General features: G+C 45.5%; 46 protein-coding genes (1 of these 46 running past the window's edge). 20 read left to right on the top strand and 26 right to left on the bottom strand.

The window, feature by feature from the left end; translation table 11 throughout:
* The 3 genes from J3492_RS06975 to J3492_RS06965 all read left to right on the top strand — a co-directional run.
* Positions 1–534, top strand: partial view of a vWA domain-containing protein gene (locus J3492_RS06975; RefSeq protein WP_207991088.1) — the final stretch only. It extends 699 nt beyond the left edge of the window; 534 of the gene's 1,233 nt are visible here — the last part of the coding sequence; its start codon lies beyond the left edge, outside the window; the stop codon is at positions 532–534.
* Between the two features lie 372 nt (positions 535–906).
* A complete protein-coding gene (locus J3492_RS06970) occupies positions 907–3,528 on the top strand; it encodes a YadA family autotransporter adhesin (protein ID WP_207991087.1) in 2,622 nt (873 codons plus the stop codon).
* 96 nt (positions 3,529–3,624) lie between these two features.
* A complete protein-coding gene (locus J3492_RS06965; protein ID WP_207991086.1) occupies positions 3,625–4,074 on the top strand; it encodes an outer membrane protein assembly factor BamE in 450 nt (149 codons plus the stop codon).
* Between the two features lie 115 nt (positions 4,075–4,189).
* Here J3492_RS06965 and J3492_RS06960 read toward each other — a convergent pair whose 3' ends face one another.
* From J3492_RS06960 to J3492_RS06945, 4 genes are all read right to left on the bottom strand, one after another.
* Complete coding sequence (locus J3492_RS06960; protein WP_243453151.1) at positions 4,190–5,335, bottom strand: formate dehydrogenase accessory sulfurtransferase FdhD; 1,146 nt, start codon at positions 5,333–5,335, stop codon at positions 4,190–4,192.
* Positions 5,304–7,676 carry an FdhF/YdeP family oxidoreductase gene (locus tag J3492_RS06955; protein WP_207991085.1) on the bottom strand — a complete coding sequence of 791 codons (2,373 nt, stop codon included), beginning with the start codon at positions 7,674–7,676 and terminating at the stop codon, positions 5,304–5,306. Before J3492_RS06955 ends, J3492_RS06960 begins: the two co-directional genes overlap by 32 nt.
* Positions 7,677–7,831: 155 nt before the next feature.
* Positions 7,832–8,764: a c-type cytochrome gene (locus J3492_RS06950; RefSeq protein ID WP_207991084.1), complete on the bottom strand. Its 933-nt coding sequence runs from the start codon at positions 8,762–8,764 to the stop codon at positions 7,832–7,834.
* On the bottom strand, positions 8,757–10,139 hold the full coding sequence (locus J3492_RS06945; RefSeq protein WP_243453150.1) for a c-type cytochrome: 1,383 nt from the start codon (positions 10,137–10,139) through the stop codon (positions 8,757–8,759). The genes J3492_RS06950 and J3492_RS06945 overlap by 8 nt, the downstream gene beginning before the upstream one ends.
* A 263-nt stretch (positions 10,140–10,402) precedes the next feature.
* Here J3492_RS06945 and J3492_RS06940 point away from each other — a divergent pair, with 263 nt between their 5' ends.
* Positions 10,403–12,508 carry a sensor histidine kinase gene (locus J3492_RS06940; RefSeq protein WP_207991082.1) on the top strand — a complete coding sequence of 702 codons (2,106 nt, stop codon included), beginning with the start codon at positions 10,403–10,405 and terminating at the stop codon, positions 12,506–12,508.
* Positions 12,505–13,164 carry a response regulator transcription factor gene (locus tag J3492_RS06935; RefSeq protein WP_207991081.1) on the top strand — a complete coding sequence of 220 codons (660 nt, stop codon included), beginning with the start codon at positions 12,505–12,507 and terminating at the stop codon, positions 13,162–13,164. The genes J3492_RS06940 and J3492_RS06935 overlap by 4 nt, the downstream gene beginning before the upstream one ends.
* A 93-nt stretch (positions 13,165–13,257) precedes the next feature.
* Here J3492_RS06935 and J3492_RS06930 read toward each other — a convergent pair whose 3' ends face one another.
* The 6 genes from J3492_RS06930 to J3492_RS06905 form a co-directional block, all read right to left on the bottom strand.
* Positions 13,258–14,052, bottom strand: coding sequence for an ABC transporter ATP-binding protein (locus J3492_RS06930; RefSeq protein WP_207991080.1), 795 nt, complete (start codon positions 14,050–14,052; stop codon positions 13,258–13,260).
* Positions 14,053–14,083: 31 nt separating this feature from the next.
* A complete protein-coding gene (locus J3492_RS06925) occupies positions 14,084–14,983 on the bottom strand; it encodes an ABC transporter permease (RefSeq protein ID WP_207991079.1) in 900 nt (299 codons plus the stop codon).
* 273 nt (positions 14,984–15,256) lie between these two features.
* Positions 15,257–16,273 (bottom strand): ABC transporter substrate-binding protein, encoded by a 1,017-nt coding sequence (locus J3492_RS06920; protein ID WP_207991078.1) that lies wholly within the window; start codon positions 16,271–16,273, stop codon positions 15,257–15,259.
* Positions 16,274–16,345: 72 nt separating this feature from the next.
* A complete protein-coding gene (locus tag J3492_RS06915) occupies positions 16,346–17,398 on the bottom strand; it encodes an ABC transporter substrate-binding protein (protein ID WP_207991077.1) in 1,053 nt (350 codons plus the stop codon).
* A 459-nt stretch (positions 17,399–17,857) separates the two neighbouring features.
* Complete coding sequence (gene metG, locus J3492_RS06910; RefSeq protein ID WP_207991076.1) at positions 17,858–19,939, bottom strand: methionine--tRNA ligase; 2,082 nt, start codon at positions 19,937–19,939, stop codon at positions 17,858–17,860.
* A 236-nt stretch (positions 19,940–20,175) separates the two neighbouring features.
* Complete coding sequence (locus J3492_RS06905; protein WP_207991075.1) at positions 20,176–21,591, bottom strand: GntP family permease; 1,416 nt, start codon at positions 21,589–21,591, stop codon at positions 20,176–20,178.
* Between the two features lie 427 nt (positions 21,592–22,018).
* On the opposite strand from J3492_RS06905, the gene J3492_RS06900 reads away from it, so the two are divergent.
* The 7 genes from J3492_RS06900 (at position 22,019) to dcd (ending at position 27,919) form a co-directional block, all read left to right on the top strand.
* Positions 22,019–22,732 (top strand): CoA transferase subunit A, encoded by a 714-nt coding sequence (locus tag J3492_RS06900; protein ID WP_207991074.1) that lies wholly within the window; start codon positions 22,019–22,021, stop codon positions 22,730–22,732.
* A gap of 84 nt (positions 22,733–22,816) precedes the next feature.
* Positions 22,817–23,446, top strand: a complete 630-nt coding sequence (locus tag J3492_RS06895) for a CoA transferase subunit B (RefSeq protein WP_207991073.1) — start codon at positions 22,817–22,819, stop codon at positions 23,444–23,446.
* Positions 23,447–23,507: 61 nt separating this feature from the next.
* Positions 23,508–24,308 (top strand): 3-hydroxybutyrate dehydrogenase, encoded by an 801-nt coding sequence (locus J3492_RS06890; protein WP_207991072.1) that lies wholly within the window; start codon positions 23,508–23,510, stop codon positions 24,306–24,308.
* A gap of 133 nt (positions 24,309–24,441) precedes the next feature.
* On the top strand, positions 24,442–25,779 hold the full coding sequence (mgtE, locus tag J3492_RS06885) for a magnesium transporter (protein ID WP_207991071.1): 1,338 nt from the start codon (positions 24,442–24,444) through the stop codon (positions 25,777–25,779).
* A gap of 125 nt (positions 25,780–25,904) precedes the next feature.
* The gene (gene apbC, locus J3492_RS06880; RefSeq protein WP_207991070.1) at positions 25,905–27,110 is read left to right on the top strand and encodes an iron-sulfur cluster carrier protein ApbC; all 1,206 of its coding nucleotides are present in this window, start codon (positions 25,905–25,907) and stop codon (positions 27,108–27,110) included.
* Between the two features lie 11 nt (positions 27,111–27,121).
* Positions 27,122–27,247 (top strand): hypothetical protein, encoded by a 126-nt coding sequence (locus J3492_RS13380; RefSeq protein ID WP_279381158.1) that lies wholly within the window; start codon positions 27,122–27,124, stop codon positions 27,245–27,247.
* 96 nt (positions 27,248–27,343) lie between these two features.
* Positions 27,344–27,919 (top strand): dCTP deaminase, encoded by a 576-nt coding sequence (gene dcd, locus J3492_RS06875; protein ID WP_207991069.1) that lies wholly within the window; start codon positions 27,344–27,346, stop codon positions 27,917–27,919.
* Positions 27,920–28,095: 176 nt separating this feature from the next.
* Here the strand turns inward: dcd and J3492_RS06870 are convergent, their stop codons facing one another.
* From J3492_RS06870 to J3492_RS06845, 6 genes are all read right to left on the bottom strand, one after another.
* Positions 28,096–28,521, bottom strand: coding sequence for a ClpXP protease specificity-enhancing factor (locus J3492_RS06870; RefSeq protein WP_207991068.1), 426 nt, complete (start codon positions 28,519–28,521; stop codon positions 28,096–28,098).
* Between the two features lie 62 nt (positions 28,522–28,583).
* Positions 28,584–29,198, bottom strand: a complete 615-nt coding sequence (locus tag J3492_RS06865) for a glutathione S-transferase N-terminal domain-containing protein (RefSeq protein ID WP_207991067.1) — start codon at positions 29,196–29,198, stop codon at positions 28,584–28,586.
* A gap of 182 nt (positions 29,199–29,380) precedes the next feature.
* Positions 29,381–30,097 carry a cytochrome c1 gene (locus J3492_RS06860; RefSeq protein WP_207991066.1) on the bottom strand — a complete coding sequence of 239 codons (717 nt, stop codon included), beginning with the start codon at positions 30,095–30,097 and terminating at the stop codon, positions 29,381–29,383.
* Positions 30,097–31,302: a cytochrome b gene (locus tag J3492_RS06855; protein WP_207991120.1), complete on the bottom strand. Its 1,206-nt coding sequence runs from the start codon at positions 31,300–31,302 to the stop codon at positions 30,097–30,099. Before J3492_RS06855 ends, J3492_RS06860 begins: the two co-directional genes overlap by 1 nt.
* 22 nt (positions 31,303–31,324) lie before the next feature.
* Positions 31,325–31,909 (bottom strand): ubiquinol-cytochrome c reductase iron-sulfur subunit, encoded by a 585-nt coding sequence (gene petA / locus J3492_RS06850; protein WP_207991065.1) that lies wholly within the window; start codon positions 31,907–31,909, stop codon positions 31,325–31,327.
* A gap of 388 nt (positions 31,910–32,297) precedes the next feature.
* Complete coding sequence (locus J3492_RS06845) at positions 32,298–34,232, bottom strand: ATP-binding cassette domain-containing protein (protein ID WP_207991064.1); 1,935 nt, start codon at positions 34,230–34,232, stop codon at positions 32,298–32,300.
* 358 nt (positions 34,233–34,590) lie between these two features.
* Between J3492_RS06845 and J3492_RS06840 the strand changes: the two genes are divergently transcribed.
* From J3492_RS06840 to J3492_RS06830, 3 genes are all read left to right on the top strand, one after another.
* Positions 34,591–34,869, top strand: a complete 279-nt coding sequence (locus tag J3492_RS06840; RefSeq protein WP_207991063.1) for a SlyX family protein — start codon at positions 34,591–34,593, stop codon at positions 34,867–34,869.
* 201 nt (positions 34,870–35,070) lie between these two features.
* The gene (locus tag J3492_RS06835; protein WP_207991062.1) at positions 35,071–36,453 is read left to right on the top strand and encodes a hypothetical protein; all 1,383 of its coding nucleotides are present in this window, start codon (positions 35,071–35,073) and stop codon (positions 36,451–36,453) included.
* 323 nt (positions 36,454–36,776) lie between these two features.
* Positions 36,777–38,279 carry an OmpP1/FadL family transporter gene (locus J3492_RS06830; protein WP_207991061.1) on the top strand — a complete coding sequence of 501 codons (1,503 nt, stop codon included), beginning with the start codon at positions 36,777–36,779 and terminating at the stop codon, positions 38,277–38,279.
* 157 nt (positions 38,280–38,436) lie between these two features.
* On the opposite strand, the gene putP is transcribed toward J3492_RS06830, so the two are convergent.
* Positions 38,437–39,936, bottom strand: a complete 1,500-nt coding sequence (putP, locus tag J3492_RS06825) for a sodium/proline symporter PutP (protein ID WP_207991060.1) — start codon at positions 39,934–39,936, stop codon at positions 38,437–38,439.
* Between the two features lie 661 nt (positions 39,937–40,597).
* Positions 40,598–41,470 carry a LysR family transcriptional regulator gene (locus J3492_RS06820; protein ID WP_207991059.1) on the bottom strand — a complete coding sequence of 291 codons (873 nt, stop codon included), beginning with the start codon at positions 41,468–41,470 and terminating at the stop codon, positions 40,598–40,600.
* 299 nt (positions 41,471–41,769) lie between these two features.
* Here J3492_RS06820 and leuC point away from each other — a divergent pair, with 299 nt between their 5' ends.
* The 5 genes from leuC (at position 41,770) to J3492_RS06795 (ending at position 47,291) form a co-directional block, all read left to right on the top strand.
* Entirely contained in the window at positions 41,770–43,188 is a 1,419-nt protein-coding gene (leuC, locus tag J3492_RS06815; RefSeq protein ID WP_207991058.1) for a 3-isopropylmalate dehydratase large subunit, read from the top strand.
* A 103-nt stretch (positions 43,189–43,291) separates the two neighbouring features.
* Complete coding sequence (gene leuD / locus J3492_RS06810) at positions 43,292–43,942, top strand: 3-isopropylmalate dehydratase small subunit (protein WP_207991057.1); 651 nt, start codon at positions 43,292–43,294, stop codon at positions 43,940–43,942.
* Positions 43,943–44,063: 121 nt separating this feature from the next.
* On the top strand, positions 44,064–44,735 hold the full coding sequence (locus J3492_RS06805; protein ID WP_207991056.1) for a hypothetical protein: 672 nt from the start codon (positions 44,064–44,066) through the stop codon (positions 44,733–44,735).
* Positions 44,736–44,798: 63 nt separating this feature from the next.
* Positions 44,799–45,923, top strand: a complete 1,125-nt coding sequence (gene leuB / locus J3492_RS06800; RefSeq protein ID WP_207991055.1) for a 3-isopropylmalate dehydrogenase — start codon at positions 44,799–44,801, stop codon at positions 45,921–45,923.
* A 243-nt stretch (positions 45,924–46,166) separates the two neighbouring features.
* Entirely contained in the window at positions 46,167–47,291 is a 1,125-nt protein-coding gene (locus tag J3492_RS06795) for a L,D-transpeptidase family protein (RefSeq protein ID WP_207991054.1), read from the top strand.
* A gap of 212 nt (positions 47,292–47,503) precedes the next feature.
* On the opposite strand, the gene infA is transcribed toward J3492_RS06795, so the two are convergent.
* The 8 genes from infA to J3492_RS06755 all read right to left on the bottom strand — a co-directional run bounded on the left by infA (position 47,504) and on the right by J3492_RS06755 (position 57,447).
* Positions 47,504–47,725 carry a translation initiation factor IF-1 gene (gene infA, locus J3492_RS06790; protein ID WP_068036477.1) on the bottom strand — a complete coding sequence of 74 codons (222 nt, stop codon included), beginning with the start codon at positions 47,723–47,725 and terminating at the stop codon, positions 47,504–47,506.
* Between the two features lie 185 nt (positions 47,726–47,910).
* Positions 47,911–48,789 carry a tRNA pseudouridine(38-40) synthase TruA gene (truA, locus tag J3492_RS06785; protein ID WP_207991053.1) on the bottom strand — a complete coding sequence of 293 codons (879 nt, stop codon included), beginning with the start codon at positions 48,787–48,789 and terminating at the stop codon, positions 47,911–47,913.
* A gap of 102 nt (positions 48,790–48,891) precedes the next feature.
* Entirely contained in the window at positions 48,892–49,998 is a 1,107-nt protein-coding gene (locus tag J3492_RS06780; RefSeq protein WP_207991052.1) for an asparaginase, read from the bottom strand.
* Between the two features lie 157 nt (positions 49,999–50,155).
* Complete coding sequence (locus J3492_RS06775) at positions 50,156–51,844, bottom strand: FimV/HubP family polar landmark protein (protein ID WP_207991051.1); 1,689 nt, start codon at positions 51,842–51,844, stop codon at positions 50,156–50,158.
* 57 nt (positions 51,845–51,901) lie between these two features.
* Positions 51,902–53,746: a type IV pilus assembly protein FimV gene (locus tag J3492_RS06770; RefSeq protein WP_207991050.1), complete on the bottom strand. Its 1,845-nt coding sequence runs from the start codon at positions 53,744–53,746 to the stop codon at positions 51,902–51,904.
* 132 nt (positions 53,747–53,878) lie between these two features.
* Positions 53,879–55,063, bottom strand: coding sequence for a tRNA preQ1(34) S-adenosylmethionine ribosyltransferase-isomerase QueA (gene queA, locus J3492_RS06765; protein WP_207991049.1), 1,185 nt, complete (start codon positions 55,061–55,063; stop codon positions 53,879–53,881).
* 227 nt (positions 55,064–55,290) lie between these two features.
* A complete protein-coding gene (gene dinB, locus J3492_RS06760) occupies positions 55,291–56,379 on the bottom strand; it encodes a DNA polymerase IV (RefSeq protein ID WP_207991048.1) in 1,089 nt (362 codons plus the stop codon).
* 75 nt (positions 56,380–56,454) lie between these two features.
* On the bottom strand, positions 56,455–57,447 hold the full coding sequence (locus J3492_RS06755; RefSeq protein ID WP_207991047.1) for a D-cysteine desulfhydrase family protein: 993 nt from the start codon (positions 57,445–57,447) through the stop codon (positions 56,455–56,457).
* Between the last annotated feature and the right edge of the window lie 224 nt (positions 57,448–57,671).

The raw sequence follows: 57,671 nt of genomic DNA, 5'->3' as shown, positions 1-57,671 counted from the left end.
AAAAAAGGCGTGCTCGACATTCACATGCAAGCGGAGCGTCGTAACCGTGTCAAAGTCTTGATGCTGTTTGATGTAGGCGGCAGTATGGATATTCATGTTGATGCGCTTGAAAAGCTATTTTCTGCGGCCAAAAATGAATTTAAAACATTAGAGTTTTTTTATTTTCATAACTGTCTTTATGATTATGTGTGGAAGGACAATAATCGTCGCCACAGTGCACCGATGCCGACCTTTGAACTATTGAATACATATGGTCGTGAGTATCGAGTAATCTTCGTCGGTGATGCATCGATGTCGCCTTACGAGCTGTTTTCAGTTGGCGGCAGTGTGGAGTATATGAATAAAGAAGCGGGTGTGGTATGGCTAAAACGTGTGCTGGCGCACTTTGATAAAGTGGCTTGGCTCAATCCTGAAAACCAAGCCTATTGGCCCTACACACAAACGATTGGTGAAATCAAAAAATTGGTCGATGGCCATATGTATCCCATGACATTGCATGGCATAGAAGATATGACCGCTTATTTGGCACGTTAACGCCAGTTGAGCCTGATACCTTCATAAACTCTTTTTAGAACATCAAGTTTATTTCTCAGAAAAGCAGTCGCTATGCAGATAGTGACTGCTTTTTTTATCAACAATAGTCTGTGAAATTATGATGGGTGGTTGTTAATAGCGGCCCAATGGTATTGTTCGTTATTATATATCCTGTAATATGAATATATATAGGGAGTTGTATGAATATGATGTGATATGATATCTCCGATACCTTTGGAACTATTATCAAAAATTATATTGAAGCTAAAAGTGGTTACTTTATAACATATAGAGCATTTCATTTTTAATATTGCTCCCTTCTATTAATAAATTTTGTTCGATAAGTCGATGATTTGTACGGGAGTATATATTATGAATCGTAGTTATAAAGTCATATGGAACGAGGCGCTTAATTGTTTTACCGCTGTTGCTGAATATGCGAGGGCTCGTGGTAAGACAGTTAACTCTAGCACAAGCTCTGTCTCTAAAAGTACTTCTGATAACAATATGATAGAAAACAAAGATAACTTACGCTATAACGTACTGTATTCGAGTTTAGTTACGGTAAGCTTAATTGGTCTCACACTTGGCATGTCTGCTCAAACTAATGCTGCTGTTGGAGTTGATAATGGCATAGGCCTCGGTACAGCGGCTTCTACCTCCAATTGTGCTGATGCCACTCAAGCAGACTCAGGTAGCAATGCTGAAAACATTGCCATTGGTTGCTCATCATCTACAGCTCATGGTGGATTGAAGATTGCTGATCGTGGTAACCCGTATTACACAGATAACACTACTAATGCAGCGCTCGTCGATGAAGCAGATAGAAAGGCTTATGCTCCACGTGGGAAAGATGCTGGGTCTGTCGCTATTGGTACAGGCTCAAAAACAGAGCGTGCACTGGGTGTTGCATTGGGTGAATATGCAACGACTACTGAGATCGCTGGGGTGGCTATAGGCGTGGGTGCTCTTTCTCAGGGCAATACAGCAATATCTATAGGTCGACAGTCTGTTGCAACTGGCGATTACTCCCAAGCAATAGGTAACGTCGCTGCCGCAACCGGTAAAGGCTCTTTAGCCATAGGTCATTCTACACAAGCGACAGGCTATCGAGCTATTGCTATCGGTGCATCAGATATTGACAAAGCCGCTGATAGTTATGGTCAACCAGGCGCAAAATACCAAACTTTGGAGCAAACCAAAGCATCTGCCAAAGATTCTATTGCATTTGGCAGTGGCGCACGGGCCACTCTTGAGGGCGCAGTCGCTCTTGGTCAGGGGTCTACGACGGCATCAGGCGCTACTTCTGAAACAACTATGACGATTGGTAGCGAAACTTATAATATTGCGGGTAACGTCTTGGATAGCAGTAATAATCTAAGAGCGGGCGCACAAGTATCAGTTGGCTCAGTAGGTTCTGAACGCCAGATTAAGAATGTTGCAGGAGGAAGAGTGGATGCGAATAGTACTGATGCAATCAATGGCAGTCAGTTATTTGCAATTAACACCACGATAGATAAAGGCTTGAGTTTTACAGGTGATGATACCACTGTCAGCGTTAAGCGTCAGCTTGGTGACACGCTGTCTATCAAAGGCGGTGCCACTGAACTGACTGATAATAATATCGGCGTGGTCGCTGATGAAGATGGCAATCTCAACGTTAAGTTGGCCGAAAATATAGATCTTGGTGCAGAGGGTCGCTTTACCATAGGCAACACTTTAATGAATCAAGACGGCTTTACATTCATCAGTCAGGGCGGTGCAGATAATACGGTCATACTCAGTAGTAGTGGCCTAAATAACGGTGGTAATAAAATCATCAATGTCGCAGCTGGCGAAGATGATATGGATGCTGTAAATGTTAAGCAACTCAACGAAGTCAAAAACAGTGCAGACACCGCCAACAAGGGCTGGGATATCAGCGCTCAAGGCGGCAATGTTAGTACCGTGAAACCCACTGATACAGTTGACTTCAGTAGTAAGGATGCCAATATCGCCGTCTCTAAGGAGGCAAATAGTCATGATATCTCTTTTGAGCTGAATAAAAATCTCGTCATAGACAGTGTGAAAACAGGTGACAGCCTTCTTGATAATAATGGTCTCACCATTGCTGGAGGCCCAACGTTTACTAAAACCAAAGTTGATGTAGCAGGTAATAAAATTACCAATGTTGCAGATGGTACTGTCGCAGCAGATAGTAAGGATGCGGTAAATGGTGGACAGTTACATGACGTCGTTACTTCTATTGAAGAAGGTAGTATTGTGATCAATCAAAAGATTGAAACCAATACTACCAACATCCAAAACAATACTGACAAGCTTGATGCTGGTCTCAATTTTGGTGCAGATAGTGGTGATGTTATCAATAAGCCTATAGGTGATGATAGCGTACTTGGTTTTGTAGGCGGTAATAACATCACAACTACGGCAGCAGGTAGCAGTATTAGGTTTGACCTAAATGGCAACATCAATATCGATAGCGTGACAACTAATAGCGTTGTCGCTGGTAATACGACGATTAACAATAATGGTGTCACTATCGCAGGTGGCCCTAGTATGACAACTGATGGTATCAATGCAGGTGGCAAAGTAATTACTGGGGTCGCTGACGGGGTCAATGATAATGATGCTGTGAATAGAGGCCAGCTCAACAACCAGTTCGATACGATTGATAGGTTGATTAATAGCGAGATCGCTAATATGGACTCAAAACTTAATGATAGAGTCAACTCGCTAGGATATCGAATTGACGATGTGGAAGACGATGCGAATGCGGGTATTTCAGCAGCAATGGCAATGTCTTCACTGCCACAAGCGAATATTGCAGGCAAGTCTATGATAGGTGGCGGTATTGCCTCATACAATGGTGAGAGTGCCGTTGCTATCGGTGTTTCGAGAGTCTCAGACAATGGCCGCTGGGTGATGAAGATAAATGGAACAGCAGATACTCAAGGTAATGCTGGTGGCGCTATCGGCGCAGGTTTCCACTTTTAATTCAATTAAGCATTTTACTGCAGCATCTGTGCTCAAACAGCAGGTGCTGTCGGATCACTCAAAACATACTACTGATGACATACTAAGGAATAAAAAATGAACGTATCTATATATCAACATAGTTTATATCGACATGGATTGCTGGCTACCGCGCTGTTATTCGCTGCAACGGGTTGTACTTGGCACTTAAGTCCTGGTGCTCAACAGGGCTCTGTCAATCCCGAGGATGTGGTGTTTCCTGAGCAGCATTCAGCATGGCAAAAAGAGGGAAAAATCGTTGAGCAGAATGATATTGCCAAGATTAAAGCTGGGTTCACCAAGGAAGAGATTTATCAAGTCATTGGCGCGCCGCATTTTCAAGAAGGGTTTAATGCTCGTGAATGGGACTATATCCTCAAGTTCTATGATAGCAATGACAATATAGAAACCTGTCTTTATAAAATCATCTTCGATAACGGTTATGAAGGGAAGCTCCGTGGTGATAGCTTCCAAGCTACCGAGTTTTATTGGCAGCCAGTATCATGTGGTCAGTATGCCAACAATTGAGCACGGGTTTGGCAATAATTTTTAGCTAAGCGTCATGGTTTGAATCTATAAAAAAAGATCGAGACATTGGTTGTTTCGATGACTGTCTCGATCTTTTTATTATGACATCTATGGTCTAATGACCTGTGTAGTAAGTCACTCTGTCATCACGTAAAAACCCAGCCAAGCCCAAGCTATATCTTTCAGCCACACGCACCGCGGTACTGGTAGGCGCGGACATTCCAACTAACCAAGGGATGCGCCCACGAATGGATTTTTGTACCAGCTCGATGGATAGGCGTGAAGTCATAACCACACAGCTTATCTTTATGTTATGGCGCAGCTGCCAGCCGATCAGCTTATCTAATGCATTGTGACGTCCTACGTCTTCAAATAGATACAGCTGTTGCTTATGCAAAGTGGCTGCAGCATGTACCGCACCAGTTAGTTGGTGTGTGTGCTGCATGACGTCCACTTGTTGCCGTATGTTTAATAGATAATCAAGACTAGGACGGCTCGTGTCTACTTGCTGTATGTCGTGACGATGATAAGCACTTAGATCAGGCAATGCTTGTGTCAGTCCAGTGATGCCACACATACCGCATCCAGTACGCCCTGCAAGCTGACGTCTTTGCGCTTGAATACGCTGATGGCAGCGTTGGCTGATGGTAAGGTTGACCAGATAGATATCATAGTCTTGCAGTTGCGTTAAGTCCTGTGCCAGCGCTGATGATTCGATATTTTTATCTGGCGAGTTGTCATCTATTAAGCTTTGGGTAGAGGGGTCATGAAAAAGCTGCTGATAATCTGTAATGTCATTGAGCGGAATGACGTCCCAGTCAAGCAGCTCGTAACTGTGCTGGATTAAGCCTTCACTAAACAGAAAACCAACCGCCAAATACTCTAACTGATGAGGACTGGCCATTAATACGGCGTAGTGAATACCATTGATAACGATAGCGACTGCTGCCTCTACGGCTAGGCTGGGGTGCTGATATTCGATATTAACCCTGCGAGTATCGGCTGACACCATGTCATGACTACTCTCACTGTCTAATGGATAATAGTGCTGATGCGCCAAGTGGTAACGTGCAAGCGGGGCCACAGCAGACTCTATCGTCTGTGGTGACGTCTGAGCTGATGCGTTATTTGCTACGCTATCTACCAACAATCGATCACTATATGCTGGGTCATATTCCACATTATTTTCAGCTATCATCATTGCCCTTTTATTGATTAATTGACGGTTACTAGGCAGGGTCAGCCATGCCTGTATTTGCATCAACACGCTCTAAGACGACGGTTGTCGATTTATATGCGGGTATATGGGAATCTGGTGCATGAGTATCTAGGTCAAATAAATCATTGCATTCAGGGTAGTATGCAGCAACGGCATTAGAGGCGATATCCATCTCAGTCAGAATCAATGGGCCTAAGGTACGTGGTTGCTCTGTGCTGTCTGTATCGTTTGCGCTATTAGTGCTGGCTTGACGCGATACCATAACGCTATCGCCTTTTTGCCACCCTAAGCGGCTCATCTCATCTGGATGCATAAACAGCACATCACGGCGGTCTGTTTGACGATAGCGATCTTGATAGCCAAAGATCATGGTATTAAATTGATCATGACTACGGACGCTGGTTAATTGCCAAACTTTTTGATGCGGGTTTGGATCGCTTTTAATTTGGTCGTTTTGTTTTGTGCCATCTCTAGTGTTCAAAGTCATATTTGCCATTTGTGCGGCGACATAGGTGATTGGGTATTGCGGCACTTCAAACTGGGCTTTACCACTGTCAGTATTCCACACTCGATGGCGCGCTGGATGATATAAATGAAAGCCACGCTCAGTAGCACGTATACGCTCGTTGAAGTCTTCAAACCCATCGATCGCTTGGGCGATGTAATCACGAATAACATCAAAATCCTCGCTCATGGCTTGCCACGGGATTGATGATTCAGCGGCAAGTACATGAGTGGCAATGTCTGCCACAATCTGCGCTTCGGACTTTAACCTATCGCTAACAGGCTTAAGACTGCCCTGAGTAGGCACTATCTGACACATAGAATCTTCGATAGTCGCAAACTGCTCGCCTTTGGCCGTCACGGTGCGTTCAGTGCGGCCTAGGCAAGGCAAGATCAGATTGTTTGCACCTGGATACAGCATGGTTTCATTGAGCTTAGTGCCTACAAAGATATTAAGCTGGGTGGTGGTTAAGGCTTGTTGAATGGCGCTAGTATCAGGGGCAGCAACGGCATAATTACCACCCATAGCCATAAAGACTTTGAGCTTGCCTGCGATCAAGGCTTTGGCGCCAGAGACGACATCAAACCCATCCTCTTGTGGCATGGGACGCTCAAAAACACGCTCTAAATTATCAAGTAAGCTTTGAGCAGGGCGTTCATGAATGCCCATGGTGCGATCGCCTTGTACGTTGGAGTGACCACGGACTGGAGAGGCACCTGCACCGTCGATACCAATCATCCCCATTAGTAGCAGCAAGTTGGTAATCATCGCCACATTATCATCGCCTTGTACGTGCTGAGTGATGCCCATACCCCAGGTGCAAATCGTCGCTGGGCTCTCAGCCACCAGCTTTGCAATCTCGACGATATCAGCCTGAGCAATACCAGAACCTTGCTCGATATCTGTCCATGATTGTTCTATCAGCCACTGCTTTAAAGGCTCAAAACCTGAGGTATGAGTGGCAATAAAGTCGTTATCAATTTTATCATTTTCAATGAGCCATTTGGCAAGCCCTGTCAACAAAGCGGTATCACCACCGATTTGGATTTGAATGACTTCATTGACCACATTGTCGCTTTGTCCTGCTGCCATATGGGTAGGCTTTTGCGGGTTTCTAAAAGCAGTGAGACCCTGTTCACGCATAGGATTAATCGAAATGATTCGGCAGCCTTGGCTTTGAGCATGAGCCAGCATCTCTAGCATCCGTGGGTGGTTGGTCGCCGGGTTTTGACCAAACATCAATATCAATTTGGCTTGCTCAAAGTCTTCTAACATGACCGTTGCCTTGCCAACGCCAAGCTGTCTACCAAGTACGACAGAGGTGGGCTCGTGACACATGTTTGAGCAATCAGGTAGGTTGTTGGTACCAAAGCAGCGTACAAACAGCTGATACATAAAAGCTGGTTCGTTGGTGACACGGCCTGAGGTATAAAACAGCGCTTCATCGGGCGTATCAAGCTGCTGTAGTTGCTCTGCAATACGCCGATAGGCAGCCTCCCAAGAGATAGGTACATAACGATCTTGCGTCGCATCATAAGCGAGAGGCTCTGACAAACGGCCGCTGTGTTCAAGCTCGTAGCCCGACCAGCCTTGCAGTTCACTCACCGTATGCCGCGCAAAAAACTGCGCATCAGCTTTGGTGGTCATGGTCTCACTGGCGATGACCTTAATGCCGTTTTCGCAGACATCAATGCTTTTATGTGACTTATGATCTGGCCAAGCGCAGCCGGGACAGTCAAAGCCTCCTTTCGGCTGATTGCTTTTGAGGACGCTGACACTGCCACGCAAAAAAGCCTTGTAATCCATTAGTTTGCGAGTAGAAGATATCAGCGCAGGCCAACCAGCGGCAGGGTGGGAGTAGACAGGAATTTTGCGCATGATGAACCTCACAGTGTAATTCATGATGATAGATAAGCTTAATATAGCAACTATATAGTGGTCGGCGCAAAGTTGGTAGACAATTAACCATAGATAACAAAAACCCTCAAGACGATCAAATGTCTTGAGGGCTGATTGATAAGTGATTTAAAGTATCAGTAGCGAGCATCTTTGGGTTTTTTACCACTTGGCCAGTCATTTACCTTTCCAGCAAAGTCAGGGCGAGGCTTGTGTGCAAAAAACTCAGCGACATCGACAGCATCTTGGTCAGATAAAACGCCGCCATGTCCCCACAGGCCTTTGGTTTGAACACTCATTGGCATGTTGTATTTTACAAAAGCAGCTGCTTTGTAAGTACGTGCCATACCTGCACCGATGTTAAAGGACTCATCACCCCAAAGCGGTGGGAAGACAATATCACCTAGATTGTCTCTTTTGCCTTCACCATTATCACCATGGCAGCTGGCACACTGAGCATAGTATATTTGCTCACCACGTGCGGTATCGGCCACCAGTGTTTTATCGACATCACCCGCATTTTGAATATCGACACGTTGGCTTTCAGGGATTTTTTGGCTGAGCCACTCCATATAAGCCATCATCGCTTTCATCTCTGGCCCTTCACGATCAAGCGGTACACCGTTCATAGAGCGCTGAAAACAACCATTGATACGGGCCTCTAAATCCACTTCTGTACCTGAGCGTGGCATGACACGAGGGTAGGTATTGAAGCTGTTGATGTAGGGGTCGCCAAGCGGGATTTTACCTTGTGAGATGTGACAGCTATTGCAGTTCATCTCGGCCCCAACGTGCTCTGGTAGTAGACGTTTGGTTTCATTCAATAAACGCTTACCATAGAAGATCTCGTCAGCGTTGGGCTCATCTAGTATTTGGGTATCTTGTGGCAGTACATATTTGCCAATGTCTTCGTTGGCATCATCTGCTGTGGTCACCACAAACTCAGGCGCAGCACGCTCAGCGGGTTCAGGGTTGCTACAAGCTGTCAAACCAGAGGTTAAAAGTGCTGCTATGCCTAACGCTAATGCTGGTTTTTTTAAGGTATGAGTGAGATTAGTAAGGTTATTCATTACTCGCTCCTTGTGTCTCTACAGGCACTGTCAGATCCATAGGCAAATCAGTAGCCGCCGTAGGTTTTGCATCTAAGAATGCACGCATTTTGACCACATCAGTGGTGTCTATCATAGGTGCTTGGTTGGTCCAGCTATTACGGACGTAGTTCACGACTTCAGCGATATCAGAGTCACTCAAATGGCTGAACTCAGGCATGGTAAATGCCATACGGTCGTGCGGGGTTTTTGGCATACGGCCACCGCTCAGGGTGATTTGTAGCACTGAGTCTGCGTTTTTTGCATAAACTGCACTGTTGTCTTCTAACGCTGGGAAAATCCGTGGTACGCCTTTACCATCAGGACGGTGACAGACCTGACAGTATTCGGCATACAAGATGGCGCCGCGACTGTCATAATCGCCATCGAGCAGCTTTTGTGTGGTCACGTCTTGTTTTGCCGGCAATGTCACTTCTTTATTGGGGGCAGGACTAAGGGTTTTTAGATATGCTGACATTGCATAGAGATCATCGTCAGTCATATACTGTGTGCTGTGCTCAACCACTTCCGCCATCGCCCCAAAAGCAGCCACCTTGTCGGTACGTCCAGTCTTAAAGAAGTCAACCAATTCATCGACCTGCCAAGTTCCTAAACCACGATGTTCACCGCGTAAGCTCTTGGCACGCCAACCGTCGATGACAGCTCCGCTGAGATACTCTTCAGAGTCTGCATTGGTCAAAGCGATTTCTTGATAACCGACGCCACGTTCGGTGTGACAAGAACCGCAGTGTCCGGGACCTTCAATCAGATATTGACCACGGGCGAGTACTGCATCATCTGTTTCTGGGACGAACTCACGCTCAGGGGCAAATAACGCCTGCCAGTAGGCCAGTGGCCAACGCCAATTGGCAATCGGAGGCAGCTCGCTTTGTATGTTGGCCTGATTGACAGGCTGGACATCAGACATAAAGTAAGCATACATGGCTGCCATGTCTTCATCTGGCATGATTTGGTAGGATGGATATGGCATAGCGGGGTATAGCGCTCTATTGCCAGGGGCGACACCGTGTTTGACGGCATTTTTGAAATCATCGAAGCTATAGTTACCGATACCGGTTTCTTTGTCTGGGGTGATGTTGGTTGAGTAGATCGCACCTAGCGGCGTCAGCATGGGCAGGCCGCCGGCATAAGTCTCACCACCAAGAGTGGTATGACAAGCCACGCAGTCGGAAGTGCGTGCAACATACTCACCTTTTTTGATTAAGGCAGGGTCAGTGATGTTGACCTCAATATCGCTGGTCGTGGTGCGCATATTAGGCAACAGTAACCCAATCACAAAAGCGATTGCCAGTCCGATAGCGGCTGCTATGATGATAATCAGTGGCCACTTTTTCATAAGCTTGCCCTCCATAATAAAATATTTACCAAACCTATTATTAGATAATGCTGGACTGCATCATGCTTATCTGTAGCTCGGTTCATCTAAAGATACATTGTTACTATATAGTATAGGGTAGGGCGTAACATGCTGCTATTGTGGAAAACCACATTACTCATATGGATTTGTGTAAAATAGGTTCTAAAGCCTCTGATGACAGATAATGGATAACGCAAACAATGCTTAAGCGTGGTTTTTTTCAGCTTTTTAATTTTGTATGTATGTTAATGCTCAGTGGGCTTTTAGCAATACAAAGCCATGCACAAACCTACTATGTCGGTGTATTGGCGCCTCAAGGTGAAATGGCAGCTCAGCGGCGTTGGCAGCCTTGGCTGAGTGAGTTAAACGCTAAGTTGTCTGGTGACACTCTAGTTTTGGTGCCATTGGCGCTGGAGAATTGGCAGCAGCAAATTGCAGCACAACAGTTTGCGCTCGTACTCGGACCACAAGTACAGTTCATTAAAATGGATACCATCGGTTGGCGCTGGTTGGCCACATTACAAACTGAAGTGACTTCTACCGCTACGAATGATTCTAAAGACATAGGCTCAAAAGCATTTAGAACCAAAGCTGCTGAAGCCCCGCTTTCTGCCACGGTGGTATTGGCAAACCAGCTCAATAAACTCAACGCAGCTGCGCAAGCAAATGAGCCCAGTGCCATTGAGCAGGTGGCGAGTGCTCTGTGGGTCAGAGCGGACAGTGGCATCTACCGTCTGCAGGACTTAGAACAACGTAAAATCGTGGCTGTGGATAAGGATGCCTTTGGGGGATATTTACTCATCGCTCATTTGCTCAAAAAAAACGGCTTGTCGCCCAATCGCTATGACACTCAGTTTGTTGGCTATCCTATCGAACGCACGTTGAGCACGTTGGCCAGTGGCGCTGTCGATGCCGCGATTACACCGCTTTGTCTGATGGAGGAGATGACGCAGCAGCAAAAAATTGATAAGCGTGAATATCGTCTTATTCACCCGGTAGAAACCAACTCAAGCTGCCAGTCTTCGACTAAAATCTATCCAAACTGGACACTGGCTGCTACAGAGCAAGCGCCTGCTGCCTTGGTTCGTAAGGTTAGTCAGAATCTATTTATTCAGCAACATCAGACCACTGAAGCAGAGCAGTCAGTAGGTAGGCAGAATGATGATCAGACTAGCGAACACTCAGATGGCTTAGCCTCTGGGCTACGTTGGCTACCACCTGAGTCAAGTAGTGATGCTGAGCGTATCTTATACGATATGAACCGCCATCCAGCACAAAAAACCCTCACCACACATATCATCGATTGGGTATACATGCATCGACTGTGGGTAGGTGTGTTGGTGTTTGTCATTATCATATCGACCATCAACTATGGTTGGATGAGTTGGCTGGCATGGCGACGGCGGCAGCAAATCATGACCCAAAACCATCTGATTCGAGACTATGATAAGAGGCTGCGGCAGTCGGAGCGTTTTGCTGTCATAGGTGAGATGAGCGGTTCGATTGCGCATGAAATCAATCAGCCCCTATCGACCATACAAAACTACGCCCAAGGGTTACTGATACGTAGTCAAAAAGCGCCTCATGAAATCACAGATATAGAACGCCAGTCGACGGAAAAGCACACTGTTGAGCGTGCGCTTCAGCAGATTATCAATGAGACGGATCGAGTCGCTGGCGTGATCAGCAATATTCGACGCTGGTCGGGTAGGTCGCAGCCTGATGAAACCTGTGTAGATATTGCGGCAGTTTATCAGCAGTGCATCTTATTGCTCGGTGACAAAGCGGCTACGTTAAGTTTTTGGTATGCCAGTGATTATCAGCAGCTACGGCTGCCAAATTTGGTACTCGATCAGCTATTGGTCAATACCATGCTAAACAGTCAACAGCAAGGCGCTACTCATATCATGCTGCGCTGTCAGACAACAGAAACCAATACAGGTCGTTGGCTGGTGTTGCGTCTGACAGATGATGCAGGCGGGTTTGATGCTGATCGTTTGGCGATGAGCCAGTCACAGAGCCAGTATGATATTCGCTCTACAAAGGCAGACGGCCTTGGTCTTGGACTAATGATTTGCCAGCGGCTTTGTAAATCAATAGGCGGTATCATGCAGCTTAGTAATGTCGATGTACAGACTGAACTTAGTCAAATAAAGGCTGTGGACGGGCATTACCAACAGCGTCATAAGCACAGTATCAATGATAAAATTCAACTGATGCGCACAGAAGCGGCTTACCCGTTGGCAAATAGCATCGGGGCGCAGGTGTCTTTTTATTTGCCGCTGCCCGTATTAGATATCAGCAAAGGTTCAAGTCCTAAAAACCTGACAAAAGAAGGTCGCATATGAGCTCACAACAAACACCCGATAAGGGTCTAAATATGGCAGTCGGTGCTGATCTAGACATCGAGCCTGAATCTTTGGTCATCCATATCATCGATGACGAAGAAAGCGTACGCACCTCATGTGAGTTTTTGATCAGCAGTTTAGGGCTACGCACTCAAGTATGGCCTAGCGCCGTTGCATTCTTACAGCAAGTAGACATTGATAGTCCCGCCGTAGTAGTGAGCGATCTGATGATGCCAGACATGAGCGGGCAAGCACTGCAAGTACATCTTAATGAAGCCAATAGTCCAATGGCGCTGATAGCGTTAACAGGTAATGGTGAAATTCCTGATGCAGTGACGATGCTCAAGCAAGGCGCAGCAGATTATCTAGAAAAACCCATTAACAGTCGTCGTCTACAGGAGGCGATTGCACACGCTCAGACCTTGACGATTGAACGTGCCAAGCTTTTTGCAATTCGCAAGCTTTATGCAAAGCTAACAGATAAAGAAAAGCAGGTGGCGCATGAGTTGATGCAAGGCAATATTAATAAAGTCATCGCCGATCATTTAGAGGTGTCCGTACGAACAGTGGAGGTGCATCGCTCACAAGTCATGAAAAAAATGCAAGCGCAGCATGTCAGCGAGCTGATACAAAAGCTGGTTATGTTAGCGGATTAATCTCTTGCAACAATCAAAAGCCTATTTTTAAATTAAAAAGCCCATCTTTAAATTAAAAATGGGCTTATATCTAACAGGAATGAACAAACCATATTAGCTCAAAATCAAGCTGTCATCTTCAACCTTCTCGCCTCGTGTCTGCTCAAACATATCAAGCAAATCATGCACAGTCATGCCTTTGCGGTCATCACCTGCCACATCGAGTACCACTTGGCCTTGATGCAGCATGACCGTACGGGTGCCGTGTGCTAGTGCTTGCTGCATCGAATGCGTCACCATCATTGTGGTCAACTGATTGTCCGTGACGATTTTGTCGGTCAACTCTAAGACAAACGCAGCAGTCTTCGGATCAAGCGCTGCAGTATGCTCATCAAGCAATAAGATTTTGGAGGGTTGTAATGACGCCATCAGCAAGCTCACGGCTTGGCGTTGACCACCAGACAAGAGCCCCATACGGTCAGTGAGACGGTTTTCTAAGCCAAGCTTTAGCACAGAGAGCCTCTCTCGAAACAGCTCACGATTGTTTGAGTTAAGGGCAAACTTTAGGCTGCGCTTGCCGCCACGCTTATACGCCAGTGCCATATTCTCTTCGATAGTCAGGGCTTCACAAGTGCCCGCCATCGGATCCTGAAACACACGAGCGACCCAGTGTGCCCGTTGATGGGCGGTTTTTTTGGTGACGTCAATACCGTTTAGAAGTATCGAGCCACTATCGACACGTGTCGTGCCGCTGACAGCGTTCAAAAAAGTCGATTTACCAGCGCCATTGGTACCGATAACAGTAACAAACTCGCCATCAGCGATATTGAGATTGATACCACGTAGCGCAGGGTTTTCAATGGGCGTGCCAGGATTAAAGGTCAGGCGTAAATCATTGGCTTGCATCATAATCGTTATTCCTTATGTTTTCGCAGTGATGTTACGCACGAACTTTACGAGATAAAAACTTGGTTTTGGCCTTGGGCAATACCAATGCTGCTACCACAAGTAGCGCTGTAATCAAGTTCAAATCCTGCGGACCAAAGCCAATACTACGCAGCGTATCACTTGATAGGGCGACCTGAATAAAGAGCTTATAGAGCACCGCCCCAAGAATCACGGCAAAAGTAATCAGCCAAATACGCTTGGCAGGGATGATGGTTTCACCGATGATAACAGCTGCCAGACCAATGACAATGGTACCGATACCAATAGAGATATCAGCGCCACCTTGGGTCTGTACAAACAGCGCTCCTGCTAAAGCGATTAGTCCATTAGAGATGGCCATACCGATGACGGTCATCTTTGATGTGTTGATGCCTTGCGCCTGTGCCATGCGTAGATTAGAGCCAGTCGCTCGCATCGAGAGACCTGACTCGGTACTATAAAACCAATCTAAGAATAGTTTTGCCACTATCACTACCACAGCAATAATCAAGCAGCGCATCCAAAAGCCGTTACTGTCATTCACCAAGGTGCTAAATACTGTGGTCTCGCCAAGCAGTGGTAAGTTTGGGGCACCCATGATACGGAGGTTGACCGAATATAGTGCGACCATGACCAGGATACTGGCAAGCAGCTGCAGGATACCAAGCTTGACATGCAACCAAGCCGTGACGATACCAGCGACAGAGCCCGCCAACATACCAAAGAGACAGGCCAACCAAGGGTTGATTCCTGCTATGATGGAGATGCCCGCAACCGCACCACCTAAGGGAAAGCTACCGTCAGCCGTCAAGTCGGGGAAGTCGAGCGTACGAAATGAGATCAGTACACCAAGTGCTACTAGGCCATAAATCAGACCGCTTTCAAGCGCACCAAAAAAAGCAATTAAAGACATAAGAGATCAATAAGTCATAACCAAGCGTTTAGCGAATGATAGTGTGGTTTATCAATTCATAGAAAGTGGTCTATATCAGCGCCTTCTTGTCGATGAATATGTGTTAGCTAAACGGCTAAGCGGTGAATTTAACAGATTAAGCAATCTGCAGTTAGGGTAAACCAAAACATGTCATGATGACCGTTATTAGCAGTAGCACATTAGGGCGTGTTGAACAGTCAACACGCCCTATAAATATGGCCATTTTTATACACAATAAACGACAACTAACCGTTATTCTACCACCTCTTTGGCTCTATCGATAACAGCTTGTGGCAAGGTAATGCCTTCTTCTTTCGCATGGTTTGGACTGACATATAGGTCTAAGGTTTGTGGCGTATAAATAGGGATCTCGCCTGCATTCTCACCATTTAAAATACGGCCAACAATCTTACCGGTTTCACGGCCAAGATCATAATAGTTTACACCTAAGGCAGCAATAGCACCACGCTCAACTGAGCTGGTATCTGAAGCAATGAGTGGAATCTTGCTTTCTTTAGCGATTTGGTACAATGACTCGTAGGCGGATACCACGTTGTTGTCTGTTGAGGTATAGATCATATCGACCTTACCTTCTAGGCTACGTGCTGCCATAGCGATGTCATTACTACGCTGAGCAGGTGCTTCATGCACATTAATGCCTAGTGGACCAAGGTTGTCTTTCAATGCTTTTAATACGATGGTTGAGTTGACCTCGCCTGGGCTGTAGACGTAACCGACGTTTTCTAGATCTGGGATGATTTGACGCATCAGCTCAATTTGTGGCTCATAGGGGAGAGCATCTGATGCACCTGTGACGTTGGTGCCAGAGCCATCGAGCTTGGGTACTAGCTTGGCAGCTACTGGATCAGTTACCGCTGAAAACACCATAGGAATTGTGCTGGTTGCAGCAGCCACTGACTGAGCTGAAGGCGTAGCGATAGCAACGATGACATCTGGAGAGTCTGCCACAAACTGCTTGGCAATCTGTCCTGCTGTAGCGGTGTTGCCTTGTGCGCTTTGGAAGTTGATCTCTAGGTTTTCACTTTCTTTAAACCCTGTCTCATTTAGCTCGTCTATGACCCCTTTACGCACATCGTCGAGCGCTGGATGTTCAACAATGGCAGTAATCGCAACGGTTTTTATTTCAGTAGCGGCGTCGCCAGATGTCGCCTCAGTAGTGTCTTGAGCCGACTGATTACAGCCAGTCAAAATAGCGGTGCAGACACCGCCCCATAGTAATGCTTTGGCAAAACGATTTTGGTACAACATGAGTCTTACTCCTAAAGGTAAATGGTGTTTCCATACAAAAAATCGAAATTTTATAATAAGGTGCGCTACTGTTTATTTGCTGTCAGCTTGGCTATCTGTATCAACATTAATGGCATCGCTCAGTACTTCAGCTGTCAGGGTCGTACCTTGTTCAGCCGCATGCTTAGGACTGACATATAAAGTCAGTGTGTTCATGATTTGTGGTGAGATATCGGTGATGGCTTCACCATTTAACACACGGTAGACCATCTCGCCAGTAGTACGACCAAAGTCATAATCATTGACACCCAGTGCCGCTGTAGCCCCACGTCTCACACTAAACTCATCTGACGCAATCACGGGGATATCTAGCTCATTGGCTGCACCTGCCATCGCTTCAAATGCTGAAACAACGTTATTGTCTAGTGAGGTATAAATAACATCTGCGCGGCCGGCCAGACTACGGGTCGCCATCGCAACGTCTGTTGGCCGGTTGGCGGTTACATCTAATATCTCAAGGCCATGTGCTGGAGCGGCTTCTTTGAGTTGATTGAGCACCACTACGGAGTTGACCTCACCTGGGCTATAGACATAGCCAATGGTTTTTGCATCAGGCACAATCTTCAAAATATTATCAAGCTGTGGCTCGATAGGCAGCTCGCTTGAGAGTCCTGTCACGTTAGATTGGATAGGGACGTCATTTTCATCGATTAGCTTGGCCGCGACAGGGTCTGAGATGGCAGTATAAATGACCGGCACGGTCTTGGTTGAAGCGACTACCGATTGTGCTGACGGCGTGGAGATAGCAACAATAGCGTCAGGCATATCACCAGCGAACTGTTTCGCAATTTGGCCCGCTGTCGCTGTGTTACCTTGGGCGCTTTGGAAGTTAACGGTTAGATTTTGGCCTTCGATATAGCCATTGTCTGCCAGCTCATCAATGATGCCACGGCGCATTGCATCTAATGAAGGGTGCTCGACGATTTGGGTAATGGCAAGTGATTTGGCGGGTTTATCTGTCTCAGTCGCTGCGCTCTCATCAGTCGATGCCGTCGTATCTGTAGAGTTTGAGCAACCGATCAATCCAAGGGTGGCGCTCAGAGCAGCACCATATAGGCTAAAGCGTAGAGTAGAAGCAATATTCATTATTAATGTAACTCATTAGTAAAGCCAGTCTCAAAATTAAGGTAATATCACCAAGCTTGTCTAAAGCATTGTCGATATGGGTTGGTTTTATGGTTTTAATTTTGAAAGTGGTAAAAGAAAATGCAGGTTAGCCCAGTCAGTATTATGTTGATACCAAGATAGCCGGCTAACCATTAAGTCATCGATCCATCGATCATTATGTTCATATTATGACAGTAATGTAAGTTATCGCAATAAAAAATTAAAACGTATTCGTCATAGATACTATATGATGAGGTATGAGTGGTTTTATTCAGCGGTTTTCAGCGGTTTTCAGCGGTTTTCAGCGGTTTTCAGTGGCTATAAATAGCACCTACACCATAAAAACCTATAAGACCACGTTATAAAAAAAGACGCCTAAGTGACGTCTTTTTTATAACCAAAGCTGACCTTCAGTATCGAACATCTGAAGCAAACGGGTTAAGCCAACTGATCCCCAACCACGCAGTCATCAGGTAATGTCACCACTGTCAGTCCAGTCTTTGGATCGCCAGTCGATAGCACCATGCCTTCGGATACCCCAAACTTCATCTTGCGTGGGGCAAGATTAGTGACACAGATTACCTTTTTATCAAGCAATTGCTCAGGCTCATAAAACTTACGAATGCCACTAAATGCATTGCGTGGTTTGTCTTCGCCGACGTCTAGCGTGAATTGCAAAAGCTTATCTGCGCCCTCGACATGATTGCATGCCAACACGTGCGCCACCTTCATCTCAACCTTGCTAAAATCTTCGATACCGATATAGTCGGCTTGCGCATCTGTCTTGGTATCTGCTGCTGATTTGGTAGAGTTGCTGGTTGCAGGCGTGGCGGTTTGCTCTAGCGATGCTTTTGAAGCGTCGACCATCGCTGCGACGTCTTTTTCTTCAATACGCTGCATCAGTGGCTTAAACTTATTGATCTTGTGACCGAGTAGCCACTCATGGCGGCTCGCAAAGCTCAGGTCGTCAATGTTTAAAAACCCTTTGGCATTGGCGGTCAGTTCAGGCAGGACGGGTGCAAGATAAACCATCAGTTGACGGAAGATGTTGATGGCGACTGAGCAGACGTCTTGTACTTCTTGTTCAGTACCTTCAAGCTTCGCCAGCGCCCAAGGCTTTTTCTCATCGATATATTCGTTGGCTTTATCGGCACACTGCATGATTAAGCGCATCGCACGACTAAATTCACGGTTTTCATAAGCAGCGGCAATTTCATCGCCTGTTTTGGTAATGTCTTCTAACAGCTTAGGCTCAGCGCAAACCTCTGAGAGCATGCCGTCGTATTTTTTTACCAAAAACCCAGCGCTGCGACTGGCGATATTGACCACTTTGCCGACCAGATCAGAGTTGACTTTTTGCATAAAGTCTTCTAAATCAAGGTTAATGTCTTCGACTTTATCAGTGAGCTTGCTGGCAAAGTAGTAACGTAAGTACTCTGGGTGCAAGTGTTCAGCGTAGGTCTCAGCTTTGATAAAAGTACCACGTGACTTACTCATCTTCTCGCCGTTGACCATCAAGAAGCCGTGTGCGAACACACCTGTAGGCGTCCGGAATTCGCTACCAGCGAGCATGGCTGGCCAAAATAGGGCATGGAAGTAAACGATGTCTTTACCAATAAAGTGATAAACTTCGGTTTTGTTTTCGTTTTCTTGTAACCAATAGCGATCAAAGTCTAACGCCCGCTCGGTTCCAGCGCGTTTATCACATAAGTTTTTGAAGCTTGCCATATAACCGACAGGGGCATCTAACCAGACATAAAAGTATTTATCTGGCTCATCACTTGGGGTGTCTGGAATCTGAAAACCAAAGTATGGCGCATCTCTTGAGATATCCCAGCTGGCTAAGCCTGCGTCAAACCATTCTTGCAGCTTATTGGCGACTGACGTCTGCAAGCGATTGTCACTACGTGTCCAGTCTTTTAAGAATTGCTCAAACTCTGGCAAATCAAAGAAGTAATGCTTGGAGGTTTTGAGTATAGGCGTGGCACTTGATAGAGTCGAGCGTGGGTCTTTTAGATCTGTGGCATCATAGGTTGTACCGCAGACTTCGCAGTTATCGCCGTATTGATCTGGAGAGTCACACTCAGGACAAGTGCCTTTGACAAACCGATCGGCCAGAAACAGCTGTTTTTTGGGATCAAACAACTGCTTAACATCATGAGTGGAGATGTGACCGGCACTATTGAGACGGCGATAGATCAGCTCGGAGAAGTGTTTGTTTTCTTCAGAGTGGGTGGTGTGATAATTATCAAACTCAATCAAGAATTTAGCAAAGTCTGCCTCATGAGCTGCCTTGACTGATGCGATTTGCTCTTCAGGTGTGATGCCATTTTCTTCGGCTTTTAGCATGATGGCAGTACCGTGTGCATCGTCAGCGCAAACATAGGTCACTTGGTGGCCTTGTGCTTTCATCGCCCGGGCCCAAATGTCAGTTTGAATATACTCTACAAGATGCCCCAAATGAATATCACCATTGGCGTAGGGCAGCGCACTGGTTACTAAAATCTCACGCACTTTCATCACCTATATTTTATAAAAACGGGTTGGTTGTCAAACATCACAAGCGCTTTATGGCCATTAGACGCAATGTTATCAATACTAAAAAATTAAAAAAGTGTGCCTATGATACCGTAATTCCGCTAAATTTGTGCCGATGCTTATCAATTATCTGCTTATAACCTACCCATAAACGGTCAAAAACCCACCCAGCACTGGGCTAAGTGGGTTACATATAAAAGAGGCGTCGTATCTAGAGATTAAAAAGAGCCAAACAGGGTCCCTAGAGTGATGATGGCGATGACCGCAATCAAAGGAATCACCATCGTCACCATCGCCAGATTTAGATAAGACTGCTTATGAGTCAAGCCACAGATTGCCAGTAGGGTAATGACCGCTCCACTATGTGGCAGGGTATCAAGCCCACCTGCTGCCATGACAGCGACACGGTGCATCAGCTCAGGATCAATCCCAGCCTCTACCGCCATTCTTAAGTAATCATCACCAAGCGTTGAGAGCGCAATACTCAAGCCACCAGACGACGAACCTGTGATACCGGCCAGCGTGGTCATCGCCACCGCTTCAGAAATCAATGGGTTTTCAGGGTTTAGGTTCAAGATACTATCACGAATGATAAGAAAACCTGCCAATGAGGCAATCACTGCACCATAACCCACCTCTGATGCTGTGTTAAAAATCGGCAACATCGAGTCATAAGTACCGCGGTTGATGGTTTTTTGTAAATCATTCCAATGCCCAAGACGCAGTAGAATCAACACCACACAAGCCACCACCAACGAGATAATAATCGACCATAAGCCAAGCGAACCTGCAATATTGAGGTCAGGGAACTGAGCTTGTAAGGGGCTAAAGTCCATTGATGGAAAGACGAAGTAAGTCAAAATAGCGTTGAGACCGATGACCAGTATCAACGGAATCATAGCAACGGTAAAGGACGTATGATGCGTACTGAGTGTCTCAGATTCCTTTTTTACAGCGCCCACACCGCCGACATCTTCCTCATCGTGTTGACCATAGCCTTCGCCCGCTGCATTGGCTTTTTTGGCTCGTGATTGCAGCCATAACCAACCACAAATAAACATAATCGTACCACCGATGATGCCTAATACCGGTGCGGCAAAGACGTTGGTATTATAATAAGGAATCGGAATGGCGTTTTGAATCGCAGGCGTGCCTGGTAAAGCCGTCATGGTAAAGGTAAATGAACCAAGCGCAATCGCTGCTGGAATCAAGCGTTTAGGGATATCAGCAGCTTTGAATAAGTCTTTAGCGATAGGATAGATGGCAAAGGCCACTACAAATAAAGAAACGCCGCCGTAGGTCAAAATCGCACAGACTAAGATAACCGCTAAAATGGCTTTGCTGGCACCGAGTTTTTCGACCACCGTATTGGCAATCGCTGTGGCAGCGCCAGAGTCTGCCATCAAACGTCCAAACAATGCGCCCAATAAGAAAATAGGAAAGAACTTCAGTAAAAACCCACTGAGTGCGCCCATAAACACATCAGTATAAGCGGGGATACTATTTAAAAAATCGCCTGAAAGCAGGACGGCTAGTGTTGCCATAATTGGGGCTAAAATCAGCACAGAGTAGCCGCGATAGGCAAAGAACATCAATAATAATAAAGTGATAACGATAGCAAAGGTGCTAAACATAGTTGCCCTCCTTGGCAAAATTTAAGGCAGCGAGTATGCAGGGCAAATCAATAGTGGTCAATAAAATAATAAAAACCATCAGTGCAGAATATCAAAGCTTATTGGTTATTTAATGACAAATTATTGACTGATAGAATATTGCGCTCTGCTACTGAGTCTCGCTATTCGTATTAGGGTCTATCGAACATTCGACCATCGTACTGACAGACCCTAATGTTATCCTCTAGTCGCTATGAGAATAATGTGCTAAGTTAGCATAAGTTTATTGATTTGAATATATTGATACCAAACTTATTATTATCGAATTTTTAGATAGCTATAATGATTAATATAGGTTGATGATTAATAGGGATGGTTTATTGATAACGCAGTAGTCAGCTGCTAACAACACACTTAAATAAAAACCCAGACTTGCAAGGAGATAAGCATGAGTCAGTCAAAAGTATATGGTAGTGCGGCAGAAGCATTGGAAGGCATCGTTAGTGACGATCAAACACTTGCCATCGGTGGTTTCGGTCTGTGTGGTATCCCGGAAGCACTTATCGAAGCATTACGTGATAGCGGGGTCAAGGGCTTGACCTGTATCAGTAATAACGCAGGTGTGGATGACTTTGGTTTAGGACTGCTTTTACAAACCCGACAAATCAAAAAAATGATTTCCTCTTATGTGGGTGAAAACAAAGAATTTGAGCGTCAATACCTGGCAGGTGAGCTGGAGGTTGAACTAACACCACAAGGCACCTTGGCCGAAAAGCTGCGTTCAGGCGGTGCAGGTATTCCTGCTTTTTATACCGCTACTGGTGTGGGGACATTGGTCGCTGAAGGCAAAGAAACCCGTGATTTTGATGGTCGCACTTATGTGCTTGAGCACTCATTGCGTGCTGATGTGTCATTAATCAAAGCACAAAAAGCGGACAAAGCCGGTAATTTGATGTTTAACAAAACCGCACGTAACTTCAACCCAGACTGTGCGATGGCAGGTAAGGTGACTGTCGTTGAAGTAGAAGAAGTCGTGGAGACGGGTACGTTAGATCCAGATGAAGTGCATCTGCCAGGTATCTTTGTGCAGCGCATCATCCTAAACGACAACCCCGAAAAACGCATCGAAAAAACCACGACAAAATCTACTGAGAGCGCTTAATCGATTGCTGCATCATAGTGGTTAACACATTGAAACCATAAGGTTAAAACAACTTTAAAATATTGCATAAATAAGGAAGTTATCATGGCATGGACAAGAGAACAGATGGCACAGCGTGCTGCGAAAGAGCTACAAGACGGCTTTTATGTCAATTTAGGCATCGGTCTACCGACTCTGGTGGCCAACTATATCCCTGAAGATGTAGACGTTTGGTTGCAGTCCGAAAACGGTCTGCTCGGTATTGGTGAGTTCCCTACTGTAGAAAACGTCGATGCTGACTTGATTAATGCAGGCAAGCAAACAGTCACCGCTAAAACCGGCGCCAGTTACTTTAGTAGCTCAGAGTCGTTTGCGATGATTCGTGGCGGTCATGTGAACCTAGCGATATTGGGTGCAATGGAAGTCTCAGAACATGGCGACCTTGCCAACTGGATGATCCCCAAAAAAATGGTCAAAGGTATGGGCGGCGCTATGGATTTGGTCGCAGGTGTACAGCGTGTGATTGTGTTGATGGAGCAAGTAAACAAGCATGGCGATCCCAAGATTCTAGCCGAATGCGCATTACCATTAACTGGCAAAGGCGTGGTTGATCGCATCATCACCGAGCTTGCTGTATTGGACGTCACTGATGATGGCTTGAAACTGGTTGAGCTGGCAGATGGTGTCAGCTTCGATGAGCTACAAGAGAAAACGCCTGTCAGCATCGCCCAATAGCAGTAAACAAAACAATCCATTAAAAAGACATAACAAGTCACTGAATAAAGGAATGTAAAGTATGGCGACCGAATTACAACAAGATTTGACAGGTAAAGTAGCATTGGTCACAGGCTCTGCCAGCGGTATCGGACTTGATATCGCTGAGACTTATGCAAAAGCAGGCGCCGCCGTTGGCATCGCCGATATCAATCTTGAAGCAGCACAAAAAGCCGTTGATTCAATCAAGGCGACTGGCGGTCAGGCGCTTGCTATCGAGATGGATGTCACCTCAGAGGATGCTGTCAATGATGGCGTACAACAGCTGGTCGATACCTTTGGCGGCATTGATATTTTGGTTTCAAATGCGGGTATTCAAATCATCAACCCGATTGACAAAATGGCGTTCGCTGATTGGCAAAAAATGCTTGCCATTCACTTAGATGGGGCGTTTTTGACCACCAAAGCGGCGGTCAAGCATATGTATAAAGATGACAAAGGCGGCACGGTTATCTATATGGGCTCGGTACATTCGCATGAAGCGTCGCTTTATAAAGCACCTTACGTAACCGCTAAGCATGGATTGCTTGGGCTGTGCCGAGTACTTGCAAAAGAGGGTGCTGAGCATAATGTGCGCTCGCATGTGATTTGCCCAGGGTTTGTCAAAACCCCACTGGTCGAAAAACAAATCCCACAGCAAGCGGCTGAAAAAGGCATCAGCGAAGAGTCAGTAGTCAATGATATTATGCTGGTTAATACGGTGGATAAAGAGTTTACTACTGTGGATGATATTGCTCAGTTGGCGCTGTTTTTAGCAGCATTCCCAACCAATGTCTTTACAGGACAGTCTATCGTTGCGAGCCATGGTTGGTTTATGAATTAATTGATTTTATAACCATGACTTGCTAATAAAACCCCAATCCATTAGCATCTCATTTTATATTGACTGGAGCCAATATTATTGGCTCTTTTTTATTAGCGCTTGTTGCACCGTTTTGGGTCGCACGGAGTAAAAAATGAACCATGAAACTCTAGCATTGTCATTAAGCCAAGCTGCTGAGCAACAACAGTTTGCACAAGCCATCGAACAAGTAGAAGACCTGCGACCCATTGATATTGCTGATGTGCTAGCGCTTATAGACGCAACGCTTGCTCGGCAACTATTAGAGCGTCTGCCCAATCGCTCGACGATATTTTCTTATTTAGAAGCAGATATTCAGGTCGCCATGGCACATGAATATCCACGAGCAATATTGGCCAAGATAGTCGGTGAGATGCCTGCTGATGAGCGCACGGATCTTTATAAGCAACTCAACCAAAAACAGCGAGATGCGCTGCTGCCTGCACTGGCGCAAGCAAAGCGTGAAGATATTCGTAGGCTATCTGCTTACGAGGAACGCACGGCTGGTGCCTTGATGACATCAGACTACGCCACTTTAGATGCTGAAATGACAGTGGCTGAGGCTTTGGCTGCTCTGAGACTAGAAGCCCCAGATGCCGAGACCATTTATCATGCCTATGTCATCGATGACGAGCGTAAGCTGCTGGGTGTTGTCTCTTTGCGGGTGCTGATTTTAGCAGCGCCAGAGCAAAAGATCGGTAAGATCATGGTCAGTAATATTGTCTCGTGTGATGTCAATGACGACCAAGAAGACGTTGCCAAAACGGTGGCCCGTTATGACCTAATCGCTTTACCGATTACCGATGCGAAAGGTGCTTTGGTCGGTATCGTGACACATGATGACGCTATGGATGTGGCCAGCGATGAAGCCACCGATGACTTTCATAAGTCAGGTGGTGTCTCGACTATGGTCGGCAAACTAAAAGACGTCAGCATCAGAGTGTTATATCGTAAGCGTGTATTTTGGCTGGTGTTCTTAGTATTTGGCAACCTATTATCAGGTATCAGTATTGCCAATTTTGAGGATGTGATAGCCGCTAATCTGGTGTTGGTGTTTTTTTTACCCTTGCTGGTTGATAGTGGCGGTAACGCTGGCTCCCAATCGGCTACTCTCATGGTGCGTGCCTTAGCGACAGGCGATGTGGTGATGCGTGACTGGTTTTCTTTGTTGGGCCGTGAAGCCATGGTCGCTCTGATGCTGGGCGCTACGATGGCAGTCGCTATCTCTATTATCGGCTATATTCGTGGTGATGCGGTCGTCTCGCTGGTACTGGCGCTGAGTATGGTCTCTGTAGTAATGATTGGCTGTGTGATTGGCATGAGCTTACCTTTTGTACTCAATAAATTAGGTTTTGATCCAGCGACTGCCAGCGCGCCTTTAATCACCTCAGTGTGTGATGCCTCAGGCGTGCTGATTTATCTGTTTATTGCCTCGCAGTTTTTACCATTATAGAGCAGTCACTCAGTTGAAGTTTGACCTACTGGTATTGTGGTTTTTTTATCTTTTTGATTCGGTTACACTGGTCGACATACCTTATTCTTACCCATTTACCCGTATATATAGAAGTAAAGACAGCTATGTTTAACTTTATAAAAAAAATATCATCTACAAAGCCTGAGACAGCGCAGCAAAAAGCGGCACGTGATAGTGCTGTGGATAAGGTGCTGCTCGGTTATGAAGTAGAAGGAAGTAGTATTGCTACCATGGTGACGAAGATTGAGCGTGAGGGCGATCAGCTTACTTTAGACTTACGCTTGCCACAAAACAGTAGCCCCGAGCGCATTCAGCAAGAGCTTGGCCAACGGCTGCAGCCGCATGGCATCAACACTATTCATATGAATGTACGTCTACCAGCTGCAGCCAAAGGTGCAGGCGCAAGCTTGCCAAAGACGACAGATGCGATGGCCACTCAAGCGACACCAACGGCGCAAGCAAATACAAATAACGAACCGCCCATTTCTAAAGCTGCACCAACCCAAGCATCACTAACAGCGCATCCCCGCATTCGTCATATTATCGTCGTGGCTTCAGGGAAAGGCGGTGTTGGCAAGTCAACGACGACGGTCAATGTCGCTTTGGCTTTACAAAAACTTGGCAATCGGGTCGGGGTGTTAGATGCAGATATCTATGGACCTAGTATGCCAACGATGTTAGGTGTTGCTGAAGTCAAGCCGCAGCTAGAGAACGATCAGTTTGTGCCAGTTGAGGCACATGGCATGGCAATGCTGTCGATAGGTAGCTTGCTAGATCATGATAATACGCCTGTAGCATGGCGTGGGCCCAAAGCGACGGGTGCGCTTATGCAGCTATATAATCAAACCAACTGGCCGCAGCTCGATTATTTGGTGATCGATATGCCGCCAGGCACGGGTGATGTTCAGCTGACACTGGCGCAGCGTATTCCGGTCACGGGCGCTGTGATTGTCACCACGCCGCAGCACATTGCGTTACTTGATGCCCAAAAAGGCATTGAGATGTTTAACAAAACCAGTATCCCTGTGCTGGGTGTGGTTGAAAACATGGCGCTACATACTTGTAGCAACTGCGGCCATACTGAAGCCATCTTTGGCGCAGGTGGTGGCGAGCAAATCTCTGAGCAATATCAGGTGCCGCTATTAGGGCAGTTGCCATTAGCGAGCGGTATCCGTGCACAAGTAGATAAAGGCGTACCAAGCGTACTCGCTGATGATGAGTTTGCGTCATACTATCTTAGCATTGCAAAAAATATCGAAGCCAATATCAGCAAGTTTGCTAAGCCAGTGGATGATAAGCGAATTTTTTAAAGGCAATTGTTATGGAGGTTGGTCAGGGCTTTGAGCGTTCTGGCTTGTCTGTGCTTGAGATGCAAGGCATCTTGTCACACAGTCGTTTATCAAGTGTTGTTTTTCAAGTGTTGTTTTCGTCATTGAGAGCTTTATAGAAGTTGCTTCGCTATAAATTCGGCCACCAATTCCGTATAATCTCGCTATCAAAATACTGTATCATAACCGCTATTAAATATTTGTAAGGAAAAAAGATGTCTATTAAATCTGACCGCTGGATTCGTAAAATGGCTGAAGAGCATGGCATGATAGAGCCGTTTGAGTCAGGTCAAGTACGCTTTAATGACGCCGGTGAGCGCTTGGTAAGCTACGGTACCTCAAGCTATGGTTATGATGTACGCTGTGCCCCTGAGTTCAAAGTATTTACCAACGTGCATTCAGTGGTTGTTGACCCCAAAAACTTTGATGAAAAAAGCTTTATCGATATCGTTGGTGATGAATGTATTATCCCACCAAACTCTTTTGCATTGGCACGTACCATGGAGTATTTCCGTATTCCACGTGATGTACTGACGATTTGCTTAGGTAAGTCGACTTACGCACGCTGCGGCATCATCGTCAACGTCACCCCGCTTGAGCCTGAGTGGGAAGGACATGTCACTTTAGAGTTTAGCAATACCACCAATCTGCCCGCCCGTATTTATGCAGGAGAAGGGGTGGCACAGATGTTGTTCTTTCAGTCAGACAGCGACGATATTTGCGAGACCAGTTATAAAGATCGTGGCGGCAAGTATCAAGGCCAGCGCGGTGTGACGCTACCAAGAACCTAAGCACGTCCTATGTATACAGTGTTCGTGCCGTACTACTGGTATCGGTTGCTATCGGCTGTAAAGAAAATCAACGATAACTGTATAAAAAAGCTGAGCGTATTGGTGAGCTGAACCCCATAAGTTGGAGCCAACTTATGGGGTGTTTTTTTATGCAGAAATTTTTTATGCAGCCGTTACTATTTTAGAACCTTTAACCCGGCTTTATTGTCACGTTTGGGCTTAGGTTTAACGTTTTTTGGAGTGTCTGCCTCTTCTTCAGGTTGGTAGTTTTCGTATTCGTTTGGGTCAAAAAACATGCCCTGTTGGTTTTCTTTGGCATAAATGCCCATTACCGCTGGCAATGGCACCCAAATCTCTTGTGAGATGCCACCAAAACGAGCGCTAAAATGAATGTAGTCATTTTCCATACTCATATTGCCGGTAGCACGACTGGCGATATTGAGAACGATACGACCATCTTGAATATGCTCAGTTGGCACTTGTACGTTTTTTGCAGTGGCATCAACCATGAGATAGGGGGTGAGCGCATTGTCTTCTATCCATTGATAAAGGGCACGCACCATATAAGGACGGGTGGGGGTGATTGATATTGTTTCGTTCATCTTATGGTTTCCTATGCTAACGGTTTATGAGTAAGTCTTTTAATTTGTGGTGAGTTTGAGCGCTATTGAATGCTTCTTTGGAAGCTCTCTCGCTCAAAGACACGCTTTTTATAATCAAACAATGGACGGCTGATGGCGCGAGGCAAGGCAATCCCCATTTCTTCTAGCCGCCATAATAAAGGCGAAAGCAGCACATCGCACCAGCCGAACTCATCCGCCATAAAGTAGGGTTTATGAGCGAATAAAGGCGCAAGCGTAACCAAGGAGTCTGAGAGCTTCTTTTTAGCGATAGCGGCCTGAGCATTATCAAAGCTGTCTGGATGCATCAATAGACGTTTACCCAGTACCAGCCAGTCATGCTGAATGCGCCAAGCCAATTGACGAAACTGAGCACGCTCTTGGGGCGTATCAGGAAGCAGCTTGTTGGCATGATAACGCTCTTCTAGATATTCAAAAATAACGTTTATCTCATAAAGCGCAATCTCACGCTGTTGCAGGACCGGTAGGGTATGATAGGGGTTTAGCTCAGTCAGATCTTCAGGACGCTCTGAGTGCAAGCGAGATAAGTAATAGTCGAGCTTTTTTTCTTCAAGCAATAGGCGTACGACATGACTGTTGTAGCCGTCATCAGCATATAAAATCAGCTGACTGCTTGGAATATCGTTGACATCAATCATGAAAGCCTAGTGTTATGAGTTAAGGCTGTCATCGTAAACAATGTGGCTTGGTTTATCAAGATGCTAAGCGTAATCTATGGTCAGCACTCTGCTAAATCATATAAGTCATACAGAGCATAAAACATAAAAAAGACACTACCGAAGTAGTGTCTTTGATGAAACTTTATGCTTGTACAAAGTGTCTATTTGACGTCTTTCCAAAACTCTTTGTTGAGTAAGTAGACAGGGATTAGCAATACTAATAAGAATAGGATCACAAAGAAACCAATCACTTTGCGGTCATGGCGCACCGGCTCGCCCATCCATGCCATATAGTTTACTAAGTCACCGACCTCACTTTCGAACTCTTCTTGGCTCAAGCTTTCTTGCATATTATGCAAGACATGCGGCATGGCTGCGTTTTCTAGCACCAAGTTATTCGCACCCCAAGGACGGCTTGGATCTTCATAAAACGACAACAAGTAGGTATAAACCCAATCGTCGCCACGAAGTCTATTTACCATAGTCAGATCTGGAGGTGCAGCGCCAAACCACGACGCTTGAATCTCAGGATCTATCTCAGGGTTAATAAAATCACCGATTTGATCCGTGGTCACCATCAAGTACTTTTCGACCAGTTCAGGTGGTATGTCTAAGTCTTTGGCGATGCGCGAGTGACGAACAAACTCGGCTGAGTGACAACCAGCACAGTAGTTCATAAACAGCTTGGCACCGTTTTGTAGCGAGCCCTTATTGGTAAAGTCAATCGGGGCAGAGCTACAGGCTAAGGACTCTTCGACACCGTCAGCGTTGGTGAATGTCCCGCATCCACCACCGCCTGCCGCCATTGCTGTACCGGCAGTTAAGGTCAATGCCGCGCCTAAGCCCAAACCTGTTAAGGATTTTGTTAGCGTGTTCATTAGTGACCTCCGGTAACGCGTTCTGGTGGCTGTTTACACGTCTCAATAGCAGTGTAGAACGGCATCAATAAGAAGAACAAGAAATATAGAATGGTGAATATACGTGACATGATTGTCGCTGTCGGTGTCGCAGGTGTCGCACCTAAATAACCAAGCACTATAAAGCTGATGGCAAATACGGTCAGCGCAATCTTAGATAAGATGCCTTTATAACGTATAGAGCGTACTGGCGATCTGTCCAGCCAAGGTATTAAGAACAGCACAGCAATAGCCGCACCCATCGCAATAACCCCGCCAAGCTTACTTGGAACAGCACGTAAGATGGCATAGAAAGGGGTGTAATACCACACCGGCGCAATATGTTCAGGTGTCTTCAGTGAGTTTGCTCTTTCAAAGTTTGGTGGTTCTAAGAAGAAACCGCCGCCTTCTGGGAAGAAGAATACCACGGCAAAGAAGCAGATAAAGAATACCACGATACCAACCATGTCATGCACAGTGTAGTAAGGATGGAATTCGATACCGTCTAACGGCACACCATTTTTGTCTTTAAGCTTTTTGATATCGATGCCATCAGGGTTGTTCGATCCCACATGGTGCAAAGCAACAATGTGCATAAATACCAAGCCCACAAGGACCAATGGGATGGCGACAACGTGTAAAGCAAAGAAGCGGTTTAGCGTGATACCGGAGATAATATAATCACCACGTACCCATTCAGCCAAGCCGTCACCAATTACAGGTAATGCAGCAGGTAGGTTCAAAATAACCTGAGCACCCCAAAATGACATGTTGCCCCAAGGAAGTAGGTAACCAAAGAAGCCTTCTGCCATCAGTGCCAAATAAATCCCCATACCGATGAGCCAAATCAGCTCACGTGGTTTTTGGTATGAGCCGTAGAGTAGCGCTCTAAACATATGCAAGTAGACAACGACGAAGAACGCCGACGCACCAGTTGAGTGCATATAACGAATGAGCCAACCGCCTTTAACGTCGCGCATGATGTATTCAACAGACGCAAACGCCCCTTCGGCACTTGGGTTGTACATCATCGTCAGCCAAATACCAGTCACCAGTTGGTTGACCAATACGATCATTGACAGTACGCCAAAGAAGTACCAAAAGTTAAAGTTTTTTGGTGCATAGTACTTTGACATGTGGTATTCATAGGTTTCAGTCGCCGGAAAGCGTGCATCTACCCAATGCATTAACTTTTTACCCATACTCATATTAAGCTTCTCCAACCGTTAAGATGGTACCATCCAAGCTATAATCTGGGATGGGTAAGTTAAGTGGCGCAGGAACGCCCTTAAATACACGTCCCGCTAGGTCATACTTAGATCCGTGACAGGCGCAGAAAAACCCACCATACCAGTTATTACCACCTAAGTCAGCGGCACCAACGTCAGGACGGAAGCCAGGCGCACAGCCCAGATGCGTACATACGCCTTCGACCACTAGTAGACCTGGCTCCAAAGAGCGGGTTTGGTTTTTGGTATACTCTGGCTGTAATGACTCGTCAGAATTTGGGTCCGCCAGCAGTGATTGTACAGGGTCTAATGTGGCCAGCATCTCTTCGGTACGCTTGACTACATAGATAGGCTTACCACGATACTTGACGACAACCATCTGTCCTGCTTCGACAGAGCTAATATCTTGGGTAACAGCGGCGCCTGCAGCTTCTGCTTTGGCGCTTGGTGCCCAAGAGCGAACGAAAGGGGTCGCCACAGCAGCTACCCCAGCTGCACCAATTGCGGCAGTCGAGGCTATTAGAACTCTACGACGTTGTACATTAACGCCTTCGGCATGGCTCATTAATACTTCCTCCAGGTGAATGAAATGGGATTATCCCACACTGGGTTTGTGACTTAGAAATTCGCAATATCAATATACAAGTCACTTTAGCTGTGCCTAATCTTGCTAATTGTTGCTATTCTAAGCTATTTCGGTCATAAAATAAATTGATGTGTTAAAAATAAAACCACTCTAATCGCATATACATACCCTGACGACCTTGTAACACGTACGAAAGTCGAGTATGAATCAGAGTTAAATTATAATAATCACCTTAGAATCGCTAAGGATATTTGGCAATAGGGAATGATACTTGAAAATGTAGAAATGTTCACTAACTTTCCTTAAGATTGCATCACTCTATCTATTTATTACCATTGTAGCGTTAACTGCAACAATGATAAACGCCTTAATCACTCTCCAGTATTTCCCAGCGCTCAAGTTTATTCATCATCTCTTCTTCTATAGTGACTAGGCGCTCACTAGCAGCGGTCGCTGCCTCAAAGTCTTCAGCAAACCATGAGCCATCTGCCAGCTTGTCTTCTAGCTGCTGCTGCTCTGTCTCAAGCGCCGCAATTTCTTTTGGTAAGTTGTCAAGCTCTCGCTGCTCATTATAATTGAGTTTTTTTGTCGCTTTTTTGGGCTTTTCAGCTACGGGCTTATGAGAGGACTTAGTGGGTGTCGCTGTAAGATTCGCAGGTTTCGCCGCTTGTTCACGGCTTTTTTGTACCAGATACTCTTGATAGCCGCCGACATACTCTTTGACGATGCCGTTGCCGTTTTCATCCTGGTCAAACACCCAAGTAGAGGTGACCACGTTGTCCATAAAGGAGCGATCATGACTGATCAAGAGAATCGTCCCATTAAAGTTACTGACGGATTCTTCTAATAGCTCAAGGGTCGCCATATCTAGATCGTTGGTCGGCTCATCAAGTACTAGTATATTGGCAGGTTTGAGCAGTTGTTTTGCGAGAAGTACACGGTTACGCTCACCACCAGACAAGGCTTTAACAGGAGTACGAGCACGCTCGGGAGCGAACAAAAAGTCTTGTAAATAGCTCATGATATGGGTCTTACGGCCACCCACTTCGATAAAGTCTGAACCTTCTGAGACGTTTTGCGCCACTGTCGCCTCAAGATCTAACTGATCACGCAGTTGATCAAAAAATGCAATCTCTAAGTTGGTGCCTAGAGTGACGCTACCTGATTTAGTGACGTCGTCATCAGACAGGCCAAGTAAGGCTTTAATCAGAGTGGTTTTGCCTGCGCCATTAGGACCGATGATGCCAATCTTGTCGCCACGCATGATGGTGGTGCTAAAGTTGTCTACCAGCACGTTGCCATCATAGGCAAGATGTAGGTTTTTGACTTTACAGACCAGCTTGCCACTCTTTTCGCCTTCACCCATGGTGATATTGACGTTACCGACTTGCTCACGGCGAGCACGGCGCTCTTCACGCAAGGCTTTGAGCTCACGGACACGGCCTTCGTTACGGGTACGGCGTGCTTTGATCCCTTGACGAATCCAGACTTCTTCTTGCGCCAGTTTTTTATCGAAGTTGGCGTTGTTTTTTTCTTCTGCTATGAACTGCTGTTCTTTGAGCTCTTGATAGCGGGCGTAGCCTTTAACGCCTTGTGTGACGTCGTAGCTTGAGAGTTTGCCACGATCCAGCTCGACGATACGAGTAGCAAGTTTATCGACAAAGGCTCTATCATGGGTGACAAATAATAGCGTCAAACCCTGCCAGTCCAATAAGAAGCGTTCTAACCACTCAATACTATCGACATCCAAGTGGTTGGTCGGCTCGTCAAGGAGCAGCACATCAGGCTTGGTCACCAAGGCACGTGCCAATAACACACGGCGTTTACGACCACCAGATAGCGACGACAAGTCATCTTCAGGGTCTAAGCCCATGGTGGTGATGAGACGAGTGGCTTCACGCTCTAAGTCCCAGCCGTGTACCGCATCGATATCATGCTGCAAGCTTGCCATGCGCTCACAAGCCTCCATATCGCCGTTTGCACATAGATCGGTCTGTTGGTTATAGCTGATGAGAAGGTCGGCAGTTTGGCGACTGCCACCCATAACGATGTCTAATATTTTACCTTGGCTTTCGGGCACGTCCTGCTCAAGCATGGCCACGTTTGAGCTGCCATTGATAATGACTTCGCCGCTATCAGGCTGTATGCTGCCATTAATCAGTTTAAACAACGTGGACTTGCCCTCACCATTACGGCCGATTAAGCAGACACGCTCACCGGCATCGATAGAAAAATCAATGCCATCAAGGATGGGGGCGACGCCAAAGGCGAGATGAATGTTTTTTAAGTGTATCAGTGCCATAGAATATCTTAAGCTTATATATAGTGATAAAAGTAATGAATGAGATAAGAGTTGAGTAAAGGGTATCGTTTCATTATTTGCAGTATAACACGCTGCTGCATCAGTTTAGCGTGAGCACTGTTTTTTATCGTGTTTGCCATAATAAAAGTGTTATTCATGGCTCAGACCAGTTTATGGTTTTATCTTTTTAAGAAGTGGCTGTTTTTAGGGTTTATAATACAGGCAACTCAGACAGCTATCCGTTAACACGCTAATCTGCCAAGTCATCGTCTAGCTCAGCTTATTTAAATCATGGCGGGTGAGGTGAGACTAGGCTCTAAGAGATTATGCCCTACATTATGATGATATTGAGAAAAGTATGAATACCTCTTCTAAACCCGAAACACAGTCTATAAACCCAGGTGGCCACACAATAGAGCAGACAGAGCTACAGGCGCAAATGATTGAGCTGCAGACGAGTATGGCACATCTTGAGCTCACGGTAGAGCGCCTAGATCAAGTTGTCACCAGTCAGGATGAATATATCCGAACCCTACAACGTCAACTTCAGCTGGTCTATAAGCAGATAGAAAGTCAAAGCAGTGAAGGAGGGATTGCGCCATTTGATGTCATCGCAGACAGGCCGCCACACTATTAAAATCATAAAGTGGCATTGCTACCTTACTATCTAATTATCATGTTGTGACCAAATAGTCATAACTGAGAAATAATGTATTTTTGCTGTTGTTTTAATGTTTGAAAGTCATTACCATTGTCCATCGAGTTGTCATCTGTAAGGTTACTGCCATAAGAGTGGTGACTGCGGTGATATAACAGTAAGGACGTTTGGAGATATAACATGGGCATTAATTTTCACCTAAAAACCCTCACAGTGGCAGTCGCTACTCTTTCTATGGCTGGCATCGCTGGTGCAGCTGGTCTTGATCGCTCAGGTCAAGATATTACAGCATTCTTACAAGATGGCACTTATGCAGAGACTGTCTATACTTATATTAATGCAGACGTCACAGGCTACGACAACGCAGCAGTACGCACTGATGAAAATGGTTATGTACAAGGCAAGAAAATAGATGATATCGCAGAGTCTTACGACTTCTTCCGTTATGGTGTAAAGACCGACATCAATGACACCTTTAGTATTGGCGTGTTATACGATGAGCCGTTTGGTGCTGCCGCTCTTTATAATGGTGACAATAACTTTGTTTCAATTGACGATGCCGATGCTATTGTTGAAGAATTAGCAGGCAGTGGAGACAGACCCATTACTAGTGTTGCACAGCTTGAAGGAACTATAGACACAATAAAAGAGGGTCTTTTAAACCCAGAGTTGCCGGATGCTCAGAGAGCGCAGCTAGAAGGACAGCTTGCCTCACTAAATATCGTAAAAGGCGCAGCAGATACAGCTGGCGAGGCAACCAATGTAGAAGTACGTAGTCACAGCCTAACCGGTATACTGGGCATGAAGTTTGGTGAAAATAAAAACTTCCAAGTGTATGGCGGTCCAGTGGCGCAGCGTATAGAAGCTAATGTCAAGCTGCGTGGTGCTGCTTATGGCCCAGCGTCAGGCTATACTGCAAATATCAATGCTGATCAAGACTATGGTTGGCTCGCTGGGGTGTCATACAAAAAACCTGAGATTGCATTACAAGCGGCATTGACTTATCGCTCTGAGATTGATCACGATACCCAAATTGGCGAAAGTTTTGACGTAGGTGTTGGTAATTCAATCAAGATCACTACCCCAAAATCAGTCAACTTTGATTTTCAAACTGGTGTGAATCCAACGACATTAGCAACTGCAAAGGTGCGCTGGGTACCTTGGGGCGACTTTGCAATCACACCGCCAAACTATAACCAAGTCAGTAAAGGTTTAACTGGAGATGACAAGGGTTTGGATTTGGTCAGCTATGATAAAGATCAGTGGCAGGTTGAGCTTGGTATGGCTAAGCGTCTAACGCCAGCTTTTGCCGTTTCAGGTAACATCGGTTGGGATAGCGGTGCAGGCAACCCTGTGACGTCTCTAGGACCTATTAAAGGTTACTATAGTGCAGGTCTGGGTGCCAAATATAACGTTACTGAGAACTGGGCGGTGTCAGCCGGTGGTAAGTATCTGTGGTTTGGTGATGCCAAAGGTCAAATCCCAAATGGTGATATTGTCAGTAAGTTTGAAGACAACGACGGTTATGTACTTGGGGCAAAAATATCTTATCAATCTAAGTAATAAGCCTGATTTAAGCTCTATTAAAGAAGCGATCCATAATGGGTCGCTTTTTTTTGCTTAAATTGGGTGAGTGATATTTAGGTGATTGGTTTTTTCTTAAAACGCACATCAAAGTTTTTTATCATTAATATGTTACGACAGGTTATCAATGAGAACTGTCCAGTCATAATAGCGAAATAAAGTGCTTTATATGTTGTCTTAGTGTCAAAAAGCTATTACTATTCAGTTTAGGACCTCGTTTAGATAGTCAGATGAGCATTAAACACTATGCAGCTCATTGAGTATAAAAACGTTTAAACAATTAGGATGTTTGGAGAAACATAATGCGTGCCACTTTTCATTTAAAAACCCTTTCAGTAGCTGTCGCTGCTCTTTCTGTTGCTAGCTTCGCTAGTGCCGCCGGTCTTGATCGCTCAGGTCAAGATATCACTGCATTCTTACAAGATGGCACATATGCAGAAACTGTTTATACTTATATTAATGCTGATGTGACAGGGCATGATAATGCTTACGTAGGGTCTGATGATAAAGCTTATACCCAAGGTAAAAAGATTGATGATATCGCAGAGTCTTATGATTTCTTCCGTTATGGTGTAAAAACAGATATCAACGATACCTTCAGTGTGGGTGTATTATACGACGAGCCTTTCGGTGCATCAGCAGCCTATAGCGGAAATAATAATTTTGTAGCACAAGGTGATGTTAATGCAGCTGTTAATGCTATTTCAAATGGGGTAGCGAGTAGTCCAGCAGAGGCAGGCGTTGTAATTAATAATCTCACCGGTCTTGCAACAGCTGCAGGTGCAGAGGCTCAAAGTCTTGCCGCTCAAGCTGGAGCCGCCGCCGCCGCAGGTAATCTGCAACAAGCTAGTGATTTACAAGCACAAGCACAAGCTAAAGTAGCTGAAGCGGAGAAAATCGCTGGTCAAGCCCGTTCTGTAGGAGCTGCAGTAGCAGCAGCGCAAGCTGAGTTAGCTACTCAAGGTGAAGCGACTGAAGTTGAAGTGCGTAGCCATAGTCTGACTGCCATTCTTGGTATGAAGCTTGGTGAGAATAAAAACTTCCAAATCTATGGTGGTCCAGTAGCTCAGCGTGTAGAAGCTGATGTAAAGTTACGTGGTATAGCCTATGGCCCTGCGACTGGTTATACAGCTAGTATTAGTCCGGACCAAGACTATGGCTGGATTGCTGGTATGTCTTACAGTAAACCTGAAATTGCCCTAAAGGCAGCATTAACTTATCGTTCTGAGATTGATCATAAGATGAGAATGGCTGAGACCTATCCGGTGGCTGAGGAATTAGGGATTAATCCAGCTCAGACTAATACTATGACGTTGACAACGCCAAAGTCGGTCAACTTCGATTTCCAAACGGGTATTAACCCGACCACATTAGCGACAGCAAAAGTGCGCTGGGTACCATGGGGTGATTTTGAAATTGTACCACCACTTTATAATGAAGTTAGTAAAACTAACGCAGCCTATGGTCCTGATGGACTGGCGTTAGTTGATTATGATAAAGACCAATGGCAAGTAGAGCTGGGTATGGCTAAACGCTTGTCACCTGCATTAGCAGTGAGTGGCACCGTGGGTTGGGATAGCGGTGCTGGCAACCCAGTAACTTCGCTAGGTCCTATTGAAGGCTACTATAGTGCTGGCCTTGGTGCTAAATATAACGTCACTGAAAACTGGGCAGTCTCCGCTGGTGGTAAATACCTATGGTTCGGTGATGCAAAAGGTGTCCTACCTACAGGTAAAATCGTAGGCAATTTCGAAGACAATGATGGCTATGTACTTGGTGCAAAAATATCTTATCAATCCAAGTAATTAGTCTGCCTTTAGTCCTCTATAAGAAAGCGATCCATAAATGGGTCGCTTTTCTTATGTGTGAATTGAGATAAAGACAAGTTTAGTCAATAAAAAACCCCGCTACGATCAAGGTAGCGAGGTCGGTTATTAAGATACTATGAGTAGCATATCTAACTTATTTATTTAAGTTAAGCTCCATCTCTTCGTACTTAGCAGATACGGAAGGTCTTGGACCACCTGTCATGGTACTCACTGCAAAGATTGCGATGGTACTTAAGATAAATCCTGGCACGATGGCATATAGCCAGCTGTTTAGCGGCACACCATTCATCTCAAATGGACCATAGACCCACAGGATGACAGTCAACGCACCGACGACCATACCAGCGACAGCACCGTTACGGTTCATACCACGCCAAGTAAGACTGAAGATAACCAAAGGTCCGAACGCTGCGCCAAACCCTGCCCAAGCATTAGAAACTAGGTTTAGTACAGAGCTGTCTGGGTTCGATGCTAGCATGATAGCGACGACAGCGACGACTATCACCGAGATACGCCCGACGAGTACTTGGCGGGCTTCAGGCGCTTCCTTGTCAAAAAACAGCTTATAGACGTCTTTTGTCAGCGAGCTAGATACCACCAAGAGCTGAGATGAAATGGTACTCATAATAGCCGCAAGGATAGCAGCCAGTAAGAAGCCTGATACTAAGGGGTGAAATAAGAACTGAGTAAATACTAAAAATATAGTCTCAGGATCATCTAGAGTCATGGCCGTCTTTTGTACATAAGCACGTCCTGCGATACCCGTCACACAAGCACCGATAAGACTGATAATCATCCAGCTCATACCGATATTGCGCGCAGTAGGCACGTCTTTGACTGAACGTATCGCCATAAAACGCACGATGATATGCGGCTGACCAAAGTAGCCTAAGCCCCATGCCAGCAAAGATATAATACCAAGCGCTGTCATACCACTGGTGATATCGAGCATACTTGGATCGATGGCTCTGATAGCATTCGTCGTAGCACCTACACCACCAAGATCAGTCAAGGCCACAATAGGCACAATCACCATGGCAAAGAGCATGATGACGCCCTGCACAAAGTCAGTCATTGAAACAGCGAGGAAACCACCGAACAAGGTATAGACAACAACGACACCAGCCGTCACCCACAGACCTGTGCCATATGAGAGGTTGAGCGAGCTTTCAAAGAGCTTACCACCACCAACCAGACTGGCTGCGGTATAAACGGTAAAGAATAAGATAATAACAATCGCTGAGATCACACGCAGCAGGTGCGACTTGTCTTCAAAGCGGTTGGCAAAATAATCGGGGAGGGTAATTGCGTTGTCAGCAACCTCAGTATAGACCCGCAATCTTGGTGCGACTATGATGTAGTTCAAAAAGGCACCTAAGGTTAAGCCGATGGCAATCCAAGCACTCACCACACCATCAGCGTACATAGCACCTGGTAAGCCCAACAATAACCACCCAGACATATCTGATGCGCCAGCTGATAGCGCTGTCACTGCAGGGCTTAGGTTTCGGCCACCGAGCATATAGCCTTCAGTGTCATTGGCTTGCTTAAAGTAAGCATAGATACCGATGCCAATCATAACCAAAAAATAAGCGCCGAGTGAAATCATCACGCCACTAGAAACTCCGTTCATAAAACTATCCTTAACCAACTGTGTTGGTCGTGATTATATTTAATCGTGAAATGTATTAAAGTACGATTCGTAACGACAAAAAAAGCCATTAAGTAAAACAAAATGGCTTTTTATAGGTCATACTGTTCACTTCTAGTTTTATATGATTGATTCTATTTTGGATAATGTCCGCATGTCAGCCATTTTTAGGTAACAAATGGGCGACAGCTAAAATCAATGATTTAAAACTGATTGTATCGCTGCATTGATGAGGTAAGCAACAGCCAACCAAGTCTCAATGTGCAAGGAGTAAACATAAAGCCACCGTCTTCAAATTCAAAAATCGCTAATGATACTTTTAGCCATTTGTCTCTTTATCACAAGCAAGCTCAGTCGTGTCGAATAAAACAGCAGTGTGACACAGCCTTCTCGCCATACTACCTTACTGAATACATGCCGTTAAGTGAGAATCAGTGTGATTACGGTAACTATATGTTATAAAAGCAAACTTGCCTGCATTATAACGTAAAGATGCTGTCATTGCGAACAGCGTCTCTTTAATGAAGGGGGAGTTCATAGCAATCGTCTGCAGGTTGTGCACCGATTTTACTATAGAAAACAGCAGCTTTGTGGCTACTGCTTATATATCGATATTTAAGTGACTAGCGATTCATTGTGGCTTTTAATCAATCGGAGCAAGCAGATCAAGTAAGGCATCAACACTGGTTGAACGGGTTAGTTTTGGGTTAATGACCACGCCAAGATAGCGCTGCAGCTCGATATTGTCTGCCATATCGATGCGCTCTAAATCCTGACTGATTAGGGTCTGAGGTAGTACTGACCAGCCAAGACCAACAGATACTAGCATACGAATGGACTCAAGCGGGTTGGTGCTCATCGTGGCGTATGGTTTGAGGTTATGTTTGGCAAACTCTGCTAGAGTTATCTGGCTGGTAAAGGTATTGGCAGAAGGTAAGATTGCAGGGTAGCGTGCCAGTTGTTCTAAGGTAACTCCAGTTTTGGTCGCCAGAGACGACAGTGCGCCCGTCATAAAGTAAAGTGGATCGGACCATAATGTATGGTAAGTCAGACGCTTGTCATAGACAGGCGGTAAGGTCAAAAACGCCAAAGACAGATTGCCATCCAATACCGCTTTATGCGCTTCTTCTGAGTCAACAAAATGGACTTCTAGCTGCACGGAAGGATAACGTTGAATAAAGTGTTTTAGTACTGGTGCTAGATGATGTAAACCAATATGATGGCTGGTACCAATGACCAATTTACCAGAGACCGTTTGCTTTGAGTGTTGTAGATTAATCTTAAAGTTTTCATAATCATCGAGCCAGCGTTTGGCGTGGGGCAGCATCTCGCTGGCGGCTTGAGTGGGGACAATACCGCGGCCTACGGTGTCAAACAAAGTGACATTGAACTCTTCTTCTAGGTTTTTGATGCGCTTACTGACTGCAGGTTGAGTGATAAATAGCTTCTCTGCGGCGCCTGAGATACTGCCTGTCTGCATGACAGTTACAAACGTCGTCAAATTAGTGGTATTCAAAGCAATGTCCTTAGCTAAAAAGCAAACCATAATGGAAAGTTGGTCTATCTAGTCACAATAAATTAGAAATAAAAGTTTGTGAATAGATAAAAATCATCAATTATTATTATAGAATTAGGCTGCTATAATCACAAGGTATAGAGACGCATTTTGATAAATTTATTTTGTCAGCTTGCTATGTCTCAGCTTTGATAGCATCGATACTAAATAAAATAGTGCAACAAGTAGATATAGATCATGCTCGCTGACAGAGTCATAACGTGTCAGCAAGTCATCAGTAATGGATAAAGGATAGCAATATGACCGGTCAAACTTTATATGACAAACTCTGGAATGCTCACGAAGTCAGCAAGCGTGATGATGGCTCAAGCTTAATCTACATCGACCGTCATCTATTGCATGAGGTGACCAGTCCACAAGCATTTGAGGGCTTAGAGCTTGCCAACAGAGAGCCTTGGCGCCTGTCTGCCAATATTGCTACTCCTGATCACAACGTACCGACAGTAACCAAAGAGCGTGCTGAGGGCGTTGCTGGGATTGAGGACAAGGTATCACGCCTGCAAGTGCTGACCCTCGATGATAACTGCGCTAAGTTTGATATTGCTGAGTTCACTATCAATGACGCCCGTCAAGGTATCGTACACGTCGTTGGCCCTGAGCAAGGCTTGGTATTGCCAGGTATGACAGTGGTCTGCGGTGATTCGCATACAGCGACACATGGCGCACTTGGCTGCTTGGCTCATGGTATAGGCACCTCTGAGGTAGAGCATGTGCTTGCCACTCAGTGTTTGATTACCAAAAAAATGAAAAACATGCAGATTCGAGTCACTGGTAAGCTCGGTACTGGCGTGACACCAAAAGACGTCGTATTGGCAATCATTGCAAAAATTGGTACGGCCGGTGGTACGGGTTACGCCATTGAGTTTGCAGGTCAAGTATTTGAAGAGATGAGTATGGAAGGCCGTATGACCGTCTGTAATATGGCAATCGAAGCGGGTGCGCGTGTCGGTATGGTGGCTGTAGACGATACCACGATTGACTATGTCAAAGGTCGTCCTTATGCGCCGACGGATGAGCAATGGGCGCAAGCAGAAGCCTACTGGCGCACGCTTTACTCAGATGATGATGCGGTATTTGATAGCGTGATTGAGATTGATGGCAGTCAGATTGCACCACAGGTTTCTTGGGGGACGTCCCCTGAGATGGTCGTGGATGTCACTGAGTCAGTGCCTACGCCAGATCAGGCGGCAGATGAGTCACAGCGTGAGGGCTGGTTACGTGCTTACACCTACATGGGTTTAGAGGCAGGACAGCCGATTACAGATATTACGCTTGATCGCATCTTTATAGGTTCTTGTACCAACTCACGTATCGAAGACTTGCGTGATGCTGCTGCGGTGATCAAAGGTCGCAAAGTAGCAGACACCATCAAAGAAGCCATCGTGGTTGCAGGATCTGGGCAGGTCAAGCTACAGGCTGAAGAAGAAGGCTTGGATAAAGTATTTACAGAAGCGGGTTTTGAATGGCGTGAGCCTGGTTGCTCTATGTGCTTGGCGATGAACGCTGACAAACTTGAGCCTGAAGAGCACTGTGCGTCAACTTCTAACCGCAACTTTGAGGGACGTCAAGGTACAGGCGGGCGCACGCACTTGGTGAGTCCGGCGATGGCCACCGCTGCCGCATTGGCTGGTCGTTTCGTCGATGTGCGTACTTTTTGATAGCGACTTTGATTGTTACTTATTTAGTTGCTTATAAATACTTTAGCCATTTAATGCTGACCACTGGGTCACTATAGCCACGTTTTATATGATAGGAATGACTATGCAAGCTTATAACATTCAAACCGGTATCGTCTGTCCGCTAGACCGGGCCAACGTCGATACGGATCAAATTATTCCAAAACAGTTTTTAAAGTCGATTAAGCGTACCGGCTTTGGTGTCAATTTGTTTGATGATTGGCGCTATCTTGATGAGGGTTTTCCTGGGCAGGACCATAGCAAACGTCCTATCAATCCAGACTTTGTATTGAACCAGCCCCGTTACCAAGGTGCGACTATACTGCTGGCTCGCAAAAACTTTGGCTGTGGCTCTAGCCGTGAGCATGCGCCATGGGCGTTATCTGAGTACGGCTTTCGCACCGTCATCGCCCCGAGCTTTGCAGATATCTTTTATAACAATTGCTTCAAAAACGGCATGTTACCCATCGTCTTAGATGAAGCTATCGTTGATAAGCTTATGAAAGATACCATTGATAATGAGGGCTATGAGCTGACTGCTGACCTTGAGCGCCAAGTTGTCATTACCCCGACAGGTGAAGAGTATGCCTTTGAAGTAGATGCTTTTCGTAAGCATTGTTTGTTAAATGGGTTGGATGATATCGGCCTCACCTTGCAACAAAGTGATGCAATAAAAGCATACGAGCAAAAAATGCAGCAAAAAACCCCGTGGATCTTTAACGACGTACGAGCATAAGTGTTCTTTTAATCCGCAAAGGTTGGGCTTGGCGTAATACAATATTGAGTTAGAGACAATAAGTGATTAAAATGAATCATCCCTTATTGCTTAGTTTATATTACCAACAGTAGCCATCACTATGAATAAAAGACGTTATGCGGTATTTAAGAGTACGATTATAGCTGCCAGTCTGGCGCTTTTGGCATTGCCAGGTTGCCAGCTGTTAACGGGTTACCAGCAGATTGATAGTGCTGGGAGTGCGGAGGAATGGATAGGAAGAATCAATCCTGTCGCAGGTGAGGTGAATCTTGCTTGTTTTGGCACTCATCATTGTGAAATCACACGCATAGATCAAACGCCTATTATCTCGCCAGAAACTCATGAACCTGTTGATGTCAGTATGTTGGCAACGAAACCTAGCGTCGATGAAGTGACAACGTTATTAGACACTAAATCGGTCAAAATAGTGCCTTTAGCGCCTTCTGGCATCAAGTGGTTGACCAACTACTACGTACGAGTAAAGCCTATTAAACGTGAGGTACATGTCAACTTTTACCCTGAAAAAAACCTAGGCTATGTAGAGCGCTTCGCTATTATTCATGAGTTCGTGGATGCGACTTATCAGATACGAGCTTATAAAGACGAGTCTGAAGAGACGACTAGCTTGCTGGATCAGGCGTCGCCAAAAACCTTGTGCGTCGAGCTGGTAGAAGATGGTGATGTCGTCCGTCATTTTTGTAAACCAGACGAGGCTGAGCAGCAAGGAGAGTTTGTAGAAGTTGTCATCCCAAACAAGGCTAAGCGTAAATAAGTCCATCAAAACATTTATAGCAGTTATATTTTCTATATTTTTTAATCATTAACAAGGATCGGTATGGCAACAATATTAACATTGGCAGGCGATGGCATTGGCCCTGAGATTATGACGCAAGCTATCGAAGTGCTAAAAGTGACTGACCGTAAATTTGATTTGGGTTTGACGCTGGAGTCTGGGCTGATTGGCGGTGTCGCTGTGGATGCAACTGGCGAGCCGTTACCAGAAAAAACCTTAGAGCAGGCACGCAATGCTGATGCGGTGTTGTTAGGGGCGGTTGGTGGTCCTAAGTGGGATGCTATTGAACGCAGTAAACGTCCTGAGCGTGGATTATTAAAGATTCGTAGTGAGCTTGGCTTATTTGCCAACTTACGGGTGGCCAAACTCTATCCACAGTTGGCAAACGCCTCTAGTATCAAATCTGAGATTATCTCTGGTCTAGACTTGCTTATCGTCCGTGAGCTGACAGGGGGCATTTACTTTGGCGAGCCACGTGGCATTCGTACTTTAGACAATGGTGAGCAACAAGGCTATAACACCATGGTCTATAAAACCAGTGAAATCGAGCGTATTGGTAAAGTGGCGTTTGAGCTGGCGCAAACACGAGCAAAGGCAAGTGGCAAACCTGCCAAAGTATGCTCAGTGGATAAGGCGAACGTCTTAGAGGTCACCGAGCTGTGGAAGCAGACGATGATTAACATGCAGCAAGCCGACTATAGCGACGTCAACCTATCGCATATGTATGCCGACAACGCCTGTATGCAGCTGATACGTGACCCTAAACAATTCGATGTGATGGTCACGGGAAATATGTTTGGTGACATCTTGTCTGATGAGGCAGCGATGCTCACAGGCTCGATTGGTATGCTACCTTCAGCCAGTCTCGATGAGGACGGCAAAGGCATGTACGAGCCTTGTCATGGGTCAGCGCCTGATATTGCCGGTCAAGACAAAGCCAACCCTTTGGCGACGATACTCTCTGTTGCGATGATGCTGCGTTATACTTTCAAACAAGAGCAAGCGGCGCAAGCCATTGAGCAAGCTGTCAGCGACGTATTGGATGATGGTTTGCGTACGCTTGATATCTTAGATAGCAGTGAGCCTGGTTTGACTCAAGTGGGTTGTCAGCAAATGGGTGAAGCGGTATTGGCCAAGCTCTCAGCACCCAATGGTGACACGCCTTAGTACTATCTGCGTTTTAAAATAAGTTAAAAGCAAAACCCATAAACCAAAGCTTGGTTTATGGGTTTTTTACTATGGTATAGAGGTTATCACTTTCTTATAACAGAGCAGCTATAAGAGTACGCACTTATTAACACAAAGGCGTTATATGCTCACAGTCTGATATGGCATGATGGCTATGCAAAAATAAATAATAGTTTCAATAATAACAAACTTAGAATATAAAAATAACTGTAGGAGTGTTTTATGTCTCGTTTAACCAAGCTCAGCCGAGCCGTGGCGACTATCAGTGTGTCTGCAATCTTATTGATACACCCAAGTGTGGCGGCTACTTCGGACTATAGCAATAGTAAAGAGAGCAGCGGTGATATTATCCCGGTTACCAATAGCTCAGCTGCCAGCGGTATCAGCCAACAGATCACCCAAGACAGTCAGACGGCAAGTTCGTTGAATAATCTATTACCAACAATAGAATATACCACCACCAACCTTGCAGATGTGGCGAAGAAGGTAAATGATATCAGCTGGTCAGAAGGTGAGGACATTGATCGTAATATAGGTACCAAGCTGCAAGCCTTACTGAACTGGCATCATCATGGCGTCGGGGCTGTTGATGGTTATTGGGGCAAAAACACCCGTAAAGCCATGCAGGCCTTCCAAAAAGCAAATGATCTGACAGTGACCGAGCAGCTGAACTCAGAGACATGGCGAGCACTAACTGATAATAAAGAGTTGATGGATCAGCCTGTGTTGGTGAATTATACGCTTGCAGATGCAGACGTCAATATTAAGACCACCACCATTCCGGCTGGCGCCGAAGCCAAGTCAAAACTTGAAGGTATGTACTACGAAAGCGTTTTAGAGGCTTTAGCAGAAAAATTTCATATGAGTAAGAAGTACCTTAAAGCGCTAAACCCAAATGCTACGTTTAGGGCAGGTGATACGATCGTTGTTTATAACCCTGGTAACCCAAACATCAAGCGAGTGAGCCGAGTGGTTGCTGATAAATCAACTGAGACCTTGTATGCCTATGACGATAATGGCGATCTTGTTGCCAGTTATCCTACCACGGTAGGCAGTACTGCCACACCTTCACCGTCTGGTACTCATACTGTTGAGGTGAAAGTGCATGAGCCAAACTATACTTACACTCACGCGGATGACAGTCAGACGATTATCCCACCAGGCCCTAATAATCCTGTAGGTAAAGTATGGATTGGCCTTAGTAAACCCTCTTATGGTATTCATGGTTCTCCAGACCCTGAGCGTATTAGTCGTCAGGCGTCGGAGGGGTGCGTGCGCTTAACCAACTGGGATGCTTTAGCGCTTTTAGGTACTATCCAAGATGACGCAACCGTTGAGATTAAATAACACGTCTCATTATTAAACGAGCAACACAAAAACACCGCTAATTATTAGCGGTGTTTTTTGATGTGTAACATAAAACGAATATCAGTTTATAGATAAGCGGTCAGTTACAGGGAGCTGATTGGCAGGTCAAGGATTTAGTTATTATTATCATGATTAGGCTCTACAGCTGATTGCGTACAATCGCTGATATGTACCACACGCCATAACAAACGTTAGTTTTTACCACGATAGGTGATACGACCTTTGGTCAAGTCATAAGGTGTCATTTCAACCTTAACCTTATCGCCAGTCAGGATACGGATGTAGTGTTTACGCATCTTACCTGAAATGTGAGCAATGATTTCGTGTCCGTTTTCTAAACGAACTTTAAACAGTGTATTTGGAAGCGTGTCAATGACTTCGCCTTCAAATTCAATAATATCGTCTTTAGCCATAATTTATATCAATCAATGAAAAATAAGCCAATATTATACGCAAGTTTCATCATTAAAGCAATACAGTCTTAGGTTTTTACTTGACAGTATGTAGCTGTTATGTATATCAATATACAGTAACTTAGGATTAATGCGTTAAGAAGCCAGTTTGCCTCAGCTGTTTCAAACAATCCTCTTGGAGGAAGTCAGTCAGGCAGGTTGAGCCAAATGGGCGTTAATGGTGCCGCTGGCAATAGCTTCTGATAAGGCTCGGGGTAGTAGGCGTTGATGAAGTATAGCCCATCACCAGAAGCTGTAGGAGGAGCGATAGTACGGTCTTTTTTTGCCAAGATAGTCAAAAAGTCTGAAGGCTGAAGCTCATGTTTACCGATAGCATGAAGCGTACCCATAAGGTTGCGTACCATATGATGTAAAAATCCATCGGCTTGAATATCAAAGACAATAAACGGCCCATGAGCAAAGAGATGGGCATGGCTGACGTGACGCACCGGCTGATTAGACTGACAAGCCGCTGCCCGATAGCTACTAAAGTCGTGAGTCCCCACTATATTTGCAGCAGCGGTTTGCATGGCTGCTAAGTCTAAAGGGTCATAAATGTGCGTGACTTGGTGGTTAAGAATCGCTGGTCTGTGGGCTTGATTGAGGGTGATATAACGATAGCGACGAGCGATGGCATCAAAGCGGGCATGAAAACCATCAGGCATAGGCTGTATCCAGCGCAAGGCGATATCATCTGGTAGTAAGCTATTGACCCCACGCAGCCAATTGTGGGCAGGACGATAAGCATGGGTTACGAAGTGAGCGATCATGTTGCTGGCGTGTACACTAGCATCTGTACGCCCAGCAGCGACGACTTCTACTGTTTCGTTTGCCACCTTACTGATGGCTGTTTCTAAAGCTTCTTGTACGCCCAGCACCTCTTTTTGCCGTTGCCAACCATAATAGTGTGTGCCCAAAAACTCGATAGCAATCGCTAGGGTATAAGTGGGTTTTTCACAGCGCTCGGCTGGTTTGGTTGCGTGGATAGTGTTTTTTGTTAGATCTTGCTCAGAATTGCTTTGCATAAAGTCACTTTGAGAATCGACTAGTAAGTATGGCTCGGAGAATTGTGATGAATTCATAATGCGTTCAGGGTAGCGATAATAGATAGAGATTGTTGATAGCTGTCAGTCTTTTCTACTGACAGCAATATCTGACTGATTGATAGTATGGGTCCAGCGTTGACGTCTGCGTGTAGGCGTGTCATAGCGTAACAGTAGCCATAGCAGGCGAGCGTAGATGGCCGAGATGGTTAAGCGGCCACCAGCCAGTACGTGATAATCATATTGCCAACTGCCCGCAGCATAGCTGTCACTAACGCCGCCAAATGGACATTGACTGGCACAGACAACCATATGGCCTACTTGGTAGGCATGATTGAGCACTTCGGCTAAGCCTGTAGAGTAAGGGATATTACCTGCACCAAAGCCCAGTAAGATAATACCTGAAGGCGGTTGCTGCGATAAAGCCTTTAGCTGGGCACTTAAGACATCAGGGCTGTTTGGCACGCAGTATATGGGATAAATGCTGGCTGTTTCTGCCCGTGATGAAATCACATCATTTAGGGCCAACTGATCATCGATCCAGTGTTGTAGGCGAGCAGCTGGCAGACGCTTTTGATAGCTATTGGCGGGATAAGCGGCACGCATATGGCCGGTAAAAGCCATAAAGTCATGACTGTGAATTTTTTGTACCGTTTGCGCCGGCCAGGCCTCACCACCAAAGCAGATCTTCACACCAGGCTCTCCACCAGCGGCCAATCGCAGAGAGGCGCTGAGATTGTCCCATGCATCGCTATGGCTATCGACGGTATAAGTCTGTAGTACCTCACTGTCTAATAATGGACGCATACTACCTGTGACGACCACACAAATATCAGATCCAGCAAATGCCTCCGCCAAAAAAGCACCCAAATAACTGAGTGTGTCTGTACCAGTAATTAAGACAAACTGTCTTGAGTCTTGAGCATAAGCGGCCAACAGTAAGTGATAGAAATGTACAAAATCAGATGCTGTCAGTTGGCTACTGTCTTTAATCAATGCGTTATCCAACCAAGAGATATCTGGCAGATACTCATGATGACTATGCGCTCTTAACAGTTGCTGCAATGCGGGTAAAAACACATCGGCATCAAGTGGCGCCAGTGGTCGTCCATAGCTGCCAAAGGTACCGCCAGCATAAATCAGCTGGACGGGCATTGATGTAGAAGGCTTTTTTATCGAGGGATTAGACATGTATTGATCAGCTATATATCAAAATAGTAGTAGGATAGAGTAGCATATGATAGACAAGGCTAAAACAAAAACAAGCACCCTATATTATAGAATGCTTGTTTAAATGTGTCAGCTGATAACCCCCTGACATACAGGGACGGATTAGCGTCAGGATGTATTATGCGGTACGTGCAAGCAACTCCTGAGCTTGGCTTTGCTGTTCGTGGTTGCCTTGTACAATAACTTCTTTCAATAAACGCTTAGCGCTATCGTACTCGCCTAATTGTAAATATTGCGCTGCCAAATCTAAGGTGACTTGATTGTTGTCCAAGGTTTTGACAAAGTCGAAGTCGGCAGCAAACTGCTCGGCGAAATCAGCTGATGTCTCTGGCGTGACTGGTTTTTGGCTAAGACTGTCTGAGTAACTATCACCTTCAGCATCGTCTTCACTTACCACTGGTGCTTCGGTTGATGGTGATGATACCAATGCATCAAAATCAAAGTCATCATCGATTAAGATACGGTCGTCAGACTCCGAAACGTCATTTTTTATAGCTGCGCTGTCAGGGGTCGATGGCAGGTCAGCTGCAGTGTCAAAAGACCCATCATCAAAGCTCAGCTCATCAAAATCTAGCTCATCCAGTTGCGCTACAGTATCTGCGACGCCCATACCGAGCACACTGCTGGTGTCCTCTGTTTCAATGCTCAAGTCACTTGCAGTATTATCTTCTTTACTTTCTTCTATGTCTTCTAAAAGGAGCGCAAAGTCTTCATTATTATCTGTATCATTGTCTTGTACAGCAGCCCCTTCCACATCAGAGTCGCTGACCTCTGCAGTTAAATCGTCTAGATCTAAAACGAAATCCTCTTCTAGGGTGAGGTTATCTGCTGAGTGAGTATCTTGCTTATCGTCTTGAGAAGCTGCTTCTACAGCACGCTCATTTTCTGTAGGAAAGTCGAAGTCAAGTGCAAAATCACTATCGATATTTTCAACCGTGTCGGCCAGTTCATTGGCGGCATCTTTTGCACCACTGGTGTGCCCCGTGTCTTCATTAGCCTTGTCGTGAGAGGTTTCTAATGCATCGATGTCAAACGCTGAAGTCTCGATAGTGTCTGTGTCAAGGCTGTCTACTTCCAGATCATCTAAAGTAAGCGCAAAGGTATCGTCATCAGAGTTATGTTCTAATGTCTCCTGCGGTGCTTCTACCGTTTCACTTAGGGTGTTGAGGTCTAATGCCTCCAAATCACTTAAATCATGTGATGTCTCTAAGTCGTTTGTGCCCTCTAAGTTATCTAGATCATGGCTAGGCTGTGTCGTTGGTACTGGTGTGCGCTGCGCTACTGGCAGATCGAAATCTATACTATCAATGTCAGTACTGCTCTCTTCAGGCTGTACAGGCACATTTTGTATTTGCTCTTGATCTAACAAGGATTTGAGCTGATCGGCTTCATTAAGGATCGCTGGGTCAGCAGATGGCTGGATGGCCTCATAGGTTGTATAAAAGTCCTCATGCTGATTAGTCACTGCATATATATTCAAGAGCTTAAGTAGCAACTTAGCGTCATGAGGCTGTGTCTTCAGGCTACGACTTAAGGTCTCGATTGCTTTATCATAACGCTGTTGATCGATAAAGCGTTGGGCGATAGTGATCGGATCAAACTGAGAGGCACTCTGTTTAGTCTGCTCTGGTTCAGGATTAGAGCTTGCTATGGGTTGTTTGCGCACAGGTGTACTGGCGGCAGCGGTTTTTTCTGCTCGATTGATACGCTGGGTTGGTGGTTTTTGAGCTTTTTTTCTACGTAGTAACAATACTGCTAACAGTATAATGACCACCAAGCCTGCAATGATATATAGCATACTATCCATAAATACTCCTATGCCTATGATGACTGTCTAAAGTAATGATACCCAACAGTTCGGCAGTTATTGATTACGTAATTCTTTTAGACGAGCCTCAAGCTCAGCCAGTTTTTGGTTTTGTAGTTGTAGTTTTTTAGCATAATGACCAAGGGTACTTTGGGTCGCTGCTAGCCGTTTAGCTTGATCTGCAGTACGCTGTCTTGCTGACTTAAGAGTGGCTAGTATGTCGGTACTCAAGCCATTTCCAGTCGCTGCTGCTGCCTTAGCCTGAGTGCCATCAGCGCTACCATCACGACCAGGAGCAAGTATTGAAAAACGAGCTTGTGGTAGCTTTGTTGTCGTGGTTCGCTCAGGTCTTTCGGTCTGCGGTGCGGATGCTTTTGTATCTGCTGGTATGGGTTTAGCAGCTACTTTTGGGGCTTCGCTATCAGCGCTTGAGGTTGGCTTTTTCTGACGGTGCACTTTGGTCTTTTGCGCTCGGCTTCTTTGCACATAAAACTGCCTTTGAGCAGCGATGGCGGTTTGTAGGCTCTGCTGCGAAGGGATTACATCGTACTTAGGTAGGATCAGCTGAGCGTCTTTTTTTAGTAAGTCGGCATCTCGTGCGATAAAAGCATCTGGGTTTTGTTCTTTGATTTGGGCCATCACTAGGCTCACATCTAGATTGTTTTGTTGGGCAATCTGCTGCGAGATGAGCCACAGATTATCATTACGCTGTACGGTGTAAGTACTTACTGGGGGCGTTGATGCTACAGAGGTTGTCGCATCTGAGCCACTATTGTATGACGGTGGGGTTTGTTGTTGAGTTGCCAGAGCAGCATCGTCTACTGTGCTTTGGTCTACCGTGCTTTCATAGGCTGCTGTAGGTTTGTCATCTTCAGTATGGGTCATTACAGGCGCAGGTTGGTTTTGGATAACGGTTTCATTGTTTTTTGTGTTGTTCTTTATGTTGTTCTTTATGTTGTTCTTTGCATTTGGCTGTTTTTTTGCCTGAATTTGCCGAGTTACTTGAATGCTTAAGACATCGAGTTGCTTATTGTCAGCACTAACGGCTGATGCAAGGGTACTTGAAGATTCCGTCTCAAGTGATGTTTTGGCTGTGCTACTAGGATCAGGTCTATAAGTTGCAGTTTCACTCACGACATTAGAGGTATTCACGGATTCAGTGCCGCTGAGGTCGTTATTGAGAGTCTCAGTCGACTCTGTCGGTTGCGCCGTTTTGACAGTCAGACTTGCCATTTCAGACGATGGTAGCGCAGTGCTAGGGAGTGATGAAGGATGATCAGTCATCGATGCCAACGATTTAGTAGCAGTCGTTTTAGGTAGATGGCTTGATGTTTGTACTGGTGTCTGGCTGATCGACTGATCAAACAACAGTGGCGGCGGTGCTTCACGCTTGACCACCAAGGGTTTGGCAGTAGAGGGTGATACTTCTGGTAAGCTTGGTTTTGTAGCGCCAGTAATCATTCGATTGGATTTTTTGATAGGCACACTATTACCGAGTGGCATGAGTAAGGTCTTTGGTATTAAATTACGCTGACCGTCATCATTAATGGCCAATACGACGTCTGCAAACGGCATAGAAACAGGCTGTGAGGTGTTAATCAGTAGTTGCCCTGTTGTCGCTGATGTTGGCACGAAACGAACGCTCATTGAAGCAGTGGGGGTCAGCCCCATTTGTTGGTAAACTGCTGAGCTTGCAATATTGGCTTGAAAGTCTTGGGCATTGATTTTGCTGATACTAATACTTGCCGCTAACGGCTCATGCTGGGCAGAGGTAATGTTTGCATGCCCAATAGTCGCTGCATGTGCCACAGACAGTAATGCCACCGAACTTATTGAACAAACTAATGCGACTGACACTGCGCGGTGAATATTGGTCAATCGATGTGATAAATGCCAAGACATGCGCCGCCCTTTTATAGTGACTTAGAAGAGATATTGATAATAACAATAATAATAGTGTATCAATGTTGTTATAACAAAATACTATCTGGTTTACCAGTTTATTTAATAGCCCAGATGACTCGCAGACGCTACTTACTCGAATCTATCGAGTAACATGGCATCGCCGTAGCTAAAAAACCGATATTGGTTGGCAATAGCGTGCTGATAAGCGCACTCAATGGCATTTTTTCCTGCAAATGCCGACACCAACATCAATAAAGTAGATTTGGGCAAATGAAAATTAGTCAGTAACCTATCTATCACGCCAAATCTAAATCCAGGATAGATAAAAATATCCGTATCCCCTGACCAAGTAGCAATATTTTGTCTCTCATCGGCGGTTTTTTGGTAAGCCGTCTCTAAAACACGTGCAACAGTCGTGCCAACTGCAATGACTTTTTTGCCATTCGCATGGGTTTGATTGATTAAATCTGCAGTCGCTTGTGGCAGGTGAGCGTACTCACTGTGCATGGTATGATTGAGCAAGTTGTCTGTTTTGACTGGAGCAAAGGTACCTGCACCCACATGTAAGGTGACAAAAGCGGTATTGATGCCTTTATCCGCCAATGCAGCCAAGACGGTATTATCAAAATGTAGACTCGCAGTAGGTGCAGCAACGCTAGCGAGCTTAGTTGGGTCATGAAAGACGGTTTGGTAGCGCGTATTGTCAGTGGCATCGGCGTGGCGTTCAAAGTAGGGTGGTATGGGCAGCTCACCATAGCGCTCTAAGTCTGGCAAGATAGGTGCATCAAACGCTAAGATAAATAAGTTATCTTGACGACCAAGCATGACACAGCCCATTTGTGCCTCAGCCAACCATAAGCGCTGGCCAACTTTGGGTGCTTTACTGGCTTTGACATGACATAGAGCGAGATGTCGCTCTGTCGAAACCTGCTTAGTACTTGTGTTTATGTATTCTATGTTTGCATCTACAGTAGTAGCATCGTCTATCAAACGCTCTATGAGCACCTCTACACGGCCACCTGTCTCTTTTTGACCGAATAATCTTGCCTTCATTACTTTTGTATCATTAAACACAATCAAATCGCCAGTATTAAGTAGTGATGGCAACTCAGTAAACATATGATCTAGCGGCGTCGTTACGGGATCTTTCGGGTCAGTAGCCGGTAAGTATAAGAGCTTGGAGGCTGAGCGCTGTGCTAATGGATAGCGGGCAATGAGACGATCAGGAAGCTCGTAATCATAATCATTAACGCTAAGATAAGTTAAAGGACTGTCAGTATTGTGATGATTGGTTTTAGAGGTTTGATTGGTCATAATGAGGTCGTTACATAGGTAGAAATTTTGCTGCTAGTTTAGCAGAAACAAATCAAACAGGTGATATCTTCCTGATAAAGACAGTCAGTCATATTGGTAGTACTAGATAAATAGCCTAAGCATAAGGTATAAATTACTTTGCTATACGTCAATTAGCTGACTAAGACATATACTCACTTTTAACTCATTTAAAGCCTTATTGATAGAAACAAGGACACAGGCTACGCTCAAGAATTAAATAAATCCAATTGTGACAAGGTTTCTGTAGCGAGTGCTAAAGAAGAGTAGGTTACACCGACCAGTCTAATGGGCAAGTCACGAGGTATGTCCACAAACAATCGATCTAACCAATAATGTGCTGATTCAGCACTAGTAAAAGCAGTGGCTAGCGTATGTGAGCGTGTGATTTGAGTAAAGTCAGCGTATTTTATTTTCAGTGTAATGGTATAGGCGATGAGTTGTTTGTTCTGCATTTGATGAAAGGCATCGGCATTTTGTAAGTATATCTGCTCTAGCAATGTAGCGGTGTCACTGATATTGTCATGAAAGGTCGTCTCTGAGCCTACAGATTTATGCTGACGTTTTGACTTGACTGGACGCTCATCACGCCCATGTGCGATATCATGATAAAACTGCCCACGTTTACCAAATTCGTTGACCAGTACTGCTGATGTGACACCTTTCAGGTCAGCACCATTACGAATTCCCATGGCATGCAAGCGTTTGGCAGTGGCTTTACCAATGCCGTGAAAGCGCTCGATAGGCAAGGTACTGATAAAGGCCTCTGCGTCCGCTGGCGTGATGACTGCAGTACCATTAGGTTTGTTAAGATCAGAAGCTATTTTTGCCAGCATTTTATTAAATGATACGCCGGCTGAGGCTGTCAATCCAGTCTGCTCAAGTATCTGCGCCCGCAACCAATTCGCCATCAGTGTGGCTGAGCCTTTATGTATCGATAAGCCAGTAACGTCTAGATAGGCCTCATCCAATGACAGTGGCTCTACCAGAGGTGTTAAGCTGAGCATGATAGAGCGAATTTGCGCACTGACAGCTCGATATACCTCAAATCTTGGACGGACAAATATCGCCTCTGGACAGCGCTTGCGTGCCTCATAGCATGACATAGCAGAGCGTACCCCAAACGGGCGCACTTCATAACTGGCAGCAGCAACTACACCACGGCCACTAGGATCACCACCAACAACCAATGGCTTGCCACGCAGCTCGGGGAAGTCACGCTGTTCGACACTGGCATAAAACGCATCCATGTCGAGATGAATAATTTTGCGCGGGGTAGGGTTTATAGAGTCTGTCATGCGCTCTATTTTACCTGAATTTGTGCTTGGGTTTTAGTGTTGATGGTTAAAGTGAGTATTGTTTTAAACCATATCTTAAGCCATATCCAAATCACTTGAATAAGCAAACAGTGCGGGTGCGCCGCCAGTATGCCAAAATAAAACTCGATCGGTCTCTTTGATTTTTCCCGTACGGATCATGTCGATAAGCCCACCCATAGCGCGGCCTGTATAGACAGGATCTAGGAGTATGCCTTCAGTTTGCGCAGTCAGAGCAATGGCTTCGTTCTCGAGTGTACCAACCACACCATACCCGTCGCCAACATAATCAGAGTTTAGTATCAAGTCTGACTCCGAAAACTCATAATCCGCACCGATAAGTTTTGCCGTGCTATTAGCAAGAGAGAGGGTATATTGATCAAAAGGCACTGTATCGGTTTCACCTTTATCAATATTGATGCCCACTATTTGATAGGGTGAGTTGAGCATTCTATTACCAAGCATTAACCCTGCTTGCGTGCCGCCAGAGCTAGAGGCAAAGATGATATGAGTGAAAGTTTCGTCCATGCTTTCACGTTGCGAATCTAATTCTTTAAAGGCTTCTACAAATGCCAACGCACCAAGCTCGCTTGAGCCGCCATAAGGTACCACATAGACGTTTTTACCCGCTTTGCTCAATTGCTCAACGATTTGAGGGATGTCTTCACCTTTACGGTGACTTCCTGCCCAGTGGATATGACAACCAAATATTTTATCTAGTAGTAGATTGCCGCTTACTTGCTCAGGCGCTTCTCCGCCCAAAACCAAGTGACATTCAAGTCCTAAGCTTGCAGCAGCGGCGGCTGTCTGGCGACAGTGGTTTGACTGCGCCGCCCCTGCGGTAATGATGGTGTCAGCGCCTTTGGCAAGGGCATCACCGATGATAAACTCAAGCTTACGGGTTTTATTGCCGCCGAGTGCCAGTCCCGTATTGTCATCACGCTTCATAAAAATTTTGGGGCCAGCCAGTTCGTTACTTAATCTGCTCAGTTCAATTAGTGGTGTGGGGAAGTAGCCTAACGACTGTCTGGGTATGTGGTTATAGTCCATGTGTAGCTCACTTTATAGTTAGAGATGTTATTAGATTGAGTGTTATCTATTGGTGTTAAGAATTCAAGTTATTCAAGCTAAATACTACACAATGCATCATTATTAAAGAAATGGTTTTTTACTAGGGCGTGTCCTCAATTCAATCGAAGGATACCTAAATGGGCTAAAAATGGCTAAATCTTGCCAAACATCGTTAAATAGCTAGGTAATATCCCGATATTATC

Origin of the sequence: Psychrobacter coccoides, assembly GCF_017498085.1 — a bacterium.
Taxonomy (GTDB): Bacteria; Pseudomonadota; Gammaproteobacteria; order Pseudomonadales; family Moraxellaceae; genus Psychrobacter; species Psychrobacter coccoides.
The sequence above is the reverse complement of the archived record's forward strand: the minus strand, read 5'-3'. Positions and strand labels throughout refer to the sequence as shown.

Coding starts and splice junctions, on each gene's coding strand:
- queA (WP_207991049.1), bottom strand. CDS start 55,063: ATGACCAATCAAACCTCTAAAACCAATCATCACAATACTGACAGTCCT.
- J3492_RS06905 (WP_207991075.1), bottom strand. CDS start 21,591: ATGTTTAGCACCTTTGCTATCGTTATCACTTTATTATTATTGATGTTC.
- J3492_RS06955 (WP_207991085.1), bottom strand. CDS start 7,676: ATGCGCAAAATTCCTGTCTACTCCCACCCTGCCGCTGGTTGGCCTGCG.
- J3492_RS06830 (WP_207991061.1), top strand. CDS start 36,777: ATGCGTGCCACTTTTCATTTAAAAACCCTTTCAGTAGCTGTCGCTGCT.
- J3492_RS06895 (WP_207991073.1), top strand. CDS start 22,817: ATGGCATGGACAAGAGAACAGATGGCACAGCGTGCTGCGAAAGAGCTA.
- J3492_RS13380 (WP_279381158.1), top strand. CDS start 27,122: ATGGAGGTTGGTCAGGGCTTTGAGCGTTCTGGCTTGTCTGTGCTTGAG.
- J3492_RS06770 (WP_207991050.1), bottom strand. CDS start 53,746: ATGTCTTGGCATTTATCACATCGATTGACCAATATTCACCGCGCAGTG.
- J3492_RS06865 (WP_207991067.1), bottom strand. CDS start 29,198: ATGATTGATGTCAACGATATTCCAAGCAGTCAGCTGATTTTATATGCT.
- J3492_RS06855 (WP_207991120.1), bottom strand. CDS start 31,302: ATGCATTGGGTAGATGCACGCTTTCCGGCGACTGAAACCTATGAATAC.
- J3492_RS06775 (WP_207991051.1), bottom strand. CDS start 51,844: ATGGATAGTATGCTATATATCATTGCAGGCTTGGTGGTCATTATACTG.
- J3492_RS06960 (WP_243453151.1), bottom strand. CDS start 5,335: ATGCAAATACAGGCATGGCTGACCCTGCCTAGTAACCGTCAATTAATC.
- dinB (WP_207991048.1), bottom strand. CDS start 56,379: ATGACAGACTCTATAAACCCTACCCCGCGCAAAATTATTCATCTCGAC.
- J3492_RS06890 (WP_207991072.1), top strand. CDS start 23,508: ATGGCGACCGAATTACAACAAGATTTGACAGGTAAAGTAGCATTGGTC.
- leuB (WP_207991055.1), top strand. CDS start 44,799: ATGGCAACAATATTAACATTGGCAGGCGATGGCATTGGCCCTGAGATT.
- J3492_RS06860 (WP_207991066.1), bottom strand. CDS start 30,097: ATGAACACGCTAACAAAATCCTTAACAGGTTTGGGCTTAGGCGCGGCA.
- J3492_RS06755 (WP_207991047.1), bottom strand. CDS start 57,447: ATGGACTATAACCACATACCCAGACAGTCGTTAGGCTACTTCCCCACA.
- J3492_RS06840 (WP_207991063.1), top strand. CDS start 34,591: ATGAATACCTCTTCTAAACCCGAAACACAGTCTATAAACCCAGGTGGC.
- J3492_RS06870 (WP_207991068.1), bottom strand. CDS start 28,521: ATGAACGAAACAATATCAATCACCCCCACCCGTCCTTATATGGTGCGT.
- putP (WP_207991060.1), bottom strand. CDS start 39,936: ATGAACGGAGTTTCTAGTGGCGTGATGATTTCACTCGGCGCTTATTTT.
- apbC (WP_207991070.1), top strand. CDS start 25,905: ATGTTTAACTTTATAAAAAAAATATCATCTACAAAGCCTGAGACAGCG.
- leuC (WP_207991058.1), top strand. CDS start 41,770: ATGACCGGTCAAACTTTATATGACAAACTCTGGAATGCTCACGAAGTC.
- infA (WP_068036477.1), bottom strand. CDS start 47,725: ATGGCTAAAGACGATATTATTGAATTTGAAGGCGAAGTCATTGACACG.
- J3492_RS06845 (WP_207991064.1), bottom strand. CDS start 34,232: ATGGCACTGATACACTTAAAAAACATTCATCTCGCCTTTGGCGTCGCC.
- leuD (WP_207991057.1), top strand. CDS start 43,292: ATGCAAGCTTATAACATTCAAACCGGTATCGTCTGTCCGCTAGACCGG.
- J3492_RS06935 (WP_207991081.1), top strand. CDS start 12,505: ATGAGCTCACAACAAACACCCGATAAGGGTCTAAATATGGCAGTCGGT.
- J3492_RS06965 (WP_207991086.1), top strand. CDS start 3,625: ATGAACGTATCTATATATCAACATAGTTTATATCGACATGGATTGCTG.
- J3492_RS06780 (WP_207991052.1), bottom strand. CDS start 49,998: ATGTCTAATCCCTCGATAAAAAAGCCTTCTACATCAATGCCCGTCCAG.
- J3492_RS06945 (WP_243453150.1), bottom strand. CDS start 10,139: ATGAAAAAGTGGCCACTGATTATCATCATAGCAGCCGCTATCGGACTG.
- J3492_RS06920 (WP_207991078.1), bottom strand. CDS start 16,273: ATGTTGTACCAAAATCGTTTTGCCAAAGCATTACTATGGGGCGGTGTC.
- J3492_RS06795 (WP_207991054.1), top strand. CDS start 46,167: ATGTCTCGTTTAACCAAGCTCAGCCGAGCCGTGGCGACTATCAGTGTG.
- J3492_RS06930 (WP_207991080.1), bottom strand. CDS start 14,052: ATGATGCAAGCCAATGATTTACGCCTGACCTTTAATCCTGGCACGCCC.
- J3492_RS06970 (WP_207991087.1), top strand. CDS start 907: ATGAATCGTAGTTATAAAGTCATATGGAACGAGGCGCTTAATTGTTTT.
- petA (WP_207991065.1), bottom strand. CDS start 31,909: ATGAGCCATGCCGAAGGCGTTAATGTACAACGTCGTAGAGTTCTAATA.
- dcd (WP_207991069.1), top strand. CDS start 27,344: ATGTCTATTAAATCTGACCGCTGGATTCGTAAAATGGCTGAAGAGCAT.
- J3492_RS06900 (WP_207991074.1), top strand. CDS start 22,019: ATGAGTCAGTCAAAAGTATATGGTAGTGCGGCAGAAGCATTGGAAGGC.
- J3492_RS06925 (WP_207991079.1), bottom strand. CDS start 14,983: ATGTCTTTAATTGCTTTTTTTGGTGCGCTTGAAAGCGGTCTGATTTAT.
- truA (WP_207991053.1), bottom strand. CDS start 48,789: ATGCAAAGCAATTCTGAGCAAGATCTAACAAAAAACACTATCCACGCA.
- J3492_RS06805 (WP_207991056.1), top strand. CDS start 44,064: ATGAATAAAAGACGTTATGCGGTATTTAAGAGTACGATTATAGCTGCC.
- J3492_RS06940 (WP_207991082.1), top strand. CDS start 10,403: ATGTTAATGCTCAGTGGGCTTTTAGCAATACAAAGCCATGCACAAACC.
- J3492_RS06915 (WP_207991077.1), bottom strand. CDS start 17,398: ATGAATATTGCTTCTACTCTACGCTTTAGCCTATATGGTGCTGCTCTG.
- J3492_RS06950 (WP_207991084.1), bottom strand. CDS start 8,764: ATGAATAACCTTACTAATCTCACTCATACCTTAAAAAAACCAGCATTA.
- J3492_RS06835 (WP_207991062.1), top strand. CDS start 35,071: ATGGGCATTAATTTTCACCTAAAAACCCTCACAGTGGCAGTCGCTACT.
- metG (WP_207991076.1), bottom strand. CDS start 19,939: ATGAAAGTGCGTGAGATTTTAGTAACCAGTGCGCTGCCCTACGCCAAT.
- mgtE (WP_207991071.1), top strand. CDS start 24,442: ATGAACCATGAAACTCTAGCATTGTCATTAAGCCAAGCTGCTGAGCAA.